Below are 57,671 nucleotides of genomic sequence, written 5' to 3' on the forward strand. Positions count from 1 at the left end.
CGTTGAAGCGGCCGTTGTCGCCGGAGAGATCGTCCCAGCCATCTCCGCCGAAGATGCGGTCGTTACCCTCGCCGCCGATGGCTCGGTCACTGCCCAGGCCACCCGAGATCTCGTCGTTGCCGCCACGACCGTCAATCCAGTCACCGCCCTGGAAACCCTCCATCCAATCTTCACGATCGGTGCCGATGAGTGTTTCGGCACCCAGGCCACCCTCGATAATGTTTGCCATCGAAAATACTCCTAATGATGCCCCTGCCTGAGTCGTTCATATTCGTCATCGGACAATTGGAGAAATCGATTGCTTGGATAGGCACACATTTACGAAATGGATGCACTCTCGTTCGCTTCGCCCTTCTGCTGAGCAGTTGCGGGCTCGCAGGCGGCGGGGACCGGAAACAAGCGCTCTCGCAGCCAATCGTCCAGCCCGTCAACGCGGTCGGCCGAACAGGTTTACCAAACGGAACGGTCCCGCCGTGGCGGAGATACCGACGCACCGTGTTGCGCGCGCACCCGAATTCCTTCGCCCATCGGTTCGCTCCACCAGCCAAGTTCATGCAGCCGCAGCATCGCTGCTACCTCTTAGGCTGAAGCATCAGCTCTCTCCACATCGTTCTCGACAATGCAGGAATCTCCCAATTCCAATCGCCATCCATGCCTCCTCTCATAGTCGAGGGGGGAGCAGTTTCTCAATTTGCGGACAACTGAGACGTCCGGTGCTCTTAGGCAGAGGAATCATACGAGATCCCTCCTGCAACATCATTTCACGCATCCACAAGCTTGCCGGATCACTATTGTGGAGCGCAGGCCATTGGATGGCCTCCGTGAATGCGGGAGGAAGTGGTGGCGGAAGTTGGACAATCCGCAGGGGTGTTGTTTTTGCGAAATGCTGCGCCAGCCGTAAGGGCATGGTCCCGATGCGGCTGGTGCCGGATACAACGGGTGGGATCAGGCTAAAGCCGTGTACGACAACTTCGATACGTCTCTCGAAACCGTGCTCAAGCAGATACCATTCCTCGACGGAGAGCTGCCGGGTGTCCCCGAATTTGAGGACAACCTGCCCCATCGATAAGTATCGCTCCAATGTAAGTGGCTCTGACAGCTGCTTGTTCGTGCGGCAGCCTACGCATACGAGCTTATCTTCGAACAGGGCTGCGCGAGGATGTTTCGACATGAATACTTCCGGCATGATCAGAAAATCAACGTCGCCGCGCCGGAGAAGCTCCTCGGGGTCGTCGGAAATAGGGAGACATTCAAAGCGGACGGCGGGAGCTTCCCGCGCAGCACGTTCTACGATCTTCTTAAAAAATACGAGCGTGATGTAATCGGAAAGGATGATCCGGAAGCGACGATCCGATTGGGCTGGGTTGAAGGCGTCCCAGGAAATAATCGATAGCTGGATGTGCAGCAATGCCTCCCTGACTGCTGGGGCGAGCCCCTCAGCGCGCGGTGTCAAAATGAGCTCGCGGCCGCTCATCGTAAATAGCTCATCGCTGAAATAGGCGCGTAACCGAGCAACGGCGGCGCTCATTGCCGGCTGGCTCAGGTTAATACTGCGGGCCGCCGCGGTGACTTTACGTTCCCTGACCAGAGCGTCCAACACAACGAGGAGGTTCAGATCGAGTCCTTTAAAACGCATGTCTTGATCTAGGCGGCGTGTGAATGGGTTGCGCCCAAACATCCAATTCGAATGGTGAGTAGCGTCAACGCATCAGCCTTCGACGAAAAAGAGCAATCGAAAAGAAGAAGGGCAAAACCGTGTATATGCAAAGCGCGCCGATATGCAGGCCCATTTTGTCAATCGGACGGCCAAGCATCGCTGGACGAATGAGGTCGATTGCATGTGCGAGCGGCAATAAGGAGGCAGCATACTGAAAAGCGCCGGGCAATTGGTTGACCGGAAACATCGCGCCGCAAAGGAACAGCATGGGTGTAATAACAAGCGTATTATAAAATATGAAATATTCATAGCTGGGCGCAAGCGCCGTGACGACCATCGCTAGACTCGCGAAGGCGAGGCCATTGAGAGCGATGACTGGCAGCAAGCAGAGGATGGATGGCCACGATGCGTATCCGAGCGTGGTGGCAACAATAGTGATTGCTGTGCCCGCCATGAGGGCCTTCGTGGCTGCCCACGCCAATTCGCCGAGTAAGATATCGCCGAGCGTCAGCTGAGTGCATAGCATTCCTTCCCAGGTGCGCTGGTCGCCCATGCGGCCGAAACTCCCGTAGACCGTTTCAGCGGTCGCCGATGCCATCACGCTTGTGGCAACCATGCCAGCCGCGAGAAACGCAATGTACGAAGTGCCCTCAACAGGACCTATCATTGTTCCGATGCCAAAGCCGAGACCGAACAGATAGATCATCGGATCGGCGAGGTTGCCGAGAACCGATGCAAGCCCGATTTTCTTCCATCCAAGATAGTTGCGGCGCCAAACCGCGACCCAATTCCACGCATTGGCGGGCATGCCCGCCGCATAACGTTCGCCCATTGTTCAGTCCTCCATCTCGCGCCCGGTTAACCGCAAAAACACATCCTCGAGATTGGGGGGACGCTGCAGAAGGCGTAGACCCGTGCGCCCGCGTAGCTGCGCCAGCACCTGCTCCGGATCGGGTGCATAGCAAAAAAGCGTCTCACCGCTCACCTCGATGCGCTGTGCGTACGGCCGGATCAGCGCACCCAGTTCATGCGGATTGCCGCCGTAGACCTCGACCACGTCACAGCCGATCTGCTCGTCAATGAGTTCGGACGGGCGACCTTCGGCGATCTTGCGCCCCTCCTCCATAACGCACAGCCGATCGCACAGCCGCTCGGCCTCTTCCATGAAATGGGTAGTCAAAAGAATAGTCTTGCCCCGCGCCAGCAGCGATCGCAGCCGGTCCCAGATCAGGTGGCGGGCCTGCGGATCGAGGCCGGTGGTCGGCTCGTCCATCACCAGCAAGTGCGGGTCATTGATCAGCGCACGCGCGAGCGTCAGGCGCCGCTTCATGCCGCCGGACAGTTCGGCGACGCGCGCATCCGCTTTGTTCTCGAGGCGGGCGAACTCAAGCAGCGATGGTATGACCGCATCGATCTGGCGTCTGCTCATCCGGAAGTAGCGCCCGAACACCAACAGGTTCTCGCGTACAGTGAACGCGGCATCAAGATTGTCGAACTGCGGGACCACGCCGATGCGCATACGTGCCAAACGCGCGCGCGCCGGCACTGGAGCGCCGAGCACAGTAATCTTCCCCGCATCAGGCGATGTCATGCCGAGGACCATACGCGCAATCGTGCTTTTGCCCGCGCCGTTCGGTCCCAAGAGCCCGAAGCATTCCCCCGCCGCAACGCGGAACGACAGCCTGTCGACAACGAGCTTGTCATAAGTTTTGCTTACGTCAGTAAGGTCGATCGCTACCATGGACATGGGTTCATTTTACCGAGAGGGACGACAAAACTGGCGGTTGCTTGGTTGCCTGCCGACCTGAAACTGTGACTCGTCTTCGCCATCCCCGCCGTCGATAACGAACTGATCGACATCACAAGGATCTAGCCGCTGCTCCGCTAAAGCGGCAACAATTGCGTCGAGATTATCGATGGATTGGTAACGCGGATCGTTGTGCCGCTTTTCCTGGTCAACGCAGAAGACGAGCCGTCCATCCTCGACCAGGGCGATCGCCCCATCATGGGTCAGCTTGGTACCACAGATGCGCATAGTGTCTCCACGTTAACGGCGATAGATTCGATTCATCAGGAAGCGGAAATCGGGTTCCGGAAACGGACGAGCAAGCAGTCTTCGTTGACCGACTCGCCCCGACACTCAAGACGCTCTACCTCGATCAACGTTTCGTTCAGCATGGCGATGACCGGCTCAGCACCAGCGGCGTGACCCCAGCGACGGCAATTAGCATCCCTTGCCGATCCGAAGATCAGGTGCCCGCCTGGCGCAAGCACCCGCACCAGGTTTTTGACGGCCGCGCGCATCTCGGCTATGTCTCCGAGGTAGTAGAGGACCTCCGCCACAACGATCAGGTCAAACAACTCGTCGGTCGAAAACTGTTGAACATCGGAGACTATCCAGTTGATGCGCGAGGGCTCCTTTATCCGTTGACGTGCTCGAGCAATCGCTTGCGCCACGACATCGATGACGGTGAGCCCTTGGCAGTAGGGGGCTAGTTTTTCCGTGAATGCGCCGGCAGCGCACCCGACTTCGAGGGCATTTGTAATGGAGCCTTGGGCAAGCGCCAGCTGGAGCATTTGCGTGTGGCGCTTCTGCTCGAACGGATTGCCGTCGAGGCGCCACGGATCGTCTGCGGCCAATTCCCGATCAAGCAACTGATGATTCGCGTTCTGGGTCAAACTCGTGCACCTCTCGTCCATCAGGTAAGTAGCGATCACTCGTCGCCGCAAATGTTGTCCGACAGGACTAATTCCGAAGAATCCCGCGCAAGATTGAGCCTGCGAAGCGGAGCCGAATGGGGCGAGAATTCTGCCCTGCTGGAACCAGTGATCGGAGTTTGGGTGGGGGCCTGTTTTCCCCCAGTGTTCGATGTAGCGACAGCAGAGCTTCGTGACAGCCAATCGCTATTGCTCAAGGTACACAGCGCGTAGGCCTTCAACGGAAGCAAGAGAAAGACGTTGATGAACGTGTGCAGCGAAAAGCCAAGAAATCGAAATTGTCGAGCACGAAATGCTACCACGCTGCATCGGAGCATGGTCATGGACACAATCATCAGTCCTGTCCACCAAGGCACAGTGCCTGTCAGTGCGAAATGTGCGAGGCCCGTTAATACCGATAGGGCGAGGAGTAGCGCGCCGAGATTCTGTCCGACCACGTCCAACGTGAGATAGCTATTTAGGCTAGGCAGCAAGCGCAGCCCAAGCAGCGTGTCCCGGAATGTGCTTCGTGCCCAACGGAGTTGTTGGCGCAGATACGGTCCGAGTCTGTTCGGAACGACTGTGGCCGCGATGGCGCTCGGAACGTATTCGGTTCGAAAGCCTGCTTTCAGCATCAGGATAGTGAGATGGCGATCCTCACCGAAGTCGCTTGGCTTGCCCCGAAAAAATTGCGACTCGTACTGGTCCAGTAACAAAAGGAGCGCAGACCGGCGGTACATGGCACATGGGCCGCAACAGCACATAACGGCACCGAAGCGAGCCTGTGCCGCGCGCTCCTCGTTGCAAGCCAGCCAGTACTCCATGTCTATCAGCCTGGTCAGCCAGCTCTCGGTTCGGTTACTGGCCGTCAACTGACCCATGGCTGCGCCGACCGCTGAATCTCGCATCTTCGGTACAAGCTTGGAAATGACGTCGGGTGCGAGTACCGTGTCTGAATCAACGTTAAGCACCAGATCCCCTGATGAGCGGCGTATCGCGGCGATCTGTGCCTTGCGCTTTCCAACATTCTCGGGAAGCAAAATGATGTCGAACCTAGGGTCGCGCGCGTAGTCTTCGTGGACAGTTCCTAAGGCTTCGCGATTTCCAGAACCGTCATCAACCAAATAGACCCGAAGTCTTCCGGCGTATTCTTGGTCTGCAATGGAAGCCAGGCACTCTGAAAGCGTGCGCGGATCCTCGTTGAAGCAGGGGACGATGACATCCACGCTGGGCAGTTTGTCGGAGCCGACGAGAACCTCCAACGCCGACGAATCCTTTGTCGGCATAGCATAAAGCCCTTGCATGCTCTTATAGGCAGTCGAGAGCAGTGCATAAAGCGAAATGGCCACAGTGCTGGTTGTACCAAGAAGTGTCATGGGATCTCGTTTGTTCAGTGATGTTGAGGAAGTGAGCGGATTACAAATCCGCGCTCACGCAGTGCTGGAATCAGCCGGGACAGCGCCGTGACCGTCTGGTCGCGCATGCCGGCGTGAGCGCCCTGGCTCAACTCGCCGGGAGGGCATCCGTCGTGCAAGAGTACAATTGCGCCCGGCCGGACAGAGGCGAGCACTCTATCAATAATCGCCTCGACTCCAGGGCGAGACCAATCTCGAGGGTCGACGGACCAATGAAGGGCCGCCAGCCCGGCGATCTGTGATGCTGTGCAGACTTCTTCGCTCCAGGCGCCGTAGGGCGCGCGAACAAAGCGGACCGAGGCCTGCGGGCACGCTCTCATGATGGCGTCGTTCGCTTCAAAGACCTCACGTTGCACTTCGCCGAAACCGCATTGGTACAGGTCCGGATGAGACATCGTGTGGTTGCCTACCTCGTGCCCTTCTGCGATCATCCGTTGGATTAGATCTGGGTGCTCTAAGGCGTAGGCGCCGATGACGAAGAAAGTCGCCGGCACCCGCTGCTCTGCCAGCACGTCGAGAATCTCCGGTGTGAAAAGTGGATTGGGACCGTCGTCAAACGTCAGATAAACGCTTCGACGGCCGGTGCCGTCAGAGCACTCACGGCGCACTTCGTACAAGCAATCGGACCGGCTCATAGCTCTGGTCCGTTCCGATCTATCATCGTGCCCGTGGGCCATTCGCTGATCGGCCGTCCAACTGGCAGAACAATGGTGAGTGCGTCATCGATGCGTGTGGGCGGCAGGTCGAGGCGGGCCTCTGGTCGGGTGGAGCGCACGCGAATTCCCGACAAAACGGCCATAGGGCTGTATCGCCGTCCGAACCTCTCAACATGATTCCGCAGCGCGTCCCTGACCGTTCCGAAAGCGAATGGAACGCCAAGCTCCTGCAGTATTGGAAGCATGACATGGATTGAATGGGCGATTCCCAGACCCTCAAGGTCCGGACGTACCCCGTACAGGCCCAGCTCAGCCACCAACAGGTCGACCGCGTCGACCTTGATGAAACGGCGCAGTATGCCCATGTGAGCCGCTACACCGCTTGAATCATAGGCGATTACGCGGAGTTCAGGCCTGGCTCCGGCCCAGCTTCGACTACCTTCGAACGGTTCTGCGTTGGACGCCCCAGTCGGCCCGTACGTATCACGAAAGAACTCGGCGAGCTTAACGTGATCGGAGAGCTGCAACTCGTTTTCCCAGCACAACTTCCACTGCACCTGATGGCGCATTCAGGACCTCTCTTCATATTGGTTTTTGCGGCCGCATTACTCGACCAAAGCGGCGTTGGTGGCTGCACTCAGCCGTTGTCGTTGGCGAAGGTGAGCCAGACGCTCTCTCGAGTTCCGGCCCGTGTCGTCGATTTGAGCTTGACGTCGCTCACTTTCCGTTCCTCTAATGCATGGCTCGTAAATTCGTAAAATTGATTGTTTGAATGATACGCATCCACACGTTGGATAGAACATGACATGCGTTTTAAAGGGCTGGATCTAAATCTCCTCGTTGTGCTGGACGCTCTGATGAGGGAGCGTAAAGTCACTGCCGCGGCTCGCAGTATCAACCTGAGCCAGCCGGCCATGAGCGCCGCCGTTGCTCGGCTACGCGCCTATTTTAACGATGAGCTATTTACGATGAACGGCCGCGAGCTCATTTTGACGCCGCGCGCCGACGGGCTCGCCCCAGCAGTCCGGGACGCATTGCTGCACATCCAGCTATCGATTATTTCCCCCGACGCCTTCAACCCAGCCCAATCGGATCGTCTCTTCCGAATCATGCTTTCCGATTACATCACGCTCGTATTTTTTAGGAAGATAGTAGAGCGCGCTGCGCAGGAAGCTCCCGCCGTTCGCTTTGAATGTCTGCCTATTTGCGACGACCCCGAGGAGCTTCTCCGGCGCGGCGACGTTGATTTTCTGATCATGCCGGAAGTGTTCATGTCGAAACATCCTCGCGCAGCCCTGTTCGAAGATAAGCTCGTAGGCGTAGGCTGCGGCACGAACAAGCAGCTGTCGGAGCCACTTACATTCGAGCGATACTTGTGCATGGGACATGTTGTGCTCAAATTCAGGCACACCCGGCAGCCCACCATGGAGGAATGGTATTTGCTCGAGCACGGTTTCGAGAGACGTATCGAAGTTGTCGTACAGGGCTTTAGCCTGATCCCGCCCGTCCTGTCAGGCACCAACCGCATCGGGACCATGCCCTTACGGCTGGCGCAGCATTTCGCAAAAGCAACACCCCTGCGGATTGTCCAACTTCCGCCGCCACTTCCTCCTCCTGCATTCACGGAAGCCGTCCAATGGCCTGAGCTTCACAATAGTGATCCGGCAAGCATGTGGATGCGGGAAATGATGTTGCAGGAGGCATCTCGCCTGGCGCCTTTGCCTGAAATCATTGAGCGTCTCGGGCACGCCGATCCGACCTTTCGTTTCTTGGTACCGACTGCCACCTCGAAATCGCGTGCGAAGTCCCGGAAGATGTTAAGCCCCACCTAATCGCCCCCTGTAGACGGGCCGATCAGCATCTCGACAAGCGCCGGCGCGGCGCGTGTTGCCTACGTTCTGGGGCTGATCTCAGGCGAGTTGCTCGTCGAGGATGTGTGGCAGAGTGATGCCAGCTGCCTTGATTGCCCGCCTTGGCCGTAGGTGGTGACGACGCGAGCATTCTTTCGATGGCGGCTTCTGGAGGCGGACGCGATCGCGTCGGAGCGGTTGCCCTTCGGGCGTCGGGCCTTTGGCCCGGCAGAGCGGCGCAGTTCCTTGCTAAGTGCGAGGGGCCGGAACGAGCAGAACACACGCCCGGGCTGCTACTGAATTGACTGCCGCCTCGATTTGCGTGCGAAGTCCCAGAAGATGGTTAGCCCGGTTAAATTCCTGCCTTGCCGGCTGTGCCGCGGCTTTTCACGTGCAGCCAGGCGAGGAGATGGCGGTCGACGAGGTCGACCCCCAAATGGACTGTGCTGGCCTCGCTCGGCTATTGCCGTGCGGGATCATTGACCACACCCCCTTCACGAGAACGTCGGGCATGTTGGCAGTAAAGCCCGTGGAGGTTGACGCTGCGGATCTAGGCAATCTACCTCGCACTTCCGCCTTAAGGCGCCGCCGATACCCAATTGGCTCTTCGTCCTGGGCCGCGGCTAGGGCCCGGGGGTGCGCCCACCCGTGTGGAGGGACCATCATTCAACTTTCTCTCGTTATGAAAGGAAACTCCCGCTTATGAACCTTCATATATTTTCCGGCAGATGGATGTCGAACGGCAGAAATGTCTGGCCGGGTGTTTCAGCGGTGCCGGTCTCGATAGCCCGTGTCATCAGCGTTATCAGCTCCTGGCAAAGCCGGCGCATTGGCGTGGCGACCGCCATCGTGACGATGTTATCTGCGAGCGCTGCCCGAGACTCAGGTGTGATTTCATTCACGATCGCGACGAGATCCCGACTTTTGCCCTCTTCTCGGAGCGCGGAGATGGCGCCCTCCATGCCGCCGCCGGCGACATAGAAGCCGACGAGCTCGGGCTCCCGCTGCATGAGATCAAGCGTTGCCTCGTAGGTGATCTGCCGTTTCTCGAGGTTCATGACCGGATCCAGCACCTCGAACGTGGGCGCGTTCTCACGGCAATAGGAGCGAAAGCCGACGTCACGGAGCTCGTGCCCCTGGAAACGATGGCTGCCGACAAACACCACCACTTTGCCGGGCCGTTTTGCGACCTTGGACACCATCCAAGCGGCCGTGCGCCCCACCTTGCGGTTGTTGAGGCCGATATACCCCTGTCGCACGCCGGCGGCGAAGTCGGAAAGCAGCGAGAAAACCGGAATGCCCTTGGCCTTGAGGTCCTCAACCGCTGCTGTGATTTTCGGGTGGTCCGGTGCCACCATCGCGATTGCATGGCAGCGTGCGCCCAACTCCTTGAGCGGCGCGATCAGGTCGCTCGGCATATGTGACGGGGCGAATTCGACGAGCGGAATGCCGTGGAAGGACTGGGCCAAATTGACCGATGCTTCGACCTCGCGCGCAAAATCTTGGTAGAAATGCTGGGCCGGTTTTCTCAAGATGAAGCCCAGACGGTAGTGCGGTAGGTCTCGCCGCAACCGCTGCTTGATTAGCCCGGCAGCATGATAGCCGATCGCCTGGGCGGCGTCGTGGACCCGCCGCGCGGTCTCCTCGCGCACCGGATGGCGGGCGTTTAGAACCCGATCGATCGTTGCTACGCTGACTCGGGCTTCGCGGGCGAGATCGGCAATCGTGGGGCGCTTGGTCATAGGTCCTATTCTGATTGGTTTTTGACGCGGGCCGGCTCTCTGTCCGCCTAACGCGTTTCGGTTTCGGGTGGCAAAGCGAAGACGTCCCCATACGAATGGGCACAACGTGTTGGACGAACATCATTGCAGACGTAAACCGGCCGGGTATACTGAAAGGCTCATTCGCTTAAAGGGCGGTGACGATTTGCACTCACACATTTAGCGCTTCTGATACATGGTCCGTGAGGAGCCGTTTAGAGGCTGCGGGTCGGTCGTTCAGTTATGTGACCAGCTAAGCGACTTGACAGGTCGTGGGCCGCCCACCTTACTTGCAGGAGGGTAGCCGGTTTGATGCCTCGGTAAGCTGATGACCGCTGAAGGCAGCTTTCATCTGTGCTCGGTCCAACTCTCCTTCCCAGCGTGCGACGACGAGGGATGCCACTGCGTTGCCGACGCAATTCGTCAGCGCCCGGCATTCGGACATGAATCGGTCGATGCCGAGTATCAGTGCCATCCCAGCAACGGGAACACTCGGAACTACCGCGAGCGTAGCCGCCAGCGTGATGAAGCCCGCACCTGTCACACCTGCAGCGCCCTTGGAGGAAAGCATTGCTACGAGCAGCAGCAGCACCTGATCGCCGATGGACAGATCCGTGTTCGTCGCCTGTGCGATGAAGAGAGCCGCTAGCGTCATGTAGATATTCGTGCCGTCCAGATTGAACGAATATCCGGCCGGGATGACGAGACCCACAACCGAACGCCTGGCGCCCGCCTTCTCCATTTTCTCCATCAGCGACGGGAGCGCCGCCTCCGAGGAGGACGTTGCGAGGACAAGCAGCAGCTCTTCCTTGATGTAACGAATGAGAGAACAAATCGAAAAGCCGTTGTAGCGGCAGACTGCGCCGAGAACCCCGAACACGAAGAGGAAGGCGGTGAAATAGAACGTCGCGACCAGCATCGCGAGGTTGACTACCGAACCGATGCCATATCTGCCGATGGTGAAGGCCATCGCGCCAAAAGCGCCGATCGGCGCGGCCTTCATCAGAATTCCGACGAGCTTGAAGACAGGCACAATGAGCGCCTGGAGGAAGGAAACGACAGGCTTGCCCGTCTCTCCGGCCATCGCAAGCGCCATGCCGAACAGAACCGAGAAGAACAGCACCTGCAGGATGTCGCCTTCCGCGAAGGCACCGACGATCGTTGGCGGGATGATGTTCATCAGGAAGCCGGTGACCGACTGCGCTTTGGCTTTTGCGGCATAGGTATTCACGGCCTGGACATCGAGCGAGGCCGGATCGATGTTCAGGCCGTCGCCAGGCTGGACGACATTGGCGACGATGAGGCCGACGATCAGCGCGAGCGTTGAGAAGGTGAGGAAATAAACCATTGCCTTGCCGGCGACCCGGCCGACCTTATGAAGATCGTTCATGCCGGCAATGCCGGTCGCAATTGTCAGGAAGATGACAGGCGCGATGATCATCTTGACCAGCTTGATGAAGGCATCACCCAGCGGCTTCAGGCTCTCGCCGGTCTCCGGATAAAAATAGCCAATTGCGACGCCGAGCGCGATGGCGGCAAGCACCTGGGCGTAGAGCTTGGTGTAGAAGGGTTTGCGGGGCGCGGGACTCGCGCCGCGGACTTGTGCAGCTGACACTGTTTCTCTCTCCCTGACCGGATCGAGGTGGCGTGACTTCTCCCGGGCTTCTCCCTATCGCGGCGCTCCGGTCGAACGCTGCACCAACGCCGCCGCAATACCCATGCCAGATGAATCCGCATCACCTGAACTGACGTGGGCTCGCCAATGATGGAGGAATGCGGTGTCAGACCAGCGGGCAAGGCCGCGGTCCGAACGCCCTTGATGGTCTCTGGCAGAGTGCTTGCGGGTCGATCCCTCTGGCTAGCGGCTTTGCTGCAAAAAGCGTGGTGGGTTCCTCATTAGCCGGCTTTGGACCGGGCCCCATCGTTGGCGCCAGCGCGTACCAGTAGGTCGCCTGTTCAAGGCCGTCCAGATGACAGGCTAACTTACCCCTGTTCGGAAGCGCTCGTTTCTAGACAGCCTACGACCATGCAGCCACTGCAATCAGATATTTGGACGGCCTTCTGGACGACCAATTTTGCAAATCAACGCCCGCAGCAGGGGCAGCCGTTTCCAAGCGGTCGCATCGTAATCTGTTCAGACTTTTCGATACGCTCATTGAGTATGCCGATTTCGGCCCCAGGCTGGTGATGGTGCTGACCAAGACGATGCGATTCAGAAGTTGCGGGCACCGCCTACGAAGTCGTACTCGATGCCAGCTTCGCGCCTTCACACGCGACATCGCCGCCGCCTGATCAACTCGAGAAAGATGGCGGTTGCCGCGACCGACCAGTGCCGTTGGCTGTTATTATCGCTCCCGCCCCTCCTTCACGGGCGCTGGTGAATGGCACGGCCCCGCATTTACACTCCGCGCGGTCAGCCGCTCGGGCAGGCATGGCCGGCCCAGGAATTTCTGCTTCAACGCAAAGATAGAACTGATGAATCCTATCATAGGCCGCGAGGTTTCCTTTCACAGATGAAAGAAAGCTCGATTGACTATGCCGCCTCGCTCCAGTCTTTTGAAAACAACGTGTGTTTGCCCGGGGCAAGCCAATAACATGGCCAAGCCTCGTGGAGGGAGTAGCCAAGCGATGCGTCAGGGCTAGACCCGCTTTGCACTCGACCACACGGCGGCGGCACGAGTTCACGTCGGAGCATTTTCGCGCGTGCCCGCGATGTCGCGGGCGCACATGCCGCCAGCCTAGATTTGATGGCGCGAGATCGAGGATCACATGCACCACAACATTAGCAAGTCAGAACAGAATGCCCGCGACTGCGGCATATCGCTGCCGAATGCGATAAAGGGTTGTCCAAAGTCCGACACGAATCCTGCGAGTGTGGCATTGCACGAGCGCGCGCTAACCGGCATCTTCGAAATATCGAAAGTACTCGCCGATGCCGCCCGGCTCGAACTCAAGTTGGCCAAGGTAGTCGATCTCCTGCACTCGTTTGTGCAGATGCGGCACGGCATCATCGCTCTCTGCGATGCCGAGGGCGGACTGGACATCACAGTGGCCAGCGGCTGCGGCACGAACGGCAATGAGCCCTCCCGGTCGCGCCTGCCGCGCAACGCCATCGACCAGATTGTGACGACCGACACGCCGCTCCTCGCAGAGGACATAGCGATGCATCCGACCTTCACTGCCGCTGATATCGAGGTGCTTGGGGCCTCCGACACCGTGTCGTTCATCGGCGTTCCCATTCGTGTTGATGGGAACGCCATAGGCGCGCTGACTTTGGACCGGGTTTTGGAAAGCAGGTCAAGCTATCGGCTCGACGATGATGTCCGGCTGCTTACCATGATTGCCAACATGGTGGGACAGACAGTCAAGTTGCATCGCTTCTCCGCGGCCGACCGCGAGCGAACGCCGGAGCTGGAACATCGGCTGCAAACGAAATTTTCTGATGTTAAGCACCCTGCACCCCGGCGCAAAAAGGTCCACGTCGAGGGGATGATTGGTGACAGTCCGGCGATAAGCGCCCTGCTGGAGAAGATCGCGGTCGTAGCCAAGGCAAAAACCACAGTTCTGCTGCGAGGTGAGTCCGGTACCGGGAAGGAGCTGGCTGCCAAGGCAATTCACGAGTTGTCGCCGCGCGCCAAGCGGCCCTTCGTTAAACTCAATTGTGCAGCGCTCCCAGAGACAGTCCTGGAATCCGAATTGTTCGGTCATGAGAAGGGTGCCTTCACAAGCGCATTCAATTCCCGCAAGGGGCGCTTTGAGCTCGCTGACAAGGGGACGTTGTTTCTGGACGAGATTGGCGAGATCTCGGCCTCGTTCCAGGCAAAGCTACTGCGCGTGCTGCAGGAGCAGGAGTTTGAGCGCGTCGGCAGCAATCAGACCATCAAGGTCGATGTTCGCGTGATTGCCGCCACGAACAGGAACCTGGAAGAGGCGGTTGCAAGGAATGAGTTCCGCGCCGACCTATACTACCGCATCAACGTGGTTCCCTTGCTGGTACCAGCATTGCGCCAAAGGCGCAGCGATATTCCGCTCCTCGCAGCTGAGTTTCTCAAGAAGTTCAACGACGAGAACGGCTGTACGCTCACCTTCGATCCGCGTGCGATTGAAGTGCTGATGAAATGTGAGTTTCCCGGCAACATTCGCGAGCTTGAAAATTGCGTGCACCGGACAGCGATCCTGGCCGAGGGACTGTCAATCGGGAGAAACGACTTTGCCTGCTCCCAAGGCCAATGCTTTGCCGAGGCGCTGTGGAAGTGCAGATCGGGCAAGGCCGCGCTGCAACCACCGCCGATCCTGCCGGAGTCAGCGAATTTGGCCACGCCCCCGGACGAGGCCGCCAGTTCGGCCGCGACTAACCCGCTTGCCGGCGCAACCCACCCAATTGGCGCGAGGACGCCCGATATAGAGCGCGTCATTGCTGCCATGGAAAGATGTGGCTGGGTGCAGGCAAAGGCAGCGCGCTTGCTTGGGCTGACCCCGCGCCAGATTGGCTACGTGCTGAGGAAATACGGCGTCGAGATCAAGCGTCTTTGAAAGCATGACCCTGGGCATGAGCTGAGCCGCTTAGCGCCTTGGCGCCGCGCAGCGATGCAGATCCGCGTCCGCGTCAACTCGATTCGACCGAGGACAGCCTGGCTGAATTCCCATCTCAGCCGGCGCTGCGACCATTGTGTGAAAGGCAACCCTGCCATCGTCAATCCCGTCCGCCATGTTGCTCTCGTTGCGAGCTCATACGGATTCCCCCTGTGTGACTGAAACGGAGTTAAATATGTCCGACGCAAAACTGCAAACTGTGCTTTCGGCTCTTTCGCAAGTGACACGACAGTTGGATGCTCTGCCGTCCAACGGACCAGCGCCGGACGCAAATTTTATCAAGCTGAATACGAATGAGAACCCGTTTCCGTTGCCGCCAATCATAATGCAAAGTGCAGTGGCGGCCCTCAAGCGCCAGTATCTATATCCGGATGACGATAACTTCAGATTGAGGGAAGCAGCGTCCAGCACCTATGGCGTTTCCAGGGATCAGGTCATCGCTGGCAACGGGTCGTCTGAACTGCTCGGACTGATCTACAGAGCTTTCCTCGCACCCGGCGACAAGGTTGCGATGATGTCGCCAGGGTTTTCGTTCAACCGCAAACTTGCCATGCTTCAGGGCGCTGAGTTCCTCGAAATCGGATGTCAAGCTCATTCCCTGCCAATGGAGCAATTGCTTTCCGGTGCGGCAAAAGATGCCAAGTTTATTATGTTGGCCAATCCAAACAATCCGACCGGAACATTCCTCCCGATAAGCGATATCGAATGCCTCGTAGCACAATCGGACCGCTTGATTGTCCTCGATGAGGCCTACGTCGACTTTGCACCCGATCACGGACTGCGCCTCATCAGCCGGTATTCGAACCTTCTGATCTTGAGGTCATTCTCGAAAAGCTATGCCGCCGCTGGCATTCGCGTCGGTTTCGGTCTCGGTCACCCTGAAATTATTGGAAGGCTGCGAAACATCCAGAACGTCTTCAACATGAACGTGATCGGGCATGCCGTTGGTATCAGCGTGCTTGCGCATCGCAGCGCCTACGCAGACAACCACAAGCACATCAAGGATGAACGAGAGCGAGTGACAGTTGCACTATCGCAACTCGGATTTTCCGTAACACCCTCCCGCGCAAATTTCTTGCTGGCCCGTGTGCCCGCGGGACAGGACGGCTCATGGTGGCAAGCAGCATTGGAGAGGCAAAAGATACTTGTCGCGTTTTTTCCAGACAAAGGCTTGGAACACTGTATCCGCGTCAGCATCGGCACAAAAGAGCAGATGGATGAATTTCTTGCTGCCGCTGGCGACATTGCTGGAAGCTTAACGGTGCCAAGCTCCAGGGGCAGGGAAGCGTCAGGCTCTGCTTCTTCGTTACGCTGACACTAATCGGCGATCAAACACATCTCTTCCGACTTGCTTGGTGATCCCAGCAAGAAAACAGCCTTCTTTTAAAATCGGGGACTTAAAGAGTGACAAACGTCTTTCCTTCAAACCTGGCTTTCGGCATCTTCGATCATTTGGATGAGGATGGCCGCGATATAGGCCGGCAGTACGAAGATCGCCTCATATTAGCAGAGGCGTGCGATCAGCTAGGGTTCTATGCCTATCATCTCGCAGAACACCACTGTACTCCCCATGGGAGAGGTCCATCGCCGAATCTGTTCTTATCGAGCGTCGCCCAGCGCACCCGGCGCTTGCGTCTCGGACCCTTGGTGATGCTGCTTGCGCTTTATCATCCGCTGCGTGCGTTCGAAGAGATCTGTATGCTGGACCAGTTGAGCGGTGGCAGGCTCGAACTGGGCATAGGGCGCGGTGCTCTCCCGACCGAATTGGGCTACTTCGGGATTGGTGCGGACGCGGTGCCGGGCCGTTATGCCGAAGCCAGCGAAATTCTTATGGAAATACTTGTTAATTCGAGGGAGGTCGGCACGCTATGCTATCAAGGCCGCCATTTTGATCTCAATGACGTTCCTTTGACGCTAAGACCTCATCAGCGTCCACATCCGCCCACATGGGTCGCTGCCAATCGACCCGAGTCCGCAGCTTGGGCCGCTGCGAATGGAACAAATATCGCGTGTGTAGGACCTTCCTCTTCTGTTCGCAAAACTACTGATGCGTTCCGCGCCTGTCGAGAGGACAACGCAGGCGGGGGGGATCAAGGGAGATTTGTCGGATTGCTCCGCATGGTCGTGATTGGGCGTTGTGACACACATGCCTATTCGCTCGCGGCACCTGCTTACGCACGCTGGCTCAAGAGCTTCCAATTCCTTTACGAGCTTAACGCTATCCCCACTCCACCAAACTTGCCGCTGACCTTCGATGCGGCAGTCGAGAGTGAATTGTGCGTGGTAGGATCAGCAGAGTCTGTGCGAAAAGCTCTGCTAGATCAGTTGGAAGAGGCAGGTGCCAACTACCTGCTTTGTCAAATGGCATTTGGAAATCTGCCGCTAGATGCTTCCCTTTACACCGCGACGACCATTCAGTCCGAAATCATGGCTCGACTTGGCTGACCATGAAATTCGCGGCCTGAGGTTACATCCTTGTGCAGCGCTCCTCACACCCACGTGCTCGAGCGTGCACGTGGTGGGGCGGGCAATCGGGAGGAGGCCAAACTGACGACGAGCAGGCGGCACAGAATACCAGCTTTGTGCGTTGGCTGGCGTCTGGGCCATCGTGTGAACATGCACGATCCTAAGGAGAGGGTAGCCGAGCGCGTCGCGATGCCGGCACGCGCCTGCTCGTCGCGCTGGCGCTAGTCGTTGCCCATAGCCAGCCGCAGGAGGTTCTTCTCGCCCGGGGCGGCATCGGTGCGGCGCCCACTAATCCAGCTTCATCAGCGGCCCGTCGGTAGCAAAGCCGTCACTCGCTACGGCGCTATTGAGGGCGCGCTCGCGAGCGGCTTTGCGACGCCCAGCTAACACCTCCAGCGAGCTCGCCCGATGATGGTGGTGCACCGCGGTCGGATACGATGCTGGAGGAAATCGTTCGCAGCCGGTCTTCACGAACTGCGAGGAGTGCTCGTTCTTGAATGCTGGCTGCTGGCCGGACGCGGTGGCCTGAGTGGTCTGCCGACACGCCCGAAAGCCAACGCGACTACCACAAGGCCGCCAAGATGTCAGGTCTGAGAGCCAGCTTGGACGGTGGTATCGTGTTCGGGAAGGTCGTCGAAGGAGGCGTAGTTGAGATAGTAGAGTTTGGAATACAGGCCGCCCATGGCTATTAGCTCATCGTGGTTGCCAGTCGCTACAACTTGGCCATTCTGAAGCACGATGATGCGGTCGGCCCCCCGGACCGTGGCGAGACGGTGGGCGATGACGAGGCCAGTCCGCCCTTCAAGCAGCTTGATCAGAGCCTTCTGAATCTGCAATTCCGTGTAGCTGTCGATGTTGGCGGTAGCTTCGTCGAGCACGAGGATCTTGGCGTCAGCGACGAGGGCGCGGGCGAAACTGATAAGCTGGCGCTGGCCGAGAGATAAGTTGTCGCCGCGTTCGCCAAGTTGGGTCTCATACCCGTCGGCGAGGCTCATGACGAAGTCATGCGCGCCGACGGCCTTGGCCGCCTCGATCACCTTGTCGCGCGTGGCTTCCGTCTTCTGGTATCGAATGTTCTCGAAGACCGTCCCGGTGAACAGGAATGGCTCCTGCAGCACCATGGCGACCTGGCGGCCGAGCGATTCCTGGGTGAGGTCGCGTACATCATGTCCGCCGACCAGCACCTGACCCTGCTGAACATCATAGAAGCGGTGGACCAGGGCCATCGAACTCGATTTGCCAGAACCGCTCGGTCCGACTATTGCGACCGTCTCGCCCGGATTGACCTTGAACGAGACATTTTTCAGAACCGAACCGTTCGGATCGTAGCCGAAGGTGACGTCCCTAAACTCGACCGAGCCGTCCATTTCGGGCGAAAGCACCTCGGCATTGGGTTTGTCCTTAACATCGATCTTGACGTCGAGCACATCGGTCAGGCGCTTGCCTGAGGCCATGGCGCGCTGCATGACCGAATATTGCAGGGTGAGTGAGCGGATCGGGTCAAAGAAGCGCTGGATGTAAAATAGGTAGGCTACCAACACGCCCACATCTATACGGCTATTCATGACCATCGAGCCGCCGACCACAATAACGGCGGCCAAGGCGAGGCCGGTGATGCCATCGACGATGGGCACCATGACCAGTGCATATCTGGCAGCGATCAGGTGGGTCCTGAGGTTGGCATGGGCCCGATCGTCAAAAAGACTGAAATTCACCTGCTGGCGGTCCATCGACTGTATGGTCCGCACGCCGTGAATGGCTTCGGCCAGCGCGCCATTGACGACGGAATTGGTTTCGTGTGCAGCCATGAAGGCGTCGCGGGCACGCGGCAACCAGACAATGCGGACGATCACCAGGATCGGCAGAACCGATAGCGTCAGGAGGCCGAGGCGAAAGTCGAGCCACAGCATTACGAAAACGATGCCGAAGAGAAGCGCAACATCGCCTAGGGAATATACCGAGGTTTCCAGGAACTCCTGTATGGAGTTAACGTCGCCTTGCAGGCGCGACATCAGGCGTCCGACCTCGGTCTTGTCCATGAAAGAGAGCGAAACCTTTTGCAGATGGCCAAACATGGCGCGGCGGATGTCGAACAGGACAGTTTCGGCCATTTTCCCATCCAAGGCTTCCTGCATGTAGCCGGCGGCGAAATTGACCAAAATCGCCGAAAGGAACGCGCCGACGGCCGCAAGCTGGGCTGAGCGATCGGGCCTTGCCGGGTTCATGCCGAGGTCGATCGCGTAGCGGATGATCAAGGGGATGAGAAGCTGCGTCCCGGTGAAGATCAGCATCGCGACAATCGTGACAACTACCTTTGCCCGGTAGGGATGGACGAAGCCCCAGATGCGACGGAGGATGCTCTTGTCGAAAGCCCGGCCGAACATCTCCTCCTCGATCCGGTGCGAGCCGACGACCGCGCGCGGAGGGCGTCTCCCGTCGTCACGTTCGGCTTCGAGTTCGCCGCGGCCCTGGTCCATCAGCGGGCGCCCCCATCCTGGCTAATAATGCTATCACCCGGGCGCGTCTGGAGATCGTAAAGGGCCCTGTAGCGTCCCCGCTTCGCCAGAAGCTCTTCATGCGTGCCGCGTTCTACGATTTCGCCTTTATCGACAAAAAGGATTTGATCGGCATGCTTAAGCGCACTCAGCCGGTGCGCGATGATGATCGTCACCCGATCCTTTGCGAAGCGCCGCATCGCCGCGCGAATGCGCAGCTCGGTGCCGGCATCGATCGCGGCCATCGAGTCGTCGAAAATGATGACGGAGGGGCGCAGCATCATGGTGCGAGCAATCGTGAGACGCTGGCGCTGGCCGCCAGAGAGAGAAACGCCGCGTTCGCCCACGACCGTCTCATACCCTGCCGGGAGCCCGAGGATGTAGTCGTGGAGCTGGGCGAATTCTCCAGCGCGTTCAATTCGCTGTCTCTTCGCCCAGGGATCGCCATAAGCGATGTTGTTCTCGATCGTTGTGGTGAATAGGAACGCATCCTGCTGTACAACCGCGACCGCCTTGCGAAGGCTCTCGAGGGTGACATTGCGTACGTCCTGGCCGTCCAACGTGATGGCGCCATCGGTCACGTCGTAAAAGCGGGGGACCAGATGAGCCATCGTCGATTTGCCGGAACCCGGCGGACCGACGATCGCGATCGTCTCGCCTCTCCGGGCCTCAAAGCTGAGGTTCTTCAGAATGGCGCGGTTTTCGGCGTTGGGGTAGGCAAATGAGACATTGTGGAAGCGCAGAGTGCCGTCACTTATCTCAAGCGGTCTGGCCTCGAGAGCATCCCTGATTGTGATCTCCTGATCGAGGAGACCGAAAAGCCGCGAACCGCAGCTAGAAGCGCGGGCAAACGCATTGACCATGAGACCGATCTGGCGGACTGGCATTTGCAGCATGGTCATGAAGGTCAGGAAGGTCGCCATGGTTCCGACGCTGATCTCGCCAGCGACGAGCTTGTTGCCACCGATCCCAAGCACCAATCCCATTGAAAAAAAGTAGGACAAGGTCATCGCCGACGTGTTTGGTACGTAGATGTCAACGAGATCGTTGGCGAGGTCGAGCGCGTTCTTGGAAGCGCCGTCGAACTTCAGCATCTCATAGGATTGAGCCGCAAAAGCGCGGACCACACGGATACCTGCGAGATTTTCCTTCATCACGCGGCTTAGTACCGAAAGGCGCTCATAGAGGTCGAGCCAGGTGGCGCGCAGCCTAAGCTGTGTGGTCGATGAGCGCCAAGCGACAAAAGGCACGAAGCTGAGCGCGGCCAAGCCGAGCACGGGATCGGTCGAGATCATCATGTAAGCGCCAATCCCGATCAGCATCGCCAGCAGGAGCACCCGCATGAGCCCGGTGGAAAAATACATCCGCACGCCTTCGAGATCGAGCATTCCGGCGGTTATCAGATCGCCTGAATGGACCCGGTCGTGAAAGGAAAAGCTGAGACGCTGGATCTTGTCGTAGTAGGCGAGCCGCAATTCGTACGCGACATGATGCCCGACGGCTTCGGCAAAATAGTTCTGCGCCATCGTGAAAACGCCGCGTAGCGCGCTGACGGCGAGCAGCAGGAGAGCCGGGGCCCAGAGCGCTTGTCCTGCCGCGGCCCCCGCGGCACCGCCCCCGATAGCTGTCTGGGTCTGGTCGACAGCCCGGCCGAGAAGCTGGGGAATGAGCAACTGGAGGATTGCCGCCATGATCGTCGAGCCCATAGCGAGGGCAACCTGCCACGGATGGCGCAGATTCATACGCGTGATGCGCAACAGCGTATTCAAATCCCGGCCCCAGCGCGCCGCTTCAACATGGGTCAACGAATTCAGTGCGTTCGTTGCGCTGCTGACAGCATCACTGTTCACGGGTGTATTCCCGACTGCATTTTGCGTCTTCGAGGAAAGCCGAAGCAGACATCATCAAAGGCATCCGCCATTGTTAATCCCGTCCCCAACCTGCAGCCGTGCCCGTTCCCACAAGCCGAGCCGCCGCTTGACTTAGTGGCATGTCGATCACCGTGATTCCGCTTGCCGCAAGGAAACGCGCTTCGTTTCTGGTAAGGGTTTCCGCGTCCATTACGGTGCAATAGGGACCGCGGGAGCGCTTCATGATCTGTCTGGCGTAGGTGCGCAGCATCTGATCGTTGAAGCGGCAGCCAACGAAGAAAAATCCACGGGTGATGCGCCGTTCCTTCACAGCGTCTGGGATCGGTGTCTGGATATCAATTTCGGACAGGACTTCGACGTAGTCGGAATCTGCGACGAGAAAGTTTTGCGCGGGCGTAATACTCCCGTGAGGTGAATAGAGAACCGTCTTGGCCCCCAATCGGGGGTCGAGCTCCCTCCCGGACAAATCGTAGGTTTTCGTCCAAATGTTGCCGATTTCATTCGCGCGCGTGACGCCTTGTATCTCAACGACGTCCGTTCGGCCGGTCTCTACCAGAGCCGTGCGCATCGCGCTGTCATACCAGCTGTCGATGATGAGGGAGAGTGGCAGCCTTGCGAGCCAGGCGTGGAAGGGGGTCGGCCCCACCGGCGCTGCGAATATGTCGGTCATCCAAGCTTGAAGGGTCCGGCGATGCCGGCGCTGTTCGATGAACTGCGCAACCGACCACATATTGGTGCGGATCCTGGAAGGGGCAGGAGCCCGTGCGTTGAGTGCCGCGGCAACAACCTCCGGGGTATGCGGCACAGGCGGTTCCACACAGTTCAACTCAAGAAGACCTGGACCGAGATAGGGGATCACCTCATCGGCGGCGAGCGCTCCCTTCGCCAGGTCAAGCAGCTTTTCAGCAAAACTGTCCCGCACAATGACGAGGTGGCCCGATGTCAGGATCGTGTTCATCTCGTTTCCTCGCGACGCACCTAGGGGCAGCATCAGCCCTCTTCGGAAATCTTCCTTGCCTCGACGGTGATCGGCAGACGCGTATCACGTGGGAGATCGGGTAGGAGGAGCCGCCACCCGTTCCTGAGCGTGACCGTTCCGCCCCACAACTCTTCCTTCTCGAGTTTGATGATCGGCTCTTCGAGGTCCTTTTTGGGGACATACGCCGACAAACCAGCATCGGTCCTGCGGATCATGACTTTCATCTGGCCGTCCCTTCATTGGTATTGCTTTCAGCACTGCAGGGCGCCTCGGCCTTGTCGAGGCTCATCAGTTCACGCGCTCGCATACCGACGACGGTGCCACGGTCGATCCACTCGACCGCATAGATGAAGAACTGCTGGAGAAAGGTGCCAATGTCGCGCACATATCCCTCGTCCCCCTTCCGCACGAGATTTTCGCCGATCTCCCTGCCAGGATAGGTGCCGTCATTCTTTATGTGGCGAGTGGCACGTACCCGCTCTCCCGGCATGAATCGTGGAGGCCTGCGGATTTCGATCTCCTCTTCGCGTCCGAGCGACATGTCCGTTCCCTGATTTCTCTTGCGGCTGAGATTGCGAACAAGGCGTTCCATGCGTCCTGCGTAGGCAGCCCCCAACCATGTCGGCAGTCCAATGTCCGTTACGCAGGAACGCAGGTCTTCGGCACCGGACATACCGAGGCACATTGCTGCGCATCGAAGACCCCCTCGCATTCGGTACACTTCTGTGACTCGATCACGTAGCTCTCGCCTTTGAACTTGATCGCGCCGGAAGGACATTCGAATTCGCAGGCGCCGCATTGGGTGCATTGGGATGCGATGATCTTGAAAGCCATTTTAACTCCTGGTCCGAATGAATGAGACAGCTCAGGCCGTCGCCGCGAGTGTGGGGGTCCCAGATGCGGCGATGTAAATCGCGCTGATTGCTGTCTCGATATAGTCATGGGCACAGGCGTCGGTGGCTCTGATTCCAGCCTCCGCGAGCTGATCCTGCGGGCAATTTCCAATCTTGGCGCACAGCACGATATCTATGCCTTGAAGCGCTGCGATGACGCCATCGAGGGCGGCTTCTGCGCCCCAGCCGCCAAGGCAATACTTGTCCACCTTCCGATGCCCGACGAAGCTGATCCCTTTCAGCGAGGCTTGATAAACCTGGAATTCCTTCGCATGGCCGAAATGCTCATTGACGCGGCCGCCGCCCTTGGTCGCCACCGCGAAGAGAAGGGACTTGCCGGGGCTCGCTGCCTTGACCAATCCGATCGCTTCTCTCCTAGCCTCGACGTGATCACGGCGCTCCTCCGCGACCAGCTCCCGATAGGCCTTGCGTTTGCTGGCATCGTAGGTGACCTCGCCGGGAATCCGGTCGACTGTGAATTCCTGGCCACGATCTTCTCCGAGCAGGCCCACGGCATCTGCCCGGCACTGCCGGCAGTGCCGCATTAACTGGGCGCCACCTTCGACACGATCCTGAAGAGCCTTCATCTCCATTGCGTTTGGGCCGCGCTGCCCGCTCAGTCCGTAATGCGTGCCGTGTGCCGGGTCCGAAATCAGCGGCATGAGGTTGTGCAGGAACGCGCCTCGCTCCTTAACCCATCTATTCACCTCGATCAGATGCTCATCGTTCACGCCCGGGATCACCACCGAGTTGATTTTGGTGAGGATGCCCCGCGCGGTAAGCATCTCCAGGCCCAAGATCTGCCGCTGGTGCAGGATCCGGGTGGCTTCAATGCCGATGTAGCGGCGATGATCGTGAAAGATCCAAGGATAGATCTTTGCACCGACCTCAGGGTCGACCATGTTGATCGTGATCGTCACGTGATCGACATTCATGTCAGCAAGCTCATCGACATGGTCGGGCAGCGCCAGCCCATTCGTGGATATGCAAAACTTGATGTCTGGGATTTCCCTGGCGACCCTGGCGAAGGTCGCCTTCGTCTTCTTCCAGTCGTAGCAGGCGTCGCCCGGTCCGGCGATGCCGAGCACGGAAAGCTGCGGCACCTCGTTGGCGACCGCGATCACCTTGCGTAGCGCCTGGTCGGGCGTCAGCTTTTCAGAGGCTACCCCAGGCCGGCTTTCGTTGGCGCAGTTATATTTGCGATTGCAGTAGTTGCACTGGATGTTGCAGCCCTGCGCGACCGCGACGTGCATACGCGCGAAATAGTGATGCGCCTCTTCTGAAAAGCAGGGGTGATCCTTGATCTTCTCCCAGACAGCCGGATCCGTGTCGTCGGGCTTTGTCGACGAGCCGCAAGACGAAGACGCGCAGCCACCGGGTTTCATGGTGCCAAGCAACTGGTCACCGAATGTCGTGCTGAGGCTCTCAAGCGAAATTGCCGGTGCAGACATGAACGGCTCCGTTGCTGCGTGATGTCGCAGTTCAAAGCGCAAGAGCTATGCCAGCTCAAAGAGCTGTTTCGGTTCACGAATAGGCTTCTCGTGTCAGATTCCTGGATTGCTCCGACACACCTTTGTCGGGCTTACGACAGTGGACAAGCAAATAGGGTCGCGAGGCTAGCAGCCTCGGGCGCGCAGAGTGTGAGCGAGACCACTCCGGGCTGCTTACGCTTGACGTCATCGCGACGTCTGGAATTTCTTCACCTTGATACCATGCCGGCCCAAGGGCGTAGCCGATTTGCCATGGCGTGAGGCCGAGGATACGAGCCGCCCTGGAAGAACCCAACCGGCCTTGTCAATCGCGTCGATCAGCCGGTTGCGTGCCGTCAGATGCGGGCGACAAGCGGCATGGTTCGGATGCGGCCGTAAGAGGAGATACCTTGCTGCGGAGGCGCCGATGCGACTGGCCGGCAGCCGCAATTCGCTTGATCTGTTACGGCCTGTGATATGAGGCGGCGAGTGCCTGATTGAGGTGCGTGGGTATTGCCGGCAGTGGCGGCAATCTCCGGCTCTCCTTCAGCGTCCAGGACGACGATCGCTCAATTACCCGTCTGCAGAAACGTGGGCAGGACGTTCACGACAATTGGCCAGCGTATGGCGAGCGTAATCTCCAGCTCGCTCGGGGCGGTCAGCACCTTCACATATCGTAGAGTCCCTGAGCGGGTATCTGCTTAGGGCATGCTCGATGGGCGGTTCAGGGCCTCGTCGACCCGATCTGCGGCCCGGTGGCTCATAGAGACGACTTCAGCGGTTGTCGTCCAGAGTGAACCTGCATTTTTTATCTGAGGCTGAATTATGCAAGAACAGTATTCGTGCAATTTCCCTTCATTGAAAGGCGATTAAAGCAAAGATTGGCATGGCCGAGACTCAGCTGTACTGGATGATCGCCGCCTTAAGTGTGCGTGCGCCGGTCATCCGAATTTAAAGAGGATTCCGAAACCGCCGCGTGGATAGTTCCACTCGATCTCACCACTCGTCTCGCACAAAATCCGGCAGGTGCCGCACTCCATGCAGCCGTCGGCAGTGATCTCCACTTGACCCTTGTCGTTCAACTCATAACATTTCGCCGGGCAGACGTGGGTCAGCGCGAGCAAATTCGCGCTCGGCTTCTGGTGCGGTCGCACTTTGATGTGCGGGCGGCCTGAATCCACCAAGTAGCGGTTCTGGTAAAGCTTGTCCTCGACACGTGACTTCGTCGCTGCGCTGGTCATATTGTCTCCCCTCAGCGCCACGCCAATGCAAGGCGGACCGCGTCGCTGACCAGCCCCCAGCGCGAGCGCGCCTTGATGAAGGCCGCCGTGGTCGCCTTTTCCTTCTCGATCTTCGGCGTGCCGTCGACACGCATGAAGTTCTGCGCAGCTTGCGACATCAACCGCGGATAAGTCGTGAAATAATTGCTGGAATTGGTGTGGAGCAAGGCCGGCATGTCTTTGTATTTCCTCAGGTCCTTGACCACGAAGGACTTGTCCAGCATGGCTTTGTAAAGGGCGAGATTCCGTTTGTTCATCGGACCGTTGCGGGTCTTGACCTCGACGATTGCCTCAGCCGCAATGCGGCCGGAGGTCATGGCGAGGTTCGAACCCTCGCGGTGAATGGCGTTGTTCAGTTGCGCGGCATCGCCGACCACGACCCAACCATCGCCAAAGAGCTGCGGAATAGCCTTGTAGCCGCCTTCGGGAATGAGGTGTGCGGAATATTCTTTCACTTCCGAGCCGGCGATCAGCGGCCGGATCGAAGGATGGCTCTTCAAGGCATCAAGGAGAACGTAGGGGCTCTCGACCATCGCGGCAAAATCGGAGACGAGGCAGCCAATGCCCAGTGAGATGGACTCCTTGTTGGTGTAGAGGAAGCCGAGCCCGGCCATGCTGCGGGAGGTCGTGCCCACCGCCTCGATCACGCAGCCCTCATCGCCCTTTACGCCGAACCGCTGCTCAATTACCTCTTCGGGCAAGAAATGCATTTCCTTAACGGCGAGGGCCACGGTTTGCGGCTTTGGCATCTCGCGCAGGCCGGCTCGAGTGCCAAGCAGTCCGCAGACACCTTCTGCGAGAACGACCACGTCCGCGTAGATGGCTCCGCCCGCCCGGTCTGTGCGGACGCCGATCACCCTGTCCTTGGCATCACGGATGAGTTCCGTCACGGTCGTCTCGCACAGAACGGTCGCGCCGGCCGCGCGCACCTTACGCGAAAACCATTTGTCGAATTGGGCACGGATGATCGTGTACCGGTTGGGCTTCGCCTCATTGAAATCGTCCGACCTATAGTGAATCCCTGTATGGGATGTGTCGTCCATCACCCAAAGCCGCTGTTCAACCAAATGCCGCTCGAGAGGCGCATCATCCCGGAAATCCGGGATGATCTTCTCCAGCATGTTTGCGTACATGATCGCACCCTGGACATTCTTGGAGCCCGGATATTCACCCCGCTCCAACTGCAGCACCTTCAGGCCATGGCTGGCCATGGTGTAAGCAGCTGCGTTTCCGGACATGCCTGCCCCAACAACAATGGCGTCGAAGTTTTCCTCGATCATGTCCATCCCCTTAGCTCGAAAGCTTATCGCGACTGTGGGGCGACAGCCGCCGGGTGAAGGCTTCCGTCAGTGCGGGCAGGAAGCGGATCGCGTCGGTGACGATTCCGAGGTGAGCGAAATCGAAAATCGGCGCGTTCGGGTCGGTGTTGATGGCTACGATGAGATCCGCCCCCTCCACGCCAACCCGATGCTGGACGGCGCCGGAAATCCCGGCTGCTATGTAAAGCTTCGGCCGGATCGTCTTGCCAGTTTGGCCGATCTGCCGATCAGCTGGCATCCAGCTCTTCTGGACCAAAGGACGCGAACAGCCGTGCTCGGCGCCGATTGCTCGTGCGAGGTTCTTCACAAGCTGCAGGTTCTCCGCCGCGCCAAGACCAAGGCCTCCGGCAACCACGACGTCGGCATAGGCAAGGTTTGCCTTCGCCGACTGATTGTCCGGCAAGAAGCCGAGGACTTTGGTAGCGATCTCGTCCTCGGCAAGCGAAAGCTTGTGCCGGATGACACGCCCGACCGGTTTATCCGTCCGCTGCGGCATGGGCATGACCCTCGGCCGCACGGTCGCCATCTGCGGGCGGAAATTGAGCGTATAGATCGTGCACAACAAGGAACCGCCGAAAGTCGGACGCGTGGCGGCGAGCGAACTGTCGGTATCCACATCGAGTTCGGTGCAGTCGGCCGTGAGCCCCGTCTGCAAGGTCGTCGCCACGGAGCCGGCAAGATCCCTGCCCAGTGTGGTGGCACCGAGAAGAAGGATTTCGGGCTTGTGGGTATCGACCAGATCCGTCAGCGCCTTGGTGAAAGGTTCATTCCGATAGTCGGCGAGCAGGGGCGCCTCGGCGATGTAGACAAGGTCAGCGCCATACGCGAATGCTTCGGCAACGGCGTTCCCGACGGCCTCTCCCGGCGGTCCAAGCACGACGCCTGCAAGCTGGACCTGAAGCTTGTCTGCTAAGTTGCGGCCTTCGCCGAGCAGTTCGAATGATACCGGATGGACCTCGCCACGTTCGAGCTCGATGAAAACCCAAACGTGCCGATAGTCCTTGAAATGGGCGGGCAACTCCTTCTTTATGCCGGCGCGGCCGGCGGCAGGGCGAGGGGTTTCTCCGTTCGCGGTCGACATCGTTTTGCTCCTTGCCGTCACGCGCCGCCGTTAAAGGCGAGCTCATGTTCCAGCGCCGGCTGGCGGGTGAAGATTGCGGTGATGAGTTCGTCAGCGACATCGCGCAAGGCCTTCTCGGCGGTGTCGATTTGTGCTGCCTTTTCAGCTCGAGCAGGAGGGGCGAAAACACGTTTGACGACCGTCGGTGAACCGCGCAGGCCGCATTTGGTAAGATCCTCAATGCCGGCGTCGGCCGCGCTCCATTTCAAGACCTGGCTGCGCGCGGCGCACAAGGCGTCCTGGATCGAGCCCCGGCGGATCTCGTTTGTGCCTTCCAGCATGGTGATGAGGCAAGGGAGCCTGCTCTTCAGCATCTGTGTGCCGCCTTCGGAGCGGCGCTCGACCTTGATCTCGCGTGCAGCAAGGTCGACAGAAGGGATCTTCGCGACATAGGTCAGTTGCAGGAGTCGGAGGCGCTTGGCGATGCCGGGCCCGACCTGGGCGGTGTCGCCATCGATCGTCTGCTTGCCGGTGAAGACGAGGTCTGGCGTGCCGAACGTCTCGCCAATCTTCGCGATTGCCTGGGAAAGGGCGAACGAGGTTGCCAGCGTGTCGGAGCCGGCAAAATAGCGGTCGGTCAAGAGCACCGCTCGGTCGGCGCCGTAACCGAGCGCCTTGCGCAGCGCGTCCTCTGCCATGGGCGGACCCATGGTGAGCACAGTGACTTCGCCGCCATGTGCGTCGCGCAGTCTGAGCGCTTCTTCGAGGGCGAACAGGTCGTAAGGGTTGATGATGGTCGGAACACCCTGGCGCATGATCGTGTTCGTGACCGGATGGACCCTTATCTGTGCCGAGTCCGGCACCTGCTTGATGCAGATTACGATGTGCATTGGCGGTTTCTCTAGGCTCCTGTCCGGGTCCGGCATTGCGGTTATCTCCTTTGTCCGCATTATTCGTGCCAAGTCTCTTGCGCTCCCCCTTTCCTACAACTTCGGCTGGTTGCTTCTGACGGCGCTGTGGTGATGACCGGATTTGGCGGCTGCTCGACATTGTCGCGTCGCACCCTTGTCGCCGATCATTCCCGTCCGAACCGCTTCAGTACCGAGTCGAACGGAACAAAGGTGTGACCCGGCGCGGCAGGTTTGTTCGGATCGTGGTCCTTGAGCACCTTGAAAATCCGATGCGTGAGCGGCGAGGAAATCGCAAAGTCCTCGTAAGCTCGTTCGAGCGTCGCGCGCACCCTCGCGGCAATCACCTGGTCGGGCAGACCGGAGAAATCTTCTTCGGCGAGGTATTGGCCCACACGCTTCATGATATGGAGCCGCGAGACATTCAGTACCTTCGGGTCATAGGCGACGCCTAGGACTGAGAAGAATTCCTCTGCAGCCGACAAGCGCTTCAGTCGTGCGAGGATGTCGGTGACATCCATGGGGCGGCTGTCAGCGGAACAATTCATTGCATTCTTCCTGGTCGCAAAACTGTGGCCTCTGTGCGCTCGCGCACGGCTGACTTGGACCCGCACAGCTCGATGAGGGATGCTTCGCTGCACATTCCATCGTAGAGCTCGACCAGTCGAGTTGCAGTGACGGTCGATTTGGTCTCGGCCGCCTCGCGTCGGACGCGGGCCACCATCGCGGCTGCCAGATCCGGGTCGAGATCGCGACCGCTTTCGCTCAGCACATGGGCAATCGCAGTGGCGCCGGAATGCTTGCCGATGACGATCCGCCGGCAGCGGCCCACGAGAGTCGGATCGAGCCCCTGATAAGTACGCGAGTCCTTCAGCAGCCCTGCGACGTGAATGCCGGATTCGTGGGTGAAAACATCGGCGCCGACGACCGGCTTAGTGGCTGCGGTCTGCCGGCGGGCGGCCCAAGCCACCTGGGCGGCGAGGCCGGGCAATGCGGACAGCTCAATGCCGGTGTCTGCGCCCTCGAAGACTGCCATTGCGGCGGCCACCTCCTCCAGCGCGGCATTGCCCGCACGCTCGCCGAGCCCCAGGACGGTGACGGAGGCATGGCGCGCGCCTGCGCGGATCGCCGCCAGCGTGTTGGCGCCAGCAAGTCCGAGATCGTTGTGCGCATGAAATTCAAGGTCGATTGGAGACTGCACCACGAGCTGGGCGACAAGTTCGAAGGTCGAAAACGGGTCGAGAACACCGACTGTGTCGGCCAGCCTCACGCGGCTTGCGCCGGCGCGTGCGGCCGTCTCGATGACGCGGGCGAGATGATCCCGATTGGCCCGCGAGGCATCCTCGCAGCCCACCGCGACGAAGAAGCCGGCGGCGGCGGCGCGCCTGACCATATGATCGATGACCTGGAGCGCTCCCGCCTTGTCGAGGCCGAGCTTGGCGGCAAGTTGGATGTCCGACGCAGGCAGCGACAAATTGACGGCGTGAACGCCGCTCTCGATCGCTGCATCGAGATCCAACGACGTCATCCGGCACCAGGCCATGAGCCGAACCGGAAGACGCCGCGCTACCACGGCGCGAATTGTTTCGATCTCGTCGACGCCCATGACCGGCGTGCCGATCTCGATCTCTGTCACGCCGGCCGCCGCAAGAGACTCAGCGATCTCCAGCTTTTCCGTCGTGGTAAAGGCGACGCCCGGTGCCTGCTCGCCATCGCGCAAGGTCGTATCGTTGAGGGAGACATGACGGGGCATGACCGGTAGCCTGTTCTTCCGCCGCTCACGCATAGACCGGATTACCCGGCCCAGAACCGGAAAAGCTGCGCAGCTTCCCCACGATTCCCGGCATGACCTCGAGCACCCGGTCGATATCCTCTTCGCTGTTGTCCCGCGCCAAGGAGAAGCGGACTGCCGCGTGTGGCGTTTTCATCGCGCTTAGGACATGGCTTGGTTCCAGAGAGCCGGAGGTGCAGGCCGAGCCAGAGGAACACGCGATGCCAATGCGGCTGAGGAGAAGTGGAATTCCATCACTTTCGACATGTTCGAAGGAGATGTTTGCGGTGTTGGGCAACCGTTGCAAGGGATCACCAGTGACACAGGTGCTTGGGATGCGCTGGAGGATCCCGCCCTCCAGGCGATCGCGGAGCGACTTTACCCGTGTGGTCTCGTCGTCCATGAATTTCAAGGCGAGTTCGGCCGCCGTGCCGAGCCCGGCTATGCCGGGCGTATTCTCGGTGCCAGCACGCCGGTTGTGCTCTTGGTGACCCCCCTTGATCAGCGAATGGAAATCGACGCCACGTTTTACGAAAAGCGCACCGATCCCTTTCGGCCCGTGCAGCTTGTGGCCGGAGAGCGACAGCATGTCGATTGCGGTCGACTTCAGGTCCATCGGAAGCTTGCCGACCGCCTGCACAGCATCGGTATGGAATAGGGCGCCCACTTCCTTGGCCAACTCGGAAAGCCTTGCCACGGGGAAGATCACACCAGTCTCGTTGTTCGCCCACATTATTGACACGATTGCAACCTGTGGGGTGAGGGCGGCCATATAGGCGTCGAGATCGAGCCGACCACGGCAATCCACCGGGATCCTGTGCACCTTGAGGCGGCGGGTCTTCTCAAGATGCGCGCAGAGCGTCAGCACGGCGGGATGCTCGACCGCGGACGTCACGATCTCGGTTCGGTTGGGCGCCGCCTCGAGCGCTGAAAGAAGCGCTGCATTGTCGCTTTCTGTCCCACCCGAGGTGAAAGTGATCTCATCCTCGAACTCCGCGCCGATCAGAGCTTGCAACTGCCTCCGCGCCTTTCTCACCGCCGCACTGACTGAGGCGCCAAGAGCGTGTGCCGACGAAGGGTTGCCGAATTGATCCCTAAAGAACGGCAACATCGCTTGCACCACCTCAGGATCGACCCGTGTGGTTGCGTTGTTGTCGAGGTAGACAGGCTTCATGGGTGCGATCCTCAGTTAACAGAATAACGCGAGCGCTAGACCGACTCGTCGAGCCTCTGGCGCATGCCGTTGATGATTATTTGAACTGGCAGCGCGCGCAGGCGCCCGGAGTGTTTGACGTAAACCGGATCTCCGTCGATATGGACATGTTCGCAGTGGCCGTAGGTCAGCCCGCAGGTAAGGACGCCCGAACGCGATAACGCTACCGATGAGCCGAATTTGGCGCAGCGGCGCGATTTGTCCGCAAGCAGCTCGGGTGCCACCAGGAACCGAGCTGCTTCGGGAGGCGACGTCCTTTGAATCCTACTGGGAGCGAATGGCGGTCCCGAGATCGGCTTTGACCTTGTCTTGTTTTTTAGGACGGGGACATCTGTTGTGCCGGCCATATAAGTCTCCTCTGCCGCAAAATCACTCTGTCGGCCGCACAGGCGCTTCGGGCGTTTAACTGAAGGACTTGCCGCAGCCGCACTTTTCGCGCGCATTGGGGTTATCGAAGACAAAACCGGAAGATTGGAGCCCGGTGAGGAAGTCGACGGTCATGCCGGCTACATGGGGTTGGGAGCCCGCGTCCACGAACAGCTTGACCCCATCTGTGTCAGTGATCGCGTCGCCCTCGCGCGACACGCTCTCCAGGCCCATTAAGTATTTGAAGCCGGCGCAGCCGCCGGCCTCGACCATAATGCGAAAGCCGTCCGCCGGCTCGCTGGCGCGGGAAAGAGCAGTCTTGAAGGCGGCAACAGCGTTGTCGGTGAGCGTAATCATGGCTCCATTCTCCTCAGTCCGGGACCTGCTTGCCCATCACGTCGCATGCACCGTGCCAAAGCCAAAAAACGTTTCAACACAGCGCGGCATCTCTCACACTGGTGCCTCTTGATTGCTGATAAGGTGTCGGCCAATCGACACGTGCTGTCGGGTTTGTCGGATCCGCCACGAGGGATGTTGGGCCTGAGTTCTTGGTTGAACTCACATCACCAAATACAGAACTTCTTCTGAGCTTGCCTCGGCGCAATTGGCACGGTTTTTGAAGCTCCGTTTGACGAAACGGCAAGAGCATGCCGATCCACAATCATGCGATGGGTGCCATCGCGATGGATGGGGCGAAGCAGGGGAGCAACATGTCAGGACCGTGGTCAGATACGCGTTGTTTGGCAAAGCAGCGCCGCCCGTGGGATCCGAATGCCCGCTTGGCCGATTGCGACAACATCCATACTCGCTCACGACCGCCCAGTAGCCGCCGAGCGGCTCGATGGCATGCCATCGGCATGTGGCTGCTCGCTGGTTTTCGCATCGGTGCGACGCCGTACGCACGCTGTCCAGCGACACCTTGTTCATGGGCCAGCAGCAGGTCAGGATCGAGCATTTCGGCGCGCCTTATTGGCTGAAGATTCCCGGGCAGGGCAGATGATCCTCACACGTCGTAGAAACAGGGGTAAGCATGGACCAACGCGAGAAACCGTCGCCCGACGAAATCCGGCGGGCGTGCAAAGACAATCCGAAGATCCGGGAGCATGATCTCGCCGCTCGATTGGGCATTTCGGAAGCCGAGTTGGTCGCGGCGCATTGTGGTCACGGCGCGGTGCGCATCGAGCCGCGCGTCGATGATCTGCTGACCGGCCTCGAAGCGGTCGGCGAGGTGATGGCGGTCACCAGCAACGAAAGTGCCGTGCACCAAAAGATTGGCGTCTACGGCAAAGTGGTCACCGGCAACCAGCATGCCATACTGCTCGGCGACGAGATCGACCTGCGCATCTTCCCGAAAGCGTGGGCGTATGGCTTCGCCGTCGAGAAGCTTGAGGGAGCCGAGATCCGCCGCAGCCTGCAATTCTTTGATGCCACCGGCGAGGCGATGCACAAAGCTCATCTCACGCCCGCCTCGAACCTGCAGGCCTATCAGGATCTGACGGCAGAGCTTGTATCCTCCGACCAGGAGCCGATCATATCGCTCGAGGCGAGCGGGGCGCGCGATAACGCAGTGAGTCCAGACCACGCCACCACGGTCGACGACCTACGCGAGCACTGGGGCCGGCTAAGCGACGTGCATCAGTTCTACCATATGTTGAAAACACTGAAGCTCAGCCGCTGCCAGGCGATGCGTATGGCCGACGAGGATGACGCCTGGCTACTCGACAATGATGCCGTTGGCGCCCTGTTCCAACAGGCGGCCGAAGACGAGATGCCGATCATGTGCTTTGTCGGCAATCGTGGTTGCATTCAGATCCATTCCGGCCCGATCAGGTCGGTCAAGCAGATCGGGCCGCGGATCAATGTGCTCGAAGAGACCTTCCATCTGCATCTTAGGACCCATTGCATCCGCGAGGTCTGGGCCGTGCGCAAGCCGACGAGGGATGGTCACGTCACGTCCATTGAAGCCTATGGCGCGGACGGCAAGATGATCATCCAGTTCTTCGGCACGCGCAAGGAAGGCGAACGCGAGGGCAGCGACTGGCGGTTTCTGGCCGAGAGTCTGCCACGCGTTCCCGGTCCGACCTCCAGGGGTGTGTTGACTGCCGACAGGTCCTCGGATTGAACCGGCCGCGATAGGAATCAGCACCACGTTCCGACGGCGGCTCGCGAGCAAATTTAGGTCCATGAGCGGAAAGGACTGCCGTCGTAGCGCATGCGCATGGTCAGGTGATGCACGCCGGAATGGACCGCATCTATACAGTCAAGCTGGTCGCCGGCCGGACCGGCGCGCACGAGTGCATCGCCGTCTGACCGAAAAGCCTTGCAGCGCCTGCGAGCGAAAAAACGCATACGCCATCAGCGCCGAACCGAAGCGCGGCTTGACCTTGTTGATATTTCCGATCATCTCGCGCAAGCGCGTCGGGTTTCTCGGACCGCACCCGATCCTTGCGCTGGATCGCGTCGTTGCTCAATCCGGCCCGTGCGATCGATCTACTCGCTCGTCGACCGGCAGGCTGTGCAGCAACAGCCAAGCCGAACAGCCCGATGTCGCGGGCTCGACAAAACCGACCACGGATGTCGGTTGTCGGACGTTGTCATAAGAATGATGGACAGGTGATCATCAGCGGCGGGCCCAGCGCAGGCTGGCATTGCTTGGTGCAGCGCCATGGCTACCCCTATCCGGCACGCGACTTGCTTCGACAATTTGATCAGCAGGGCAGAGGTGATTGACCAGTCTCTCAACCCTAACGGGGATAAGCGGCGGCTTTGCTTCATGACCGGAGCGCGGCGGAGATGCCCCTTCTGATCGACTTCGCAACCCATCTCATCCGCGCTGGTGCAGGTGGGCTGTATCAGGCGACAGAATCTAGAAGGCGCCCGACGAGAGACGTGCCCATGCTGGAAATCGACTTTATGAACAGCGGTGCAATCTCAATCGAGCCATGAACGCCAATGTAGAGAAAACAAAATGGCGACCAACCCCGTTCCAGATCATGTCCCGCCCGAAATGGTGAGGGACTTCAGCCTGTTTACATCGCCAGGGATGCCACCAACACCCAACGGGGATCCACACGCAGCTGTCGCTTGCGTACATGACGGGCCTCCGATCTTTTACTCCCGCTACAACACGCAAGATGGCCGGGGTACCTGGGTCATCACCCGTGCCGCGGACCAGCGGAAGGTGCTGCAGGACGCAGAGACTTTTTCCAGCCATCGCAGCATCTTCTCCTCCATACTGGGTGAAAACTGGCCGACGATCCCGCTTGAGCTCGATCCACCGGCCCATGGCGTCTTTCGCTCACTGCTCAATCCGCTGCTTTCGCCAAAGCGGGTGTTGGCTTTGGAACCGGCTGTCCGCGAGCGGGCGGTCGAGCTGATCGAAAGGATCGCCGCGTCGAACACAAGCTGCGACGTGATGAAGGATTTTGCCTTTCCTTTCGCGGTGAGCACCTTTCTTCGCTTTCTGGGGTTGCCTGATGACCGACTCGATACATTCGTCGGCTGGGGGAAAGATCTGCTCCACGGCGACGATAGGGAACGACCTGTGGCTGCCCGGACGATCGTGGCATTCATCGACGAACTTGCAGCCATGCGCCGCGACGAGGCGGTTGACGATTTCATGACCTTTATCGTGCAGGCACAGGTCGAGGGCCGCCGGCTGACGGACACCCAAGTCCGCGGCATCGGCGTGCTTGTCTTCGTCGCTGGGCTCGACACGGTCGCAGCAGCTATAGGCTTTGACTTGGCGTACCTCGCGCGCAACCTCAAAGATCAGCAATTGCTGCGGAGCGAACCGGACCGCATCCCGCTCGCAACCGAAGAATTGCTGCGGGCCTATCCGCCCATTCAGTTGATCCGGGTGGCCACAAAAGATATCGACTTCGAAGGCGCGCCGATCCGGAAGGGGGACTATGTTTCCTGCGCCACGATGATTGCCAATCGTGACCCGGCGGAATTCGAATGCCCCAACACGATTGATTTGGAGCGGGAGGACAACCGCCACGCAGCGTTTGGCTATGGTCCCCACCGTTGCCTTGGCTCACACCTTGCCCGGCGGGAGATTGTCATTGGCCTGGAGGAGTGGCTGGCGCGCATCCCGGCTTTCAGGATCAAGAGGGGTACGGCACCCATAACCTCTGGCGGCCATGTGTTCGGGATCGAAAATTTGATCCTGGACTGGTCTTAGGCCGCGCCCCGAGCCGGGGCACCGACAATGGAGGCAGCGCCATGCGCATCATCGTCCAAAATGCCAAATGCCAGGGTCACGCGCGATGCGCGGCGCAAGCGCCGGACATCTTCAAGCTTGATGACGAGGGTTACATCCTGCCTGGTGACATTGAAGTTGCGGAAGGGGAGGAGCTGCCTGCATCCCGAGGCGCGCGATCCTGTCCTGAACGTGCGCTGGAACTCACCCGCTGCGCGTTTTGAATCGGCCTCATTCAACCGTGAGTCTGGCGGCTTGAACCATGTGGCCGCACTCAGCACGCGACCTCTGTCCCGCACGGTTCACGTCCAACTCTGCAGGGGCATTTCCGGCGCCAGTGTTCCCCGTGAGGCGCAAACGGCAGGGCAGGGGTTCGCGAACAACTCTTCCAATCACACAATTTGCGTCAGAGCCGATGGACCAGACGAGAATTGCCGGACTACTCGACGCGAGGCGACCGGAGTGCCACACCGAAGAACTGCCCGACCCATGTTGCGGCAGGCCGGGTCTGTGCATGATTTGATAGGACCATAGCAGGAGAACGCACCATATTTGCCCAACATTATGCCCGGCTCAGCACCGGCCAATGGCCGCAGCTGGAGAGGAGGTTCGACCAGCATGTGCTTGCCTGTGTGCTTTCACGTGCGCTCGAGGAGATCGAGGCCGGCGAGGCGACGGCGACGGAGGCAACCGGACTTTCGCGCGCCGAGTTGCGCGATGTCCTGGTCCGCTGTTTCCCTGCTTTTCCGATCAACGCGTTTGCCTTGGAAGAGGGGAGCGAGCCCGAGCCGGATCTGGAAGAAGAACTTCTGCGCGGACTGCTGCTGGCGCATGCCCGGCCCGACGACAAGGCAGGCGCCCGCTTCGCCAAGATCATCGCCCGGCGTGCCATGCGCAATGACCACCTCTGGCAAGACCTTGGCCTCTTTAGTCGAAGCGACCTCGGCCGCCTGCTCGCCTCGCATTTTCCGACGCTGGCGGCCGGCAACACCCAAAACATGAAATGGAAAAAATACTTTTACCGAAAGCTCTGCGAGGCCGAAGGTTTTTCGCTGTGCAGCTCCCCCAGTTGCCGGGACTGTAATGATTTCGAAAGCTGCTTCGGCCCGGAGGAAGGCGAAAGCCGGCTCACACGGACCAAGGACAACGCCCAGGATTGAGAGCCGCTTGCGTCAGTCGTACAGCGTCAGAGCTCGCGCCACGCCATATGTCTGTTGTCAAATCTCGACGGAGGCCTTGGGGGATTTGAATACTGTGCGCTCGCGATGCTCGCTTCGGCGGGTCGTCGTCATGGCAGGCGCGAGTCGAATGTTTGTTAGATGCCGCCACAACCTAAGCCGGCATCATCAATCGCTACAAGCGCAAGGAGTTGAAGGACACGTTGCGCGATCTTGAGCAGGCCGGACTTGGTGACCAGCTCGTTAGGTTTTCCAATTCATGAGTGGCTAGAGCGATGGCTGTACTGGCGTTCGATCTCGTTTATTTTTCCGGCCTGACGGCAGACCAACTGCTAGGCAGCGTCATCTCACTTCTGGCGTGTTTGCTCCTTTATAACGCTCTGGCTCCGGACCGAGTTAATCGATAGGTCGGCGGCCGCTCGGCGTCACTGCTAATGCCCTGATACGATTTTAGGAAACGGGGTCTGCAGTGTTTCTTCCGCTTCGGCGCCACATAGCTTTCAACCACGCGAAATGCTCGACGTCGACAGTTACCAGCGGCCGTAGGTTGATGGTCACCGTGTTTGGCGCTCAGGACTTCCTCCGTGCTAGTCAATGGCGAGCATCGGAAGCGATTTTGCAGGTTTTGCGCAGACGGGATTCTGGCTCTGCCCGCCGGTCGGGTTCGTCAAAAGGTGCTAATATAGCGTTGTATGTCCGATCGGCGGTAGTAGCCGCTTACTGATCGCCGGACGGTCGATCCCTGAACCTTGTTGCACCCGCACCTGGGGTGCTTAGGGAATGATATTATCTGACAAATGGAAAAATCACGTAGGAGCCAAAGTAAAATTTTATTATATCTGACTCCTGAGAATTGCCAAGTAATGATCCAAGAACGCATCTTTCGCGGGTCGTTAGCTTGTTTTTAAACTCTAGTGCGTCACTATCGGGTCCGTAGATCCCAAAAATGTCCCATCCTTTGCAGGGCAACAAGGAGGCGTACTATGGCAAGAATTTTTGAAATTCTTTTGGGCAGTCTGACTGCCGGATCTGTTCTCGCAATTCTTTGCATGCCAGCGACTGCAGCTGGAATTAATGTCGGAGGCGTCGGCGGGGTATCCGTCGGCAGCGGAGGCGCCAGCGCTAATGTGGGCGGCAACAGCGGCGCTACGGCTAGCGTATCCCTAGGCGGTTCTGGGGCAAATGCCGCAGCCTCCGTCGGCGACACTGGCGGAGCGACTGCTTCCATCGGCACTGGCAGCGCCAATGTCGGTGTCGTCACCGGGGTTGGTACCGACGTAAATGTCGGCGTTGGAACCAATCCAGCCGCCAACCCCAGCAACCCGACCGCTTCGAGCAACCCGAATCTGGCTAGCGTTGTCGGCGATATGTCGAACGCCCAGGTCACTCGGATGAAGAAGCGCTGCGTCGAAGTGCTTAGCAACGAAGACACCTATGATCGTGACCTGCGCCGGCTCTGCCTGCTGATCTCGCGCCGCTAACCAGCGACCCCTTTCCGACCTGTCGGGGCTGTCGACATGACACTCTCCAGTTCCGGCAGTGGAAGCCCGCCCGCCGAAAGGTTGGCGGGCTTTTACAGTCAGCGTTTTTCCATCCGCAGCAGCCAGGATGTTTAGGCACTTTCGCGTATGTAAACGTTGACAGTTAAGGCGCTTTCGCCTCGTAGGCAAGTTGTGTAACGCCTTGTTCTTGAACAAAAAATGTGAGAACGCCTAGTTGCTTAAGCGAAAAGCGCCTTACCGAGCGGATATCAAAAATAAACATTGTAGCGATCTTGCAACCGCCCGAGGCCGCTTTTACGCTTCGGAGCAAGTCTAAGGCCGATAAGTCATCGTTTTGCTTATGTTTCTTCACGTCACGGCGGCGGTAGTGTAGCCGGGAATGTCCTGCAAATGGAACGTATTGCCGGGAGGCGAGTAGCGGTAGATAAATCCGAATTGGTCGGTGATCCCGTTGACGCTCGTATAAGTGATCTCGCCATACAGATACATATGGAAGGGAACCCGCCCCTATGTGAGTATCGGACAGGAAAAGCTCATTCAGCACATTGTTTGTGATAGGGCCGCCGCGATCAAAAGCTGCAGGGCTAAGAGCATCGTCTGCCCCGAGCACCCGTTCAACGTCATTGATTTCTCCGGGATGGTAATGCGGAGTTGGCGGCAAGTTGCAAAGCCGGAGGCTCGCCCGAATCTCGTTTATGATGGCAGGAGTGCGTCCGAAATTCTTGATCGAGTATGCCGCTTCCGGAATTGGTCTTTTGTTGTCGGGCTTGTCAGCCCAATCGTGCGTCACCCCCACCAACGGTTTGGTGGCGGTGACGAACAAATACGGGCGCTCGATATCGAGCAAACGCCTTTTCGGCAATGTCGGCGCTGCGCTGGGTGTGCCTAGCAGCCTCTTTGGCGTAGTAAGCAGCGGCCATAGCAGCGGCGAGCGTGAAAGCACCCACGATAGCGCCAATGGTGGTCCAGTTCGCCGACTGTTGGGCAGCGTCGGCAGCCTTCCACTGGGCACACAGATCGGAACTGCGATCATCGTGACCTGCTTGGCATGGGTTAGTGTAACTTGGGGGTTCATTTGCCTGTTGGACTGGCGGAGGGCTCGCCGCAACAGGGTTGCCTATGGTCTCTTGATGCTGTTCGGAATGTTGGGGCTGGAGTGCTCTTGCGCTCGTCTGGCGGTAAAGCCGCCCCGAGTAAAACTACTCCGAAAGCCGCAATGAGGATGCCCCGATAGCGTCTCAGCATTGCAGTAAGAACGCAGCGCTAAAGCCCCCCCGGCTTATTTTGTTGTTCAAATTACGCTCGGTTTCGTGAATGTCCATAGTCGCCAATTTTTCGGCGAGTTGGGCATAGGTAACGCCCTTCCGCTTCAACTCTGACTTCAAAAGGTTCTTGGCTTTCATCTCGTATTCGACGGTCTGCGGGTCGTCCTTGCCTGCCATAGCCTCGCCTCAAAAAATATCATCACAGTCGGTGGTACAGGCCCCTGTATTTGGCGATACAAGCCCCGCATATAACCGGATATGATGACAATGGCCCAACACTTCCTCCTTTCCGCCGAAAGCCGCTCCCTTTCTCTGAAAGAGATTTACAAGGGTGGCGAGGAAAAGGCTTACGACGCGTTCAAGGCTTCGACTCAAGGCGAGCCTGTTTGCCGGAAATGCGGGTGCCTGGATCATTACGACATTCCGACCCGTCGCAAGTTCAAGTGCGCCGCTTGCGGGGGCGCAGTTCTCGGTTACGAGCGGCACGATCTTCGCCTTGGCGCAAGCTGTCGTTTGTCGATCTGCTCGCCGCGATCTGCCTGTTTGTTAACGGCGCGAAGGGCATGTCGGCGGTCCAGTTCTCTCGCGATCTGGACGTGCAGTACAAGACCGCCTTTGTGCTGGCTCACAAGCTGCGCGAAGCCTGTCGGCTGAAACCAAGAACGAAACCCTTGAAGGCGAGGTCGAGATTGACGGCGCTTACTTTGGTGGCGTGGTGCGCGCCGAGGGCGCGCGCTTCTGCTACTGCGCGAACGCCTCTGGAGTCGATTTTTAGCAGCTCATTGGCGTGATCTTCAGTTCCTTCGCCACAAAGCCCGGCGGAGAAGAGTATGCTGCCTGGCCTATTCATTGGCCCAAGTCCGCTTGCCACGGCAGCTATCGTTGTCATTTTTACATCAGACGATCGTCTCGTGAGCAGTGGACCGCAAAGTTGCGAAGACGCAGTTGCCCTTTGCTTCTACTGTGCATAGAAGCCATTTGTGCGGGCAGAGGTACAAAAATGGGTGCGGTGCTGTGGGAATAAAATTCGAAAAGCTAAATAAACTGCGGGAGTCTCTACTAGAGGCAAATCACGATTTCCGCGCCAGCACCCAATTGTTCAATAGCTTGGATGTCGCAAAAATTGATCGCGAAATGGATCTTGAAGGTCGTGGAACGCAGCGAGGCGAGGCTAACCAGCCCCCGAAAACGGCCAAGAATTTCGACGATATAGAGCACACAGTTATCGAGAGGGTCGAGGACGAAAAGAAGGCCGCACATCACACACTCGAAGACAGCCTACAGCTACTCTCCGGCCGATTGGCTGGCCTCGACTTTGAAGAGCAGTTTGGTCTGATCCGTCAGGCGAACGCCGCCAGTGTTTCCGATTTCAAGGCCTCGATCGCGGTGGGCCTGGACGAACTTCACGGATTGCGCAAATCGCTCAACGATGCGGAGAAAGAACACGACTGGTTCAAACAGAAGCACGGGCTTGTCCGGGCTGTGAGGGTTCAACACGGAGCGGCCCATGTTTTCCGAGTGTCCCTGCTAATCTTCCTGTTCCTCATTGAAACGGCGATGAACGGAAATTTCCTCGCAAAGGGAAATGAACAGGGATTCTTTGGCGGGCTCCTCGAAGCCGCCGCTTTCTCGTTTTTGAACATCGGCGCCGCTCTGCTGTTCGCAATATTCTGTGCACGCCTGGTGACTCACAGATCGCTTTTTGTGAAGTTGATCGGCGCGCTGTCGATAGTGGCCTATATCGGCTTGGCATTGACCATAAACCTAGCGCTTGCGCATTACCGCGAGGTTAGCGGGTCCTTTGTGGACGGAGCCGGCGTCGAGGTCGTGCGCAGCATGCTCGCCAATCCGGCTGGCCTTATGGACGTGAAATCCTGGCTTCTGTTCGGCATTGGTCTCATGTTTTCGATCTTTGCGTTTATCGACGGCTGGTTCGTTCTCGACCCATACCCGGGCTATGCGGGTGTCGAAAACAGATTGGTGGCTCGCCGGGAAGACTACATCGAGCGCAAGAGCGAGCTCATCGAGGCTCTGCAAGAGGTGCGCGATGAGCACAACGAGAAGGTGGAGGACATCGTCAAGCGGCTGGGGAGCAGACGCAGGGAGCATCGAGCGATCATCGACCATCGGTCGAGGCTGCTGACGCTCTTTGTGCAGCATCAAGACCAGCTGGAGCGAGCCTGCAACCAGCTTCTCTCAAAGTACAGGGAGGCCAATTTCCAGGCCCGCACAGAGCCAGCGCCAAAACATTTTGCCACACCCTACAAACTTGAGCGCATAAAACCCCTGATATCGTCCGACGATGAATGGAGCGAGAAGGACCTGGGCGCCTCAATTCGTGACGCGCAGGAAGAACTCAACGCTCAAGTGCGGCTCATCGGGCTGGAATGCGAGCGCGGGATCGAACAGTACCGAGATCTCGACAAGCTTCATCCGGATAGCGTGAATGGCTAGGCGGGGTCGCAGAAGAAAGAAAGGCAGTGGCGGCACAATTGTCGCAGCAGCCGGATTGGCCGTGCTGTCGGCTGTGATGCTGGCCGGTTTTGTTTGGATGTGGTCGAGATCCGGGAAGGACCAAATCGACATCAGCACGAATTGCCCACTGAACGGACCTGTGAGCCTGACAGCGGTCTTGATCGACGCCACCGACCCGATTTCGCCGATAACCATGGCGGATCTGAAGAATGAATTCCGCAAGACCATTGGGCGCGTCGAGCCTGGCGGCTATCTCAAGATATTGACGCTGGGCGCGAGGCCCGGCGACCTGACTGTGATGTTTGATGGATGCAATCCGGGCGACGGCTCGACGGTCGACAGCTGGACGAACAATCCGTCTCGGCGGCAGAAGAAATGGGAAGATGCGTTCGAGGACCCTTTGACGAACCTTCCCGACCAGATTCCCAATGGAGAATCCGCGAGCCAATCTCCGATCATGGCCGGAATTCAGAAAATCAAACTGTCGCTATTCGATAGCAGTTTGGCGAAAGAGAAGACCGCTAAGCGAATAATAGTCGCGTCAGATATGATCGAACATACGGCGCTGTACTCACAATATCGTTCGGGTCTCGATTATCAGAAGTACCTTGATAGCGCGGCTGACAGGACTTACGGGACATCGCTCGATGGCGTCGGGTTTACGATACTCTACGTCGATAGGGCGAAGAAGCCATTTGGCTCTTTCGAACATGCAGAGTTCTGGACCCGGTGGGTTCAAAGCCATCATGGTGATTTTGAGAAGCTGGTAGGGTTGGAGGGGTTAAACTAATGGCCAAGAAGCGAGGGGAGTCGTTCTTAGGACATCCGAGCCTGCCCCTTTTCGTCTTTGCGACGCTAACCCTGGGTGGCTGCGTGTTCATCGCAATAGCCAAGCTGTCGGGCGTAGACCCTATAATGGCGGCGAGCGCACCGGTGTGCCTGATGCTCATCTATCTTGCCGCGTCCGTCTTCACCGGCAAGCTACGGCTCCACGATGAGCAAACAGGCGACAATCTCTACTACATGGGTTTCCTGTTTACGTTGACGAGTCTCGGCGTATCGCTGTTTCAGTTTGGTTCCGAAGGATCCACCGACACAATCGTGAGGAACTTTGGTATCGCGGTGACGTCGACGATCACGGGAATTGCTTTGCGGATCTTTTACAATCAGATGCGCCGCGATCCTGCCGACATCGAACGGACCGTCAGGCACGAACTCGCGGATATGACGCGGCGTGTAAGAGCCGAGATGGAAAGTGTAACCAGGGAATTCGCTGACTTTCGCCGCGTAAGCAATCAGATGTTGGAGGAGGGTTTTGCCGAAATCGCCGTTCAAGCGGAGCGGAACGGAGAGCACATAAGATCGGCCCTGGATAAAATCGCGATGGAATCGATCAGACCAGTTCAAGAGGCCTCGGGAAAGCTCAGCAATGCTTTGAGCCACAATTTTGGGCAGATCGAAAGTCAGTTCTCGTCGATCGCACAGCGCGTCGAGGCGGCAGCCGATCTGCTCGACAAAGCCAACAGCTCAATGTCCTCTTCAGTTGGCAGACTGGGTGAACAGGCCGAAAGCGTAGCCACCAAGTTGGAGAAGGTTGTCGTCCCTGATGAGGTCCTTAAGAACGATCTGGCGCCGATGGTGAAACTTCTTGGCAGCGCGGTCGCTCAGTATGCTGTCAAAACAGAGACGGCTTCGCAGGAACAGCAAGCCCGCATGGCGGGCATCGTTGATGCTGTGGCTAAAGTGGCCGCAGGTGTGGAAAAGGCTGTGGCAGCCGCAGAGCAAACAGCGGAGAGCGTCCAAGCGCAACAACGCTTGACCCAGGCGCTTGCCGCAGTGGTGCAAAAGCAAAGCAAGGACACCGGAGACCTTGTCGCAACCTTGGCAGGAAGAACCCTTCACGCGCCGAGGCCTGTTCCCCCTCTCAACGCTCCTGTCGCGATTGAACAGCCACTGGCAGATCTGGCCGCAAATGACACCGTCGAGAGCGCACCAATTCGGGTCGAGCGTGAGCCCCAACCAGACGCTTTCCAAACTCTGGGAAGCGAGCCTCCCGCCGAACGAACGGAACCGCCTAAGCGAACCAGTTGGTGGGGCAGGTGAGTGACGCTGGCGGGACTTCGGTCGCCTTCGAGCGCAAGGGTTTTGGCCGCGGTTTGATACTGGGCCTGACCATGGCCGAGACGATGCTGCTTTTGGTGTTCTGCCTGTTGCTAGCAGCCGGTGCTATCATCACGAAAAAGCAGAAAGAGACCGATGAGGCACTGCGAGCCACTCAATCAAACAAGGAAAACGTGCAGAGGCTCGAAGCCGAGAACAAGCGGCTTCTGGCTCAGATAAAAGCGGTGTTTCAGCCCACGAGGGGAGGAACCGTTCCCGACGAACAATGGCGCGAGCTGGTCCTGGCCAAGGATGCTGTTAAGTCGGTCAAGGAAGCAGGTATTTCTCTGGAGGAGGTCGTGCGAAATGCCCCTGTCGCGAAAGTCCTTGCGGACAACGACATAAGCGTTGATCAGACCAAGGCCATGATAGATGCGGCGAAGGTCTTGAGAGAATTTGGTTACACCGGCACCGACAAAGGGCTGCAGGATCTGGCTGATGTGCTCAAGGAGGCTGCAGAGCCGACGCAAGCAGCAAAACCTCACGATTGGCCGCCGATCATCAGTCTCAGCGAACTGGATGGCTATAATTTCGATACCGGAAGCGCAGAGCTTTCGAATGCCTTCAAAACAAAGTTGCGCGATCTTGCGAAGACCATCGCCGGGACTGCGACCTCGTACGGTGTCGACGTGATTGAGGTAATTGGACACACGGACGAACAGGCAATGGCGGGCGAATCCTCCAACATGGACAAGGGGCTCCAACCGGTCCTGTCAGGGAAAGTGGAAATCGGCTCACTCCATCCCGCCGACAATGCCGGTCTTGGGCTGGCCCGCGCGATTTCAGTTACAAGTGTGCTCAGTGACATGCCCGCATTAAAGGGGTTTACGATTTTGCCGATGTCTGGTGGTCAGCTCATCCTGCCCGGCGATCATCTCACCGACGGAGCGCAGATTGGCGATGTACGGGCTCGAAGGCGCATCGAGATTAGGGTGAGGCAGCGATCAAAATTGGCGCCGGTTGGTGGCGCCAAGCCATGAATGGGGACGAGAGACTGGCGCCTTAGCCGGTACGGCAGTTGAGTTGGGGGGATTGGGCTATGGGGTTTTACGTTCGAAAATCGATCAGTGCGGGACCATTCCGCTTTAACTTTTCGTCCGGTGGGGTTGGCGCTTCCGTTGGCGTGAAGGGCCTCCGCATCGGCACTGGGCCAAGAGGTCACTACATCCACGCCGGCGTGGGTGGGCTCTACTATCGTGGCACTTTAGGCAAGGCCAGCGCGAAGAAGGTAGTCCAGCTCTCTCAGACCCCATCTGCGCCGCAACCCCGTCCACAATCCTCGCGCCCGGAATACGTCTCTGACGGCGTCGTGATGAGAGAAATCGAGTCCCGCGATGTGGTGGAAATGCGTGACGAGACATTCGCCAATGTGCTCGATGAAATCAATGCCAGGCAATCGCAGACGCGGCTGTCCGTAGCACTCGCGGTTTTGTTCGGGATTGCAGGTTTCCTTGCGGGGACCAAGCTCGGAGGTGCCGCACCGGTGCTGGGCATCGGTGCCTTTGTGCCGGGTATGCTCATTGGCAAATGGTTTGACAGTTACCGCCGGGTGAGCGTGCTCTATTACGATCTGGAAAAAGACGCGGAGGCCGCCTACGGGCGACTTGTCGGCGCGTTCGAAACTCTCACCGGCTGCGCAGGGAGATGGCATGTCGCTGCCGACGGCAAGATAGAGGATCTGACTGCTTGGAAGCGAAATGCCGGGGCCAGCATGCTGGTCGACAAAAAGCCCACGACACTTACAAGCTCCTTGCCGAAGGTTGTACGCAGCAACGTTACTCCTCCTTCAATCCATGTGGGTCGGCAGGTGCTCTTCTTCATGCCTGACCTAGTGCTGGTGAAGGACGGAAACCGATACGGTGCAGTCGGATATGCCGATCTGCAGACCCAATTCGCCCCGAGTAATTTTATCGAGACCGGCAAAGTTCCATCTGATGCGGAGATCGTGAGCTACACCTGGGCTCACCCAAACAAAAACGGCGGGCCTGACAAGCGCTTCAAAGACAATCGGCAGATCCCTGTATGCCGCTACGAAGCGTTGCGGTTTTCTAGCCCGTCCGGACTTAACGAGCTGGTGGAATTTTCCAAGACAAACGTCAGCCAGCCCTTTTGCCAGGCTCTATCGGCACTCGCGCAATTGCATCGAAGCTCCGACCGCCAATTCATAACGCGAAATCCGCACACTAGGGAGTGATGGTTGGGGATGGGCTCAAAGCGTGAGCCCAGGTCAGCAAACGCGTTCGCACGGAATCCCGTCGCTATCTCGATCCAACTTGCTCCCCCATGAGCAGTTGGCGAGATACCAACGTGCTTCTTCGCAAGAAGAAATCTGCGTGCACAAGCGGCGAGGTTGGCATGAGTAGCTCTGTGCTACTTGGCGACGGCTGACAAGCCCAAAGGGGCTTTTGGTTGGGCTCGCAGCTTCGGCATGTTGTTCGCGCCAATCCCAAGGGTTGTCAAACGTCCCAATCCAGATTCCAACCTTTGCGGTTTCAGCATTAGTTTGCTGTTGCGCATAGGCGCCGTGGCTATAGCGGGGCCAGTCCAAGGCTTGGCCATGTTCGACCATCCAGGACGCGACGCTGACACCGTCCGCGCGCCGACAATCGCCGACGAAGCGACGGTACCGATCCCATGAAACAAATGTGCATTGGACAGGCTGCGAAGCCGCAAGGAAATTCGCCAATGCTTCGGCCGCCCGGCGCCCGCAGGGGTATTGATGTGCGCTAGCGTCATTGCAGTATTGGCGGCTTTCGGGTGCATCGATGCCGTTGAAGCGGACGCGCTGCCCGTGGATCTCTATCGTGTCTCCATCAATCACCGATGCTATGCCTACAATCGGCCCCCGTCTCGACCCGGCCGAGTTTGCTATATCGAGACCACGTAACTGGTCACCCGAGCCTGTAAAATAGTGGGTCGCGTAAGCAGCCAAGGCCACCACGATCACCACGATCAGAGGCAAGCGCACATCTGGAGAGAAACGTCTGCGGACGATTGGTTCCGCGCCGCGCCTTGGTCGCGCGCGGCGACGATGAGAATAGCGATTGTTATTCAATTTCCGATCCTTTGCGAAACGCAAGCTGCATGATTTGTAACGTGCCTCTGCACCATTCATAGGCGCCTTTTTCGCTGGCGCTGGTTTGCCTTGTAGTTCGGCGCTTTGAACACCATGGTGCCTTCGCAGATCAGCCCGAAGTCACGACTTTGTAGTTACCTTTTCCGTAAACACGAGCATCTTTCCGCGCTGGAGCCTACAAGTTTTCTTGGAATGAAATTAGGAGGCAGATTCAAAAAGAAGTCGGCTTGTGCGCCAGTTGGTCGTGGCCGGCGAGGCGGATGCCAGAGCTGCCAACACCTCGTCCACACGTATGATGGCATTTTGTCCGAAAGGGAACCTCGAGATCAAGGTGGGGATGCGAAGTGTCCGGAACATTAAACAAACATCCGCAATTTTTCCACCAAGCCGCAGTGCTCACAATACTAAACGATTGAAGTGTTGGTGGTTGCCATTCGAGGTTGAAAAACCAGCATTTTATGTTGCGGACAGCCCCTGTCTAGGCTCTATGTGTCCAGCCTATCAGGGGGGTGTGAGTGTCGGAAGTTGAAAAATCGGTCTTCCAAAGCGATCTGCCTTTAAAGGAAAAGCTCGAGCGAGCCAGGATGGAATTGCTCGACCTTTCTGCTCGCAACCGACTTTTGAATGTGCCACGGTTTTCAAAGAGCGCGAAGACGATCGATATTGTCGACGAGAGGTCGTCTGAGATCTATCGATTGCTGGTGAGCGAAGGAAAGGCTTTTACCTTCCTGGCCGGCAAGCCGGATCGGCCGAAGGCAGGCCAGGTTGAAAGCAGCCCTCCAGACGAGGAAATCGACTATTCCCCCGTTGCTCTTGCTCAGCCTGAGGACGAAGGATTCGACGATAGAGGGGTATCTGCGCGACATTCTGACACCAAGCTTCAGACGAGGATGACCCCAACGGGGCTGCAGCGCCGGCTCCTTGATCTCTACCACGATGCCCGCACACTTGAGGAAGAGCAGGGCGTCAATATCCTTTTTCTGGCCCTTGGCATGCTGAAGTGGATTGACCCGAGCAACAAAGAAAACATCCGTCAGGCTCCTCTCATTTTGGTCCCGGTACGGCTGGAGCGAGGGGCCGCTGGAGAAAAGTTTCGGCTGCGAGCTCGTACGGAAGATCTTACCGCAAACCTCTCCTTGGAACTCTATCTCGACCGCATTCACAAGCTCGCCCTGCCGCGTTTTGAAGTAGGAGACGACTTCGACGTCTCGGCCTATCTCGATGCCGTTGCCGAAGCAGTGTCGACCAAAGAGGGTTGGCAGGTGCTTGCCGATGATATGGTGCTCGGCTTCTTCTCGTTCGCTAAGTTCTTGATGTACCGTGACCTGGATCCGGATCTCTGGCCGGATGGCGCAAAGATTATCGAACAACCGAAGATCCGCTCGCTTCTTTCAGATGGTTTCGAAACACGCGAACCGCTGATGTCGGACGACATTGCGATTGATCCGCATATCGCGCCTGCCGAAATGTTGCATATCGTCGACAGTGACAGTTCTCAGACGCTGGCGATCCATGATGCAAGAAAGGGTCGCGACCTCGTTATCCAAGGTCCTCCCGGGACAGGAAAATCGCAGACGATCGCAAACATTATCGGGTCGGCCGTTGCCGATGGAAAGACCGTGCTGTTCGTTGCGGAAAAAATGGCCGCACTTGAGGTCGTGAAGCGACGGCTTGACACTGCGGGGGTGGGGGACGCCTGCCTTGAGCTCCATAGCAACAAGGCAAACAAGCGCATGATGCTGGATGAGTTGCGGCGCACCTGGCAACTCGGATCGCCTCGCGGACAGCTTGCTTCTTCCCTTACTGAACGCCTGCTGGAGGCTAGGGATAAACTCAATGCACATGCTACAAGGATGCATGTTCCATTTGGAACGTCCGAACTCACTCCATACCAGGTTCTTGGCCAGCTAACCCGACTAAGGCAGAACGGGCAAAAGCCAGTTGATATTGAACTTGAGGATGCCACCGCTTGGACGAATGACGGTGTCTCGCAACGTCGCAAACTTCTCGATGACGTGTCTCAGCGGATCAACGAGATCGGCTTGCCGATCCACCACCCATGGCGGGGAGTTGGCCTGGATGTCGTTCTACCAACGACCATTGAGAGGCTCGTCCCACGCATTGCGTCGTCGCTGGATCAAGCAAAGGCTCTGCACGCCAAACTGGCCGATATTGCTGAGCGGATCGAGGCGAAGCCTCCGCAAATCCTCAGCGACAGCGGCGAGGTAGAAGATCGCGCTGAGCTTCTCGCGTCCGCACCTGGACTTCCTGCCGAGGCGCTAGTCTCGCCGGTTTGGGATGAGCGTCCAAAGGACATTGCATCGCTTCTCTGGACAGGAACAGATTTCAACCGCAAATCCGAGGAACTGTCGGAGCAGTTGGTGGCGACGGCTATCGACACGCCAATTGAAGGTCTCGAGACAGAGCTTGCTAAGCTTCCTTCAGACTTTCCGAAAGATGGTTTCGTTCGTGCGCGCCAGCTAACCGTGTTGCTCCCACGCTTAAGAGAAGAAGCTGAGCGGCTAAATCAAGAACTGGGGTCTACGGTTTTACCGGACACGCTTGCAGGACTCCTCAGGTTAGTGATGACCGGCGAGAGAGTTGCGGCAGCCCCCGATGCGAGCCCTGAGGCATTCGCAGCCACAGTTTGGGACTCCGGGCTGGAACAGGCTGGTGACCTTGCCGACAGCGTAGCAACGCTAGAGACTGCTAGAGCCGAGCTTCAGGGCAAAGTTGTTGATGCCGCGTGGAGTACCAACGTAGCCGCGGCGCGGCAAGCGCTCGCCGAGCACACGGGAATATTGAAAGCATTGAATGGCGACTACCGTCGTGCCACTGCACTTGTGCGGGCTATTTTGCTGGCCCCTAGCGCGCCTGCGGCGGAGATAGTGGGTCTCCTCGACATTCTAATGAAGGGCCAAGCGGCCGCAGCAAAAGTGCGCGAAGGCGACGCCTTTGGCCGTTCCGCCTTCGGAGCCGATTGGCGCGGTGAGAGATCGTCTTCGGCACCACTCCAGGCCTTAGTGGAGTGGATGCGCACGCTGAGGGGACTTGGCTCGGAACCGCGAATTATAGCCGGGCGGATGGCGGAGCGCTCTGAAGCGGGCGCGCGTGCGGTGCGAGTTCGTAAGGTGATCGACATCGGTCAGCCGATTATCGAGGGGTTTTGGAACGATTTAGGCCACCTTGCGTCATCCATGCAAGGTGACGTGGCTTCCGCCGAGCGGGCCTCGCTGCAACTGATGGAAGCGAAGGCAAAGACTGTATCTCAAGCCGATGACGCGTCACGACAGGTGCTGACTGACGTTCCAGATCTGATCAGTGAGCGGGTGGAGATACTGCGCCGACTAGGCAGACTACAAGCGCTTGATCAAGAGATCGAGGACGGGGAAAGCCTTGGCAAGTTCGCATTCGGCTCGTCGTGGCTCGGTCGAGGATCCGATTGGGCCGCGCTCGCGCAAGCCGAACTTTGGCTGAGAGAAAATGGCTCAATCCGGCATTTGGCTGCGCGGTTGCCTGAAAGAAAAGAGATCGCAAACTTGGCGCGTTCAGCGCGTGAAGCGGCCCAAGCGGCAGCGCGGGAATTGAAGGCGCTTGCAGGGGATTTGAAAGCCGATGCTCCCTCCTTGTTTGGAGTAGACGATTTTCCAGACGTCGCGATAGTCGAGGTTGTTTCTCGACTGGAGGGGTGGCTCGATCATCAGGAACAGCTCTCGAAATGGGTTGCCTATGGAGAGCGATCCGAAACAGCCCGAAAGGCTGGACTGGGACAGTTGATAGACGGCCTGGCCGACGGCCAGATTACAACAGGATCGGCGCGATCAGTCTTCGATATGGCCTACTACGAACGCATGTTTCTAGCGATGGCGACCGATGAGCCGGAGCTGGCAAGGTTCGACGGGGAACTGCATTCCAGGGCTGTACGTGACTTCGCCGATCTGGACCGACAGAGGATCAAGTCCGGTGCCATCGAAGTTGTGACGGCTCATCACCGAAAAATTCCTTCAAGAGACGGCGGAGCTGGACCAGTCGGACTGCTTCGTTCTGAGATGGCGCGCAGACGGGGCCACATGCCTATCCGGCAGTTGATGCAGAAGGCAGGGCCTGCCATCCAGGCACTCAAGCCAGTGTTCATGATGAGCCCGCTTTCGGTGGCCCAATTCCTGTCGCCCGGCAGGATGTCCTTCGATCTTCTTGTGATGGACGAGGCGTCTCAGATACAGCCTGTGGACGCGCTTGGCTCGATCGCCAGGGCCAATCAGGTGGTCGTTGTTGGCGACGAACGCCAACTGCCACCCACGACATTCTTCGCGAAGGTGACAGGCTCGCAGTCTGAAGATGACGAGGGTGAGGGCGCGCAGGTCGCCGACATAGAAAGCATCCTCGGCCTGTTCACGGCCCGCGGCTTGCCGCAGCGTATGCTCCGCTGGCACTACCGTAGCCGTCACCAATCTCTGATCGCCGTATCGAACAGCCAGTTCTACGAGAACCGGCTTTTCATCGTGCCAAGCCCCTATACTCAAGAGGCAGGCATGGGGTTGCGGTTTCATCATGTGCCAGAGGGGGTCTTCGATTCCGGTGGCACAGGAACCAATCCGGTAGAGGCGAGAGCAGTAGCCGAAGCGATCATCCGTCATGCGAAGGTGAACCCGCGAGAGACTCTAGGCGTTGCAACATTTTCGGTTAGCCAACGCCGCGCGATCCAGGATGAACTCGAAGGGCTGCGGCGACTAAATCCCGATACGGAGGAGTTCTTTCACGCGCACCCCAGCGAGCCGTTCTTCGTCAAGAGCCTTGAAAATGTTCAAGGCGATGAGCGCGACGTGATCATGATCTCAGTGGGGTATGCCAAGAATGCGCAGGGGTACATGGCCATGCGTTTCGGCCCTCTTGGTGCGGAAGGCGGCGAGCGTCGGCTCAACGTCCTCATAAGCCGCGCCAAGCGCAGCTGCGAAGTATTCGCGTCCATCACAGACGAGGACATCGACCTGGAGCGTGGCAAAGGGAAAGGCATCTTCGCCTTCAAGCTCTTCTTGCACTACGCGAGAACAGGGCGAATTTCGCTTGCCCAGTCCACGGTTCGCGAAATGGATTCAATCTTTGAAGAGCAGGTAGCCAACGCGCTGATCGGAAAGGGTTACCAGGTTCATGCTCAGGTTGGCATTGCAGGCTTCTTCATCGATCTCGCGGTTGCTGATCCGGAGAGGCCAGGCCGCTATATTCTTGGCATCGAATGTGATGGCGCAGAATATCATTCATCGCGCTCGGCCCGAGATCGAGACCGGCTACGGCAGTCTCTTCTGGAAGACCATGGTTGGATAATCCATCGCATCTGGAACGCTGACTGGTTTCAGAGGCCACGCGAGCAGCTGGAGCGAACCATATTAGCGATTGAGGCTGCGAGAAAAGAGCTCGATGAGCGGGCCGAATTGGGGGTCCAGAGAAATCGTGCTGTAGCCGTGCAGGTTGTTACGGTCGACAGAGGCAACGTGACGGAAATCGGTCTCGAAAGCACAAAGGGATCCGAGATACCCAATCGAGCCTACGAAGAGGCCGAACTAAACCGACCGGGATCGTTCGAACTCCACGAGACGCCCAGCGGAATCATGGCCGGACTGGTCGAGCAGGTGGTGGCTATAGAAACACCAATCCATGTCGACGAAATAGTTTCGCGTATTCGGGGCGCGTGGGGTCTGCAGCGGGCCGGTGGCAGGATTCAGGATGCAATCGAGCGAGGGGTAGGCATAGCGCAGAGAGGTGGTGCAGTAGTCCGTCGAGGCAGCTTCTGCTTCAAGCCAGGTGCTCCTGTTCGTCTCAGGGATCGCAGCGGCGTCGTGTCCGCTGGATTGCGCAAGCCCGAAATGATTGCGCAGGACGAAGTCGCCCAAGGCGCCATGGAAGTCGTGAAATCCAACCTCGGTGCGACGGAGGAAGAAATCGCAATAACCGTTGCGAGAATGCTGGGCTTCAAAGCCACAAGTGCACAATTGCGGCAGTTGATTTCAGCTGGGGTCGCCGATTTGATTGCCAAGGGCTTGCTGCGGCCCCAAGACGGTTTGTTGGTGGCCGGCGAGTCCGCGAGCGAGGCATTAGCTGAAGTGTGACCGGGCATTGTAGAGCCCTCGTTGCAATCTCTGTTGAAGCTCGGAACACCTCTTTTGCTGGCGGAGGCCGAATGGCATTTCGATTCGTACACACGGCCGATATTCATCTCGACTCGCCGCTGCGTTCGCTCGCGATGCGTAATCCCGATCTTGCCGGGCTCGTGGGCGACGCCAGCCGCCAGGCATTCGTTTCGATAGTGGATCTCTGCCTAGAGGAACGCGTGGATGCGTTGGTAATAGCCGGCGACTTATACGATGGTGATCAAACCTCGATGAAGACGGCGCGGTTCCTGGCAGCGCAGATGACACGCCTGCACCAGGCCGGCATCAGGGTTTTCAAGATCCGCGGCAATCATGACGCCCTGTCGCGGATTTCCAAACAGCTGGTGTTTCCTGACACCGTGACCATTTTTGGCGGTCGTGCTCAGTCGGTATTGCAGACAGCCGGCGGTGTGGACGTCGTTTTCCATGGTTTGAGCTTTGCGAACCCTAAGGCGCCGGACAGCCTGCTGCCCAAATATCCGGCTGCTCGCGAAGGAGCCGTCAATATTGGCATCATGCATACCAGTCTGGCCGGATCGCCCGGTCACGACGTTTACGCGCCCTGCAGCATCGCTGACCTGCACGCCCACGGTTTCGACTATTGGGGGCTTGGCCACATTCATCTTCGCCAAGTCCATTCCGGCGCAAGCACGGTGGTGATGCCGGGAATACCGCAGGGGAGGGACATTAACGAGGCCAGTGAGAAATCAGTTTCCCTAGTAACGGTGCGCGACGACCGTTCGGTGGAGGTCGAGGAAAGGCTGACCAGCGTTGCGCAGTTCGAGCGGGTCAGCGTCGACCTTACCGGAGCAGTTGAGTGGCCGGAAGCCGACGCGCGTGTTCGCTACGCACTCGAAGAGATGCGGGCCACCGTCCGCTCGCGTCATGCTGTGGCCCGCGTTGGCCTAACAGGAACATCACCACTGATGTGGGCGCTGATCCGCGACAAGGACCTCCTTCTTGCCGAAGCCGAACAGGCTGCGGAACAACTGGGCCATACGTGGGTGGAGAAGCTCGAGCTTGACCTCGCGCCACCTCGGGCGGAGACGGCCGAGGATACTGCTGATCCGATTTTCGAACTCGAGCAATCCATGCGCGCCGATGCCACCTCGGATGCCTTCCGCGCCGAGGCGAGGGCGTTCGTCCAAAGGATGGTCGCCGACCTTCCGGCCGACGGACGGGATTTTGCTGGGAAGGACGAAGCCGGGCTGGAACGGTTCCTCGATCAGGTGCTTTCCAAGGGCGCAGACTTGGTGACTTCCCGCCTTAAGTCCGGTGGATCGTCATGAGGCTGCAGCGCCTTGACCTCATTCGCTATGGAAAGTTCACCGATGGTACGATCGACTTCGGACCCAAACCGGAATCCGGACCTGATCTGCATATCGTGTTTGGCCTGAATGAGGCCGGCAAATCGACAGCGCTTTCCGCCTATCTAGATTTGCTGTTCGGCATCGAGGAACGGAGCCGCTACAACTTCCTGCATGAGTACAGCGCCATGCGCATCGGTGGGGTGCTGGAACTGGCCGGCTCCGAGCACACGTTCACGCGTACGAAACAGCGTACTAATTCGCTATTGAACGCGACGGGCCAATCGGTGATCGAGGTGGCGATCACGGCGCATCTCGCCGGACTGTCGCGTGACGCTTACACGACCATGTTTTCACTCGATGACGAAACGCTGGAAGCCGGCGGAAAATCGATCCTGGAGTCGCGGGGCGACCTCGGCAAGCTCCTCTTCACGGCCAGCGCCGGTCTTGGGAACGCAAGCGATACGTTGAACGCCCTCGAGGCCGAAGCAGACGCGCTGTATCGGAAGCAGGCGCATGGCACCGAACTGGCGCTGCTGAAGAAGCGCCTTGTTGACGTGAAGTCGCGCAGGGATGCTATCGACACACTTGCATCGACCTATGAGGGGCTGGAGGCCGAACGTCTCGATGCATCGCAGCAGTACGGCCGAACCATCAGCGATCGGGCGGTGCTGGTGGCCAGGCTGGATACCATTGCTCGTTGCGTACGTGCTGCGCCGATGCTGGCGGATATGCGCCGCAAGATTGCCCGGCTGGATCAGCTGCCGGACATCACCTCCCCAGCCCGGACATGGACGGGAAGTGTCACCGAACTGATCGATGACGATGCCAGCCTCAGAACGCGACTGTCCGCAAACATCGATGAGGTCGAGCGGCTGTCGGCAAAAGTCACTGCGGTCGACGAGGACGAACGGATCCTGTCGATTTCCGAACGCATTCGCAGCCTGGCGGAGGGCAAGGTGCGCCATACCGCGGCTGGCTTTGACTTGCCCACTCGCAGGATGGGGCTGCAAATCCTCAACAACACCGTGGCAAGCTGCCTTGCCGCGTTGGGCCGGTCTTCCGAGCCGGATCCTGCCGCACTGCTTCTGACTGCCGTCACAGTTGGCGTCGTTCGCGCTATGGTCGAGCAGAGGTCCGGTATTGCTACGGGCGCGCGCGCCGCCCGCGACGAGGCGGCGGCAGCACTCGATGCGTTGCAGGTGGCAAGGCAGCGGGTCGGCGAGGAAAGGGCGGTGCCCGAACCCGTCAGGGCAAGGCTGGGCTCGGCTTTGTCGAAAGCGCGAGCAAGCGGACACAAGGCAGAGATCAAGACGGCTCGCGAGGCGGGAGATGCGGGAACAATCCGATGGAAGGCATCGCTGGCTCGCTTGCGTCCATGGAACGGAGATGCCCTCGCTCTCGCCAACGTTGCGGTTCCGAGCGCCGGGCAGATTGCCGCCTGGAAGACAGTAGCGTCAGTACTGGCAAGGAACACCGCGGTACTTGCCGAACGCCTCGCCGAATACGAGGGCCACCATGCAATGCTCGCCGCACGATTGGATGCCCTTCGAGCCTCGGTTGACGTTGTCGACGATGAAGCGGCTGCCGCCATCCGCCGTCTCCGCGATGATGCGTGGGCAAGGCACCGCGCAGTGTTG

General features: G+C 58.6%; 48 protein-coding genes and 3 pseudogenes (1 of these 51 running past the window's edge). 20 read left to right on the forward strand and 31 right to left on the reverse strand.

Going from position 1 to position 57,671, the window contains the following annotated elements:
• From NKI31_RS27645 to NKI31_RS27690, 10 genes and pseudogenes are all read right to left on the reverse strand, one after another.
• Positions 1-229, reverse strand: a 229-nt coding sequence (locus NKI31_RS27645; RefSeq protein ID WP_502899206.1) for a calcium-binding protein, incomplete at its 3' end; no start/stop codon positions are given.
• A gap of 164 nt (positions 230-393) precedes the next feature.
• A pseudogene (locus tag NKI31_RS27650) lies at positions 394-653 on the reverse strand (hypothetical protein); the annotation flags it as partial.
• 8 nt (positions 654-661) lie between these two features.
• A complete protein-coding gene (locus tag NKI31_RS27655) occupies positions 662-1,636 on the reverse strand; it encodes a LysR family transcriptional regulator (protein WP_023806356.1) in 975 nt (324 codons plus the stop codon).
• A gap of 64 nt (positions 1,637-1,700) precedes the next feature.
• Complete coding sequence (locus NKI31_RS27660) at positions 1,701-2,489, reverse strand: ABC transporter permease (protein WP_023687364.1); 789 nt, start codon at positions 2,487-2,489, stop codon at positions 1,701-1,703.
• A gap of 3 nt (positions 2,490-2,492) precedes the next feature.
• Positions 2,493-3,404: a nodulation factor ABC transporter ATP-binding protein NodI gene (nodI, locus tag NKI31_RS27665; RefSeq protein WP_023706355.1), complete on the reverse strand. Its 912-nt coding sequence runs from the start codon at positions 3,402-3,404 to the stop codon at positions 2,493-2,495.
• Positions 3,405-3,458: 54 nt separating this feature from the next.
• Positions 3,459-3,692: pseudogene (locus NKI31_RS27670) on the reverse strand (carbamoyltransferase N-terminal domain-containing protein); the annotation flags it as partial.
• 35 nt (positions 3,693-3,727) lie between these two features.
• Complete coding sequence (nodS, locus tag NKI31_RS27675) at positions 3,728-4,336, reverse strand: nodulation methyltransferase NodS (RefSeq protein WP_352653072.1); 609 nt, start codon at positions 4,334-4,336, stop codon at positions 3,728-3,730.
• A 35-nt stretch (positions 4,337-4,371) separates the two neighbouring features.
• The gene (nodC, locus tag NKI31_RS27680) at positions 4,372-5,730 is read right to left on the reverse strand and encodes a chitooligosaccharide synthase NodC (protein WP_352653073.1); all 1,359 of its coding nucleotides are present in this window, start codon (positions 5,728-5,730) and stop codon (positions 4,372-4,374) included.
• Positions 5,731-5,744: 14 nt separating this feature from the next.
• Positions 5,745-6,404: a chitooligosaccharide deacetylase NodB gene (gene nodB / locus NKI31_RS27685; RefSeq protein WP_352446854.1), complete on the reverse strand. Its 660-nt coding sequence runs from the start codon at positions 6,402-6,404 to the stop codon at positions 5,745-5,747.
• A complete protein-coding gene (locus tag NKI31_RS27690; protein ID WP_023694280.1) occupies positions 6,401-6,994 on the reverse strand; it encodes a NodA family N-acyltransferase in 594 nt (197 codons plus the stop codon). Before NKI31_RS27690 ends, nodB begins: the two co-directional genes overlap by 4 nt.
• 237 nt (positions 6,995-7,231) lie before the next feature.
• On the opposite strand from NKI31_RS27690, the gene NKI31_RS27695 reads away from it, so the two are divergent.
• Positions 7,232-8,257, forward strand: coding sequence for a LysR family transcriptional regulator (locus tag NKI31_RS27695; RefSeq protein WP_023807977.1), 1,026 nt, complete (start codon positions 7,232-7,234; stop codon positions 8,255-8,257).
• Between the two features lie 728 nt (positions 8,258-8,985).
• Here NKI31_RS27695 and NKI31_RS27700 read toward each other — a convergent pair.
• Both NKI31_RS27700 and NKI31_RS27705 read right to left on the reverse strand, forming a co-directional pair.
• Entirely contained in the window at positions 8,986-10,017 is a 1,032-nt protein-coding gene (locus NKI31_RS27700; protein ID WP_352653074.1) for a LacI family DNA-binding transcriptional regulator, read from the reverse strand.
• A gap of 304 nt (positions 10,018-10,321) precedes the next feature.
• Complete coding sequence (locus NKI31_RS27705) at positions 10,322-11,650, reverse strand: dicarboxylate/amino acid:cation symporter (RefSeq protein ID WP_023706359.1); 1,329 nt, start codon at positions 11,648-11,650, stop codon at positions 10,322-10,324.
• 1,154 nt (positions 11,651-12,804) lie between these two features.
• Between NKI31_RS27705 and nifA the strand changes: the two genes are divergently transcribed.
• From nifA to NKI31_RS27720, 3 genes are all read left to right on the forward strand, one after another.
• Positions 12,805-14,568, forward strand: coding sequence for a nif-specific transcriptional activator NifA (gene nifA, locus NKI31_RS27710; protein WP_352653075.1), 1,764 nt, complete (start codon positions 12,805-12,807; stop codon positions 14,566-14,568).
• Between the two features lie 235 nt (positions 14,569-14,803).
• The gene (gene hisC / locus NKI31_RS27715) at positions 14,804-15,943 is read left to right on the forward strand and encodes a histidinol-phosphate transaminase (protein WP_352653076.1); all 1,140 of its coding nucleotides are present in this window, start codon (positions 14,804-14,806) and stop codon (positions 15,941-15,943) included.
• A gap of 89 nt (positions 15,944-16,032) precedes the next feature.
• The gene (locus NKI31_RS27720; protein ID WP_352653077.1) at positions 16,033-17,073 is read left to right on the forward strand and encodes an LLM class flavin-dependent oxidoreductase; all 1,041 of its coding nucleotides are present in this window, start codon (positions 16,033-16,035) and stop codon (positions 17,071-17,073) included.
• A 605-nt stretch (positions 17,074-17,678) separates the two neighbouring features.
• On the opposite strand, the gene NKI31_RS27725 is transcribed toward NKI31_RS27720, so the two are convergent.
• From NKI31_RS27725 to NKI31_RS27775, 11 genes are all read right to left on the reverse strand, one after another.
• Positions 17,679-19,571 (reverse strand): ABC transporter ATP-binding protein, encoded by a 1,893-nt coding sequence (locus tag NKI31_RS27725; RefSeq protein WP_352653078.1) that lies wholly within the window; start codon positions 19,569-19,571, stop codon positions 17,679-17,681.
• Positions 19,571-21,439 carry an ABC transporter ATP-binding protein gene (locus NKI31_RS27730; protein ID WP_352653079.1) on the reverse strand — a complete coding sequence of 623 codons (1,869 nt, stop codon included), beginning with the start codon at positions 21,437-21,439 and terminating at the stop codon, positions 19,571-19,573. The genes NKI31_RS27725 and NKI31_RS27730 overlap by 1 nt, the downstream gene beginning before the upstream one ends.
• Positions 21,440-21,512: 73 nt before the next feature.
• Positions 21,513-22,418: an SIR2 family NAD-dependent protein deacylase gene (locus tag NKI31_RS27735; RefSeq protein WP_352653080.1), complete on the reverse strand. Its 906-nt coding sequence runs from the start codon at positions 22,416-22,418 to the stop codon at positions 21,513-21,515.
• A gap of 32 nt (positions 22,419-22,450) precedes the next feature.
• Positions 22,451-22,663: a putative nitrogen fixation protein NifT gene (gene nifT / locus NKI31_RS27740; RefSeq protein WP_023807985.1), complete on the reverse strand. Its 213-nt coding sequence runs from the start codon at positions 22,661-22,663 to the stop codon at positions 22,451-22,453.
• Positions 22,660-22,980 (reverse strand): nitrogen fixation protein NifZ, encoded by a 321-nt coding sequence (locus NKI31_RS27745; protein ID WP_023687354.1) that lies wholly within the window; start codon positions 22,978-22,980, stop codon positions 22,660-22,662. The genes nifT and NKI31_RS27745 overlap by 4 nt, the downstream gene beginning before the upstream one ends.
• Before the next feature lie 98 nt (positions 22,981-23,078).
• On the reverse strand, positions 23,079-23,273 hold the full coding sequence (locus NKI31_RS27750) for a 4Fe-4S dicluster domain-containing protein (RefSeq protein WP_023672218.1): 195 nt from the start codon (positions 23,271-23,273) through the stop codon (positions 23,079-23,081).
• A 31-nt stretch (positions 23,274-23,304) separates the two neighbouring features.
• Positions 23,305-24,783, reverse strand: a complete 1,479-nt coding sequence (gene nifB / locus NKI31_RS27755) for a nitrogenase cofactor biosynthesis protein NifB (RefSeq protein ID WP_352653081.1) — start codon at positions 24,781-24,783, stop codon at positions 23,305-23,307.
• A 959-nt stretch (positions 24,784-25,742) separates the two neighbouring features.
• A complete protein-coding gene (locus tag NKI31_RS27760) occupies positions 25,743-26,042 on the reverse strand; it encodes a ferredoxin family protein (RefSeq protein WP_023687351.1) in 300 nt (99 codons plus the stop codon).
• Positions 26,043-26,053: 11 nt separating this feature from the next.
• On the reverse strand, positions 26,054-27,361 hold the full coding sequence (locus NKI31_RS27765; RefSeq protein WP_352653082.1) for an FAD-binding protein: 1,308 nt from the start codon (positions 27,359-27,361) through the stop codon (positions 26,054-26,056).
• Between the two features lie 10 nt (positions 27,362-27,371).
• On the reverse strand, positions 27,372-28,481 hold the full coding sequence (locus NKI31_RS27770; protein ID WP_023685019.1) for an electron transfer flavoprotein subunit alpha/FixB family protein: 1,110 nt from the start codon (positions 28,479-28,481) through the stop codon (positions 27,372-27,374).
• A gap of 17 nt (positions 28,482-28,498) precedes the next feature.
• Complete coding sequence (locus NKI31_RS27775; RefSeq protein WP_352653083.1) at positions 28,499-29,350, reverse strand: electron transfer flavoprotein subunit beta/FixA family protein; 852 nt, start codon at positions 29,348-29,350, stop codon at positions 28,499-28,501.
• On the opposite strand from NKI31_RS27775, the gene NKI31_RS27780 reads away from it, so the two are divergent.
• The gene (locus tag NKI31_RS27780; protein ID WP_023708822.1) at positions 29,274-29,483 is read left to right on the forward strand and encodes a hypothetical protein; all 210 of its coding nucleotides are present in this window, start codon (positions 29,274-29,276) and stop codon (positions 29,481-29,483) included. The two genes, NKI31_RS27775 and NKI31_RS27780, sit on opposite strands and share 77 nt — an antisense overlap.
• A 52-nt stretch (positions 29,484-29,535) precedes the next feature.
• Here the strand turns inward: NKI31_RS27780 and nifW are convergent, their stop codons facing one another.
• The 5 genes from nifW to NKI31_RS27805 all read right to left on the reverse strand — a co-directional run bounded on the left by nifW (position 29,536) and on the right by NKI31_RS27805 (position 33,075).
• Entirely contained in the window at positions 29,536-29,916 is a 381-nt protein-coding gene (nifW, locus tag NKI31_RS27785) for a nitrogenase stabilizing/protective protein NifW (protein ID WP_023687348.1), read from the reverse strand.
• Complete coding sequence (gene nifV / locus NKI31_RS27790; protein WP_352653085.1) at positions 29,913-31,121, reverse strand: homocitrate synthase; 1,209 nt, start codon at positions 31,119-31,121, stop codon at positions 29,913-29,915. Before nifV ends, nifW begins: the two co-directional genes overlap by 4 nt.
• A 25-nt stretch (positions 31,122-31,146) precedes the next feature.
• Positions 31,147-32,313: a cysteine desulfurase NifS gene (gene nifS, locus NKI31_RS27795; RefSeq protein ID WP_023806336.1), complete on the reverse strand. Its 1,167-nt coding sequence runs from the start codon at positions 32,311-32,313 to the stop codon at positions 31,147-31,149.
• A gap of 35 nt (positions 32,314-32,348) precedes the next feature.
• Positions 32,349-32,576, reverse strand: a complete 228-nt coding sequence (locus tag NKI31_RS27800) for a hypothetical protein (RefSeq protein ID WP_352653086.1) — start codon at positions 32,574-32,576, stop codon at positions 32,349-32,351.
• Positions 32,577-32,754: 178 nt separating this feature from the next.
• Positions 32,755-33,075: a HesB/IscA family protein gene (locus tag NKI31_RS27805; RefSeq protein WP_023698282.1), complete on the reverse strand. Its 321-nt coding sequence runs from the start codon at positions 33,073-33,075 to the stop codon at positions 32,755-32,757.
• A gap of 484 nt (positions 33,076-33,559) precedes the next feature.
• Between NKI31_RS27805 and hemP the strand changes: the two genes are divergently transcribed.
• The 6 genes from hemP (at position 33,560) to NKI31_RS27840 (ending at position 39,581) form a co-directional block, all read left to right on the forward strand.
• A complete protein-coding gene (hemP, locus tag NKI31_RS27810; protein ID WP_352653088.1) occupies positions 33,560-33,718 on the forward strand; it encodes a hemin uptake protein HemP in 159 nt (52 codons plus the stop codon).
• Positions 33,719-33,748: 30 nt separating this feature from the next.
• Positions 33,749-34,840, forward strand: coding sequence for a hemin-degrading factor (locus tag NKI31_RS27815; RefSeq protein WP_352653089.1), 1,092 nt, complete (start codon positions 33,749-33,751; stop codon positions 34,838-34,840).
• A gap of 846 nt (positions 34,841-35,686) precedes the next feature.
• Complete coding sequence (locus NKI31_RS27825; RefSeq protein WP_352653090.1) at positions 35,687-36,904, forward strand: cytochrome P450; 1,218 nt, start codon at positions 35,687-35,689, stop codon at positions 36,902-36,904.
• Between the two features lie 41 nt (positions 36,905-36,945).
• Positions 36,946-37,146 (forward strand): ferredoxin, encoded by a 201-nt coding sequence (locus tag NKI31_RS27830; RefSeq protein ID WP_352653091.1) that lies wholly within the window; start codon positions 36,946-36,948, stop codon positions 37,144-37,146.
• Positions 37,147-37,470: 324 nt separating this feature from the next.
• Positions 37,471-38,082 (forward strand): nitrogen fixation protein NifQ, encoded by a 612-nt coding sequence (locus NKI31_RS27835; RefSeq protein ID WP_023806333.1) that lies wholly within the window; start codon positions 37,471-37,473, stop codon positions 38,080-38,082.
• Between the two features lie 1,001 nt (positions 38,083-39,083).
• Positions 39,084-39,581, forward strand: a complete 498-nt coding sequence (locus tag NKI31_RS27840; RefSeq protein ID WP_352653092.1) for a hypothetical protein — start codon at positions 39,084-39,086, stop codon at positions 39,579-39,581.
• A 163-nt stretch (positions 39,582-39,744) separates the two neighbouring features.
• On the opposite strand, the gene NKI31_RS27845 is transcribed toward NKI31_RS27840, so the two are convergent.
• Both NKI31_RS27845 and NKI31_RS27850 read right to left on the reverse strand, forming a co-directional pair.
• Positions 39,745-40,449 (reverse strand): hypothetical protein, encoded by a 705-nt coding sequence (locus NKI31_RS27845; RefSeq protein WP_352653093.1) that lies wholly within the window; start codon positions 40,447-40,449, stop codon positions 39,745-39,747.
• A gap of 391 nt (positions 40,450-40,840) precedes the next feature.
• Complete coding sequence (locus NKI31_RS27850; protein WP_352653094.1) at positions 40,841-41,044, reverse strand: DUF6471 domain-containing protein; 204 nt, start codon at positions 41,042-41,044, stop codon at positions 40,841-40,843.
• Between the two features lie 90 nt (positions 41,045-41,134).
• Here NKI31_RS27850 and NKI31_RS27855 point away from each other — a divergent pair.
• The 6 genes and pseudogenes from NKI31_RS27855 to NKI31_RS27880 all read left to right on the forward strand — a co-directional run.
• A pseudogene (locus tag NKI31_RS27855) lies at positions 41,135-41,603 on the forward strand (IS1595 family transposase); the annotation flags it as partial.
• 284 nt (positions 41,604-41,887) lie between these two features.
• Positions 41,888-43,321: a hypothetical protein gene (locus NKI31_RS27860; protein WP_352446534.1), complete on the forward strand. Its 1,434-nt coding sequence runs from the start codon at positions 41,888-41,890 to the stop codon at positions 43,319-43,321.
• Complete coding sequence (locus tag NKI31_RS27865; RefSeq protein ID WP_023687338.1) at positions 43,314-44,132, forward strand: hypothetical protein; 819 nt, start codon at positions 43,314-43,316, stop codon at positions 44,130-44,132. Before NKI31_RS27860 ends, NKI31_RS27865 begins: the two co-directional genes overlap by 8 nt.
• Positions 44,132-45,445 carry a methyl-accepting chemotaxis protein gene (locus tag NKI31_RS27870; RefSeq protein ID WP_352653095.1) on the forward strand — a complete coding sequence of 438 codons (1,314 nt, stop codon included), beginning with the start codon at positions 44,132-44,134 and terminating at the stop codon, positions 45,443-45,445. Before NKI31_RS27865 ends, NKI31_RS27870 begins: the two co-directional genes overlap by 1 nt.
• Complete coding sequence (locus NKI31_RS27875) at positions 45,442-46,482, forward strand: OmpA family protein (RefSeq protein WP_352653096.1); 1,041 nt, start codon at positions 45,442-45,444, stop codon at positions 46,480-46,482. Before NKI31_RS27870 ends, NKI31_RS27875 begins: the two co-directional genes overlap by 4 nt.
• A 59-nt stretch (positions 46,483-46,541) precedes the next feature.
• Positions 46,542-47,696, forward strand: coding sequence for a DUF4236 domain-containing protein (locus tag NKI31_RS27880; RefSeq protein ID WP_352653097.1), 1,155 nt, complete (start codon positions 46,542-46,544; stop codon positions 47,694-47,696).
• Between the two features lie 33 nt (positions 47,697-47,729).
• Here NKI31_RS27880 and NKI31_RS27885 read toward each other — a convergent pair whose 3' ends face one another.
• On the reverse strand, positions 47,730-48,557 hold the full coding sequence (locus NKI31_RS27885) for a thermonuclease family protein (protein WP_352653098.1): 828 nt from the start codon (positions 48,555-48,557) through the stop codon (positions 47,730-47,732).
• Between the two features lie 536 nt (positions 48,558-49,093).
• Between NKI31_RS27885 and NKI31_RS27890 the strand changes: the two genes are divergently transcribed.
• The 3 genes from NKI31_RS27890 to NKI31_RS27900 all read left to right on the forward strand — a co-directional run.
• Entirely contained in the window at positions 49,094-54,682 is a 5,589-nt protein-coding gene (locus NKI31_RS27890) for a DUF3320 domain-containing protein (RefSeq protein WP_352653099.1), read from the forward strand.
• A gap of 71 nt (positions 54,683-54,753) precedes the next feature.
• A complete protein-coding gene (locus NKI31_RS27895) occupies positions 54,754-56,013 on the forward strand; it encodes a metallophosphoesterase family protein (RefSeq protein ID WP_352653100.1) in 1,260 nt (419 codons plus the stop codon).
• Positions 56,010-57,671, forward strand: the start of a protein-coding gene (locus NKI31_RS27900; RefSeq protein ID WP_352522086.1) for an AAA family ATPase. It continues 1,809 nt past the right edge of the window; the window shows 1,662 of its 3,471 coding nt (coding positions 1-1,662); the start codon lies at positions 56,010-56,012; the stop codon falls past the right edge of the window. The genes NKI31_RS27895 and NKI31_RS27900 overlap by 4 nt, the downstream gene beginning before the upstream one ends.

The organism is Mesorhizobium sp. M0659 (assembly GCF_040320605.1).
Taxonomy (GTDB): Bacteria; Pseudomonadota; Alphaproteobacteria; order Rhizobiales; family Rhizobiaceae; genus Mesorhizobium.

What these genes read in the sequence shown, in the direction of transcription:
- NKI31_RS27655 (WP_023806356.1), bottom strand. Translation starts at nt 1,636, where the DNA reads ATGCGTTTTAAAGGACTCGATCTGAACCTCCTCGTTGTGTTGGACGCT.
- NKI31_RS27660 (WP_023687364.1), bottom strand. Translation starts at nt 2,489, where the DNA reads ATGGGCGAACGTTATGCGGCGGGCATGCCCGCCAATGCGTGGAATTGG.
- nodI (WP_023706355.1), bottom strand. Translation starts at nt 3,404, where the DNA reads ATGTCCATGGTAGCGATCGACCTTACTGACGTAAGCAAAACTTATGAC.
- nodC (WP_352653073.1), bottom strand. Translation starts at nt 5,730, where the DNA reads ATGACACTTCTTGGTACAACCAGCACTGTGGCCATTTCGCTTTATGCA.
- nodB (WP_352446854.1), bottom strand. Translation starts at nt 6,404, where the DNA reads ATGAGCCGGTCCGATTGCTTGTACGAAGTGCGCCGTGAGTGCTCTGAC.
- NKI31_RS27690 (WP_023694280.1), bottom strand. Translation starts at nt 6,994, where the DNA reads ATGCGCCATCAGGTGCAGTGGAAGTTGTGCTGGGAAAACGAGTTGCAG.
- NKI31_RS27695 (WP_023807977.1), top strand. Translation starts at nt 7,232, where the DNA reads ATGCGTTTTAAAGGGCTGGATCTAAATCTCCTCGTTGTGCTGGACGCT.
- NKI31_RS27700 (WP_352653074.1), bottom strand. Translation starts at nt 10,017, where the DNA reads ATGACCAAGCGCCCCACGATTGCCGATCTCGCCCGCGAAGCCCGAGTC.
- nifA (WP_352653075.1), top strand. Translation starts at nt 12,805, where the DNA reads ATGCACCACAACATTAGCAAGTCAGAACAGAATGCCCGCGACTGCGGC.
- hisC (WP_352653076.1), top strand. Translation starts at nt 14,804, where the DNA reads ATGTCCGACGCAAAACTGCAAACTGTGCTTTCGGCTCTTTCGCAAGTG.
- NKI31_RS27725 (WP_352653078.1), bottom strand. Translation starts at nt 19,571, where the DNA reads ATGGACCAGGGCCGCGGCGAACTCGAAGCCGAACGTGACGACGGGAGA.
- NKI31_RS27735 (WP_352653080.1), bottom strand. Translation starts at nt 22,418, where the DNA reads ATGAACACGATCCTGACATCGGGCCACCTCGTCATTGTGCGGGACAGT.
- nifT (WP_023807985.1), bottom strand. Translation starts at nt 22,663, where the DNA reads ATGAAAGTCATGATCCGCAGGACCGATGCTGGTTTGTCGGCGTATGTC.
- NKI31_RS27745 (WP_023687354.1), bottom strand. Translation starts at nt 22,980, where the DNA reads ATGTCGCTCGGACGCGAAGAGGAGATCGAAATCCGCAGGCCTCCACGA.
- NKI31_RS27750 (WP_023672218.1), bottom strand. Translation starts at nt 23,273, where the DNA reads ATGGCTTTCAAGATCATCGCATCCCAATGCACCCAATGCGGCGCCTGC.
- nifB (WP_352653081.1), bottom strand. Translation starts at nt 24,783, where the DNA reads ATGTCTGCACCGGCAATTTCGCTTGAGAGCCTCAGCACGACATTCGGT.
- NKI31_RS27760 (WP_023687351.1), bottom strand. Translation starts at nt 26,042, where the DNA reads ATGACCAGCGCAGCGACGAAGTCACGTGTCGAGGACAAGCTTTACCAG.
- NKI31_RS27765 (WP_352653082.1), bottom strand. Translation starts at nt 27,361, where the DNA reads ATGATCGAGGAAAACTTCGACGCCATTGTTGTTGGGGCAGGCATGTCC.
- NKI31_RS27770 (WP_023685019.1), bottom strand. Translation starts at nt 28,481, where the DNA reads ATGTCGACCGCGAACGGAGAAACCCCTCGCCCTGCCGCCGGCCGCGCC.
- NKI31_RS27780 (WP_023708822.1), top strand. Translation starts at nt 29,274, where the DNA reads ATGATCGTGTTCGTGACCGGATGGACCCTTATCTGTGCCGAGTCCGGC.
- NKI31_RS27775 (WP_352653083.1), bottom strand. Translation starts at nt 29,350, where the DNA reads ATGCACATCGTAATCTGCATCAAGCAGGTGCCGGACTCGGCACAGATA.
- nifW (WP_023687348.1), bottom strand. Translation starts at nt 29,916, where the DNA reads ATGAATTGTTCCGCTGACAGCCGCCCCATGGATGTCACCGACATCCTC.
- nifV (WP_352653085.1), bottom strand. Translation starts at nt 31,121, where the DNA reads ATGCCCCGTCATGTCTCCCTCAACGATACGACCTTGCGCGATGGCGAG.
- nifS (WP_023806336.1), bottom strand. Translation starts at nt 32,313, where the DNA reads ATGAAGCCTGTCTACCTCGACAACAACGCAACCACACGGGTCGATCCT.
- NKI31_RS27805 (WP_023698282.1), bottom strand. Translation starts at nt 33,075, where the DNA reads ATGATTACGCTCACCGACAACGCTGTTGCCGCCTTCAAGACTGCTCTT.
- hemP (WP_352653088.1), top strand. Translation starts at nt 33,560, where the DNA reads ATGGCATGCCATCGGCATGTGGCTGCTCGCTGGTTTTCGCATCGGTGC.
- NKI31_RS27815 (WP_352653089.1), top strand. Translation starts at nt 33,749, where the DNA reads ATGGACCAACGCGAGAAACCGTCGCCCGACGAAATCCGGCGGGCGTGC.
- NKI31_RS27825 (WP_352653090.1), top strand. Translation starts at nt 35,687, where the DNA reads ATGGCGACCAACCCCGTTCCAGATCATGTCCCGCCCGAAATGGTGAGG.
- NKI31_RS27830 (WP_352653091.1), top strand. Translation starts at nt 36,946, where the DNA reads ATGCGCATCATCGTCCAAAATGCCAAATGCCAGGGTCACGCGCGATGC.
- NKI31_RS27840 (WP_352653092.1), top strand. Translation starts at nt 39,084, where the DNA reads ATGGCAAGAATTTTTGAAATTCTTTTGGGCAGTCTGACTGCCGGATCT.
- NKI31_RS27850 (WP_352653094.1), bottom strand. Translation starts at nt 41,044, where the DNA reads ATGGCAGGCAAGGACGACCCGCAGACCGTCGAATACGAGATGAAAGCC.
- NKI31_RS27865 (WP_023687338.1), top strand. Translation starts at nt 43,314, where the DNA reads ATGGCTAGGCGGGGTCGCAGAAGAAAGAAAGGCAGTGGCGGCACAATT.
- NKI31_RS27870 (WP_352653095.1), top strand. Translation starts at nt 44,132, where the DNA reads ATGGCCAAGAAGCGAGGGGAGTCGTTCTTAGGACATCCGAGCCTGCCC.
- NKI31_RS27880 (WP_352653097.1), top strand. Translation starts at nt 46,542, where the DNA reads ATGGGGTTTTACGTTCGAAAATCGATCAGTGCGGGACCATTCCGCTTT.
- NKI31_RS27895 (WP_352653100.1), top strand. Translation starts at nt 54,754, where the DNA reads ATGGCATTTCGATTCGTACACACGGCCGATATTCATCTCGACTCGCCG.